This window comes from Salinisphaera aquimarina, assembly GCF_042643355.1.
Taxonomy (GTDB): domain Bacteria; phylum Pseudomonadota; class Gammaproteobacteria; order Nevskiales; family Salinisphaeraceae; genus Salinisphaera; species Salinisphaera aquimarina.
Genome location: NZ_JBHRSS010000003.1, coordinates 518053 through 575723, shown reverse-complemented (window position 1 = coordinate 575723; position 57671 = coordinate 518053). Strand labels below are relative to the sequence as shown.

Here is a 57671-nt window from a genome sequence, read left to right as displayed (position 1 = left end):
GGCGAAGATATCGAGCGAGGGCTCGAGCGCGGTCGTCAACGTCGACAGGCTCACGCTCGAGGCATCCAGCGACGCACTGGTGCTCAGGTTGGCACCGAGCGCATCCAGGTCCGAGCTGATCGCCAGCGCGTCGCGGCTGTCGGTGCCTTCGTCGAGCATGCCCATGGCCAGACTGGCGGTGCCGGGCGCCTCGGCCGGATCGGCCGCATAGCCGGCATCGAAGATCAGCCGCATTTCGACCACCGGCGAGGCATGCCGCTCGGCCAGCCGCACTTTCAGGCCATTGGAGAGCGTGGCGTGCTGGACCGCGGGCAGGTCGAGGTCGGCGCCCTGGCCGATATCCGGCAGCTTGTCGCGGGCGACGTCCTCGCCCTGGGCGCGGCGCTCGCCGAACGGCTTGACCGAGAGCACGTAGACGCCGTCGGAGAGCCAGCGGTTCGCGGTGTTCTGGATGGCGTCGGGGGTAGCGTTACGCAGGATCTCGAGTTCCTGCTTGTAAGCGCCCGGATTGTTCTCGTAGATCTCGCCCTGGGCCAGGATATCGGCCTTGCCGCCGAGTCCGCCCACGCTTTCGGTGCCGCGCACGAAAGAGGCGCCGAAGCGGGTGCGGGCGCGTTCGAGCGCATCCGTGTCGGGGCCGTTGTCGAGGAAGGCCTGCATCTGCTTGTCGAGTTCGGCCTCGAGCGCATCCAGGTCGCCGCCCGGTTTGGCGGTGGCGCTGACGATGAATTGCGAGCCGATCTCCTTGTCCCAGACGAACGCCGATACGTCGGTGGCGATCTGCTGGTTGTAGACGAGGCTCTTGTAGAGCGGGCTGTTCTTGGAGCCGGCGAGCAGGTCCGCGGCGATCTGCAGGCGGGTGGTGTCCGGTGCGCCGGTGGGCGGAATGTTCCAGACCTTGTAGACCCGCGCCTGCGGCACGCGGTCGAACATCACCTGACGATGCGTACCGTTCATCTTTGCCACCCAGCGCTTCTGCTGGGATACCGGCTGGCCGGGTTGGATGCTGCCGAAATACTTCTCGACCTTGGCTTTGGCGGCTTCGGGTTCGATATCGCCGGCGAGCACGAGCACCGCGTTGGACGGGCCGTAATACCGCTTGAACCAGGCCTTGACGTCGTCGAGGGTGGCCGCGTTCAGATCCTTCTCCGAGCCGATGGTCGACCAGGAATAGGGATGACCGGCCGGATAGGTGTTCGGCGGAAAGCTGTCGAAGACCTTGCCGTAGGGCTGGTTCTCCCCCTGGCGTTTTTCGTTGAGCACCACGCCGCGCTGTTCGTCGAGCAGGTCTTGGTCGATGGCGCCCAGGAAATGGCCCATGCGGTCAGACTCCATCCACAGCGCCATGTCCAGCGCATTGGTGGGTACGCTGGCGAAATAATTGGTGCGATCGACGTTGGTGGTGCCGTTCATGTCGGTGGCACCCGCGCGCTCGAAGGGTTCGAAGTATTCGCCCTGCCAGTGCTCGCTGCCCTGGAACATCAGGTGCTCGAACAGATGCGCGAAGCCGTGCTGGCCAGGGCCTTCGTTCTTGGAGCCGACGTGATACCAGATGTTGACTGCCACGATCGGGGTCTTGTGATCGGTATGCACGACCAGCGTCAGGCCGTTGTCGAGCACGTATTTCTTGTAGCCGATATCCACGTCGGGAATCTCGACGCCCGGAGCGCTGTCGTCATCGGTCTCCGCATCGGCGGCTGCGTTGTCCGTCGGCGCGGCCAGCGTTGTATCGGCTCCGGTGGAGGACATGTCCGGGTTCTCGCCGGGCTTGGTCGTCGTCGTTTCGTCGGTCGATGCGCTGCCGGGCGCCGCGGTCTCTGCCCGAGCCTGGCCGCAGCCGACGATCGGCGCGGCGGCGATACAGATCAGCAAGAACAGAAGTTTTGCAGGCATGAAGAGTCTTTCCCGGTGAATAACATGGCGGTGACGCGGCGTGCGGCGAGCTTATCAGGGTGATCGGGTGCAATCATCCGTGCGGGCCGAGGCGTGAAAGAACGACGCTGTCGCGTTCGTAGCCAGGGTCGGCGCGAGCGCGCGTCGGCGTGCCAGGTCGCGCGGCGAAATCTGCCGCGAACCCGATCGATGGCGCCCTCGCAACAGCAATCGCGATCGGCATGCTGGCTTGCTCACGGATCGCGGCCCGCACTGGCGATCATGAACGGGTGCGGCGATGTGCGCTGCAAGCTTGTAGCCGAACAAACTCGCGCGCGAAAGCCGATTTCGACAGCGGATGTCTGCGGGCAACGCGGCATTGATGCGCAGTCCGCCGCGGTTGCACGCGATTGTCCAATAGATGTTCAGATTTAACGCTGTACAGCGTGCACAGCTTCGTTATAGTTTGAAACTTGCCCGCGCGTGGATGTGGGCGAGAAAGCGAGTAAACATCAACACTATTCAAATGTTGGGGGTCGAGATGAAGAAATTGATACTGGGTGCCATTCTGTTGGGATCGAGTCTGAGCGCCAGTGCGGTCGCGCCGGGCGGCCCGGGTTGTGGTTGGGGTAATCTGTTGTTCGAAGGCAGCAGCGGTACCGGTGCCCATCTGCTGGCGACGATCGTCAACGGCACGTCCGGCAATGCCACCTTCGGCATGACCAGTGGCACCAACGGTTGTGATACCAGCGGCACGCTGACCTACAGCGGCAAGAGTCTGCTCGCCATGAACGGCGTGCTCGAGGAAGTGGCCCAAGACATGGCTGTGGGCCACGGCGAAGCGCTGACCGCGCTGACCGTGTCGATGCAGATCGACCCGAATGACCGTGCCTATTTCGATTCGGTCATGCACGAAAACTTCGGCAGCATCTTTCCGCGTCAGGACGTGGACGCGGCCGAGGTGATGGACAATATCAACGCCGTGATGAAGCGCGACGATCGTCTGAAGCACTACGTGTCCTGAGCAGGTTGGTTGGCGAATGCCCCGTCTGGTCGCCAGGCGGGGCTTTTTTCTGGGTGAGGCGTGTGATGCGCGGTACTGGAGCGATATCTTGTTGAAGGCGCAGTGAAAACAGCGCTTATTCTGGTGCTGATGATGACCGCGCTCGTGCCGGTCACCCAGGCGGCAGCAGCCGAACCGGCGGCCGTTTCCGACGCCCGGTTCGCGGCCCTGGCCGCGTCGCCCCGCTGGCAGGCGCTCCTGCATATCAACCAGGGCGCGACCCTGCGCGGCATCGGCGCCAGCTATGTCGATGACGACGATTTCTTTCTGTCGGCCGACGGTGTGGACGACCCGGAAGCGGAACTGCGGGCAAGCTGGCGGGCGCTGCGAGCACCGCACAGCGCCGAGCGCTGTCGGTTTCCCGCACGCTATCGATTTCTTGCCGAACAGCTGGGCTGGCATGAGCAACAGCCGTTGCGTCATTGCAGCGAATATCTGAAGTGGCGCGAGAACATGCCCACCGGGCAGCTGGTGCTGGTGTTCCCGGCGGCCTATCTGAACAGTCCGTCGTCCATGTTCGGGCATACGCTGCTGCGCCTGGATGCCACCCCGGACCCGGAGTCGGTGTGGCTGTCGCAGGCGATCAATTTCGGCGCCCAGACGGACGGCCTGGATAACTCGTTCTTCTATATCTGGCGTGGCCTGGCCGGCGGCTATCCCGGGCGTTTCTCGGTGGTGCCCTATGCCCAGAAGATCCGCGAGTACGCGTTTCTGGAAAACCGCGACATGTGGGAGTACGCGCTCAATCTCAACGCCGACGAACTCGACTGGGTGGTGCGTCATCTCTGGGAGTTGCGCAACATCAACTTCGATTATTATTTCTTCGACGAGAATTGTTCATTCCGACTGCTGGAACTGATCAAGGTCGGGCGCCCCGAGGCGGATCTGATGCCGGATCTGCGCTTCGCCGAGCTGCCGGTCAATACGGTGCGCGCCCTGTATACCGCCGGCCTCGTCACCGAGCGGCGTTATCGCCCCTCCAAGGCCAAGCAGCTCGAACATCTGGCGACGCGTCTCGATGGTGATGAGCTGGCCTGGGCCCGCACGCTGATGACCGACCCGGAACAGGCACGCTCGGCGGGGTTTCAGGCCTATGCGCCGATGCGCCGCCATCTGATCGCGCAGGTCGCCTATCAGGCGCTGCGGCTGCGTCATCGCAAGGGCGCGCGGGATGCATCCGCCGCCCGCAACGGACTGGCGCTGTTGCGCGTGGTGCAACGCAATCCGGCCCCGCCGTCCGACGCCGTGCCCGAGCCGCCCGCGCCGGAGCGCGGCCACGACACGCAGATGGCCAGTATCGGCGCCGGAAGCCAGGACGGCGCGGCGTTCGCGGAGTTCGGTTACCGCCTGACCTACCATGATATTCTCGACCCGCTGTCCGGGTTTCTACCCGGTGCGGGCATCGAAGGACTGGACCTGCGCCTGCGTGCCACGGAGGGTGACGGCCTGTCTCTGGAGAGCCTCGATCTGGTCAATATTCGATCGCTTGCACCGCGTGGGGCATTCGTGAAACCGATTTCCTGGTTCGTGCACGCGGGCCTAGAGCAGGCGCCGGTGCCGGGCGGCCGCAACCTGGGCGCGTTCATTCAGGGCGGGCCGGGTGCGAGCTGGCAATTCGGCGGGCTCATGCCGTATGCGTTCGCCGTGGTGCGCGCCGAAAGCGTCAGCGGGTTTGACCCGGATATCGCCCTGGGCGGCGGCACCGAACTGGGCGCGGTCTATGTCACGCCCGGGGTACAGCTGGGCGCGCATGCCCGCGCGCTCTATTTCACCCACGATTTCTACCGACTGAGAACGAGTCTGACCGCCGATATGCCGATATCGACCGATAACGCCGTCCGCGCGGACTGCGCACATGAAACCTGGCGCGAGCAGGGCGTGAACAGCTGCACGGTCGCGCTGCGGCATTATTTCAATTGATGGCGATGTTCAAGCGATGGGCGCTCGTCGCCGTGTTGATGGCGGCCCATGCACCGTGGGCCTATGCACAGAACCGGTCCGACTACGTCGATGCGCTCCAGGCCCGTGCGCAAGACATTGATCTGGCGGGGTCGGCGCAGTGGCAGGCCCTGCTGCACTACGAAAAGAACTGGATGCATGGCGGCGTGCACAGTACGGTCGCCTCGGACTGGTTCTTCTTCGCGCCTGATGGCCGCACTGATCCGGCCGCCGAGCTCGATGCCACGCTCGCGGCGCTGTTCGCCAATGAACAGGTCAGCAGCCGCGACAAGCCGGCTGGCTGCGCGTTCGTGGCACGGCGCAAGTTCCTGGTCGCCGCGCTCGACATCGATACCGCCCGCATGCCGACCTACGACTGCGCCGAATACAAGCAGTGGCGGCGCGCACTCAGCCCGCAGACGATCAGCCTGATCTTTCCGACCGCGTTTCCGAACAGCCCGTCGTCCATGTTCGGGCATACGCTGCTGCGCATCGACTCGTCGCGGCGCCGGCGCGGTACCGAGTTGCTCGCTTATGCGGTGAATTTCGCCGCGGCCGCCGGTGAAGACGGTCACGGCCTGGGCTTTGCGTGGAAAGGGCTGACCGGCGGCTACCCCGGTATCTTCGGGTTGTTTCCCTACTACGAGAAGGTCAAGCAATACGCCTGGATCGAGCATCGCGACGTATGGTCCTATCCATTGGATCTCGACGACGCCGAGATCGACCGGCTGGTCGACCATCTCTGGGAGATGGACGGGGTTCGCTTCGACTACTACTTCCTCACCAAGAACTGCTCCTACCAGCTGTTGAGCCTGCTGGAAGTCGCGCGGCCGTCGCTTACGCTCACCGAACAGTATTCCTGGTATGCGATCCCCGCGGACACGATCCGAACCCTGTCGGACGTGCCCGATCTGATGCAGACGCCGACCTTCCGGCCGTCGCTGGAAACCCAGCTGCGCTGGCAGGCCGATCAGCTGACTCCGGAGCAGCGCGCGCTGGCCACCGGCATCGCCGCCGACGAGATCGCCCTCGACGATGGCCGGGTCACGCGGCTGGACGCGACCGATCACGCGGCCGTGCTCGAGGTTGCCCACGATTATCTCTACTACCAGCTGCAGAGCGGAGAAGCGCGCGAACGCGACGATCAGCGCGCGGCCAGGGCGCAACGCCAGGCGCACGCCAACGCGATTCTGCTGGCGCGCAGCCGGATCCCGCGGCCATCGCCGTTCGCCAGGGTGCCGGCGCCCAAAACCACGCCGGACGAAGGACATCGGACCCTGCGCGTGCAGGCCTCGACCGTCTATGAAGCGGACGATGTGTCGTTGGGCTTTCGTATTCGCCCGGCCTATCACGACCTGCTCGACGCGCCGGGCGGTTATACCGCGGGCGCCCAGATCAATCTTCTGGATCTGGGCCTGCGTCTGGACCCGCAGGACGGCGAGTTGCGCATCCAGGATCTGACCGTGCTCAATATCGAATCGCTGTCGCCGCGCTCGGCTTTGTTCAAGCCGGTCTCGTTCCAGATCGATACCGGCCTGCGCCGGCGACCGTCCGCTAACGTGTTCGACGATGTGCCCAATAACCTCGGCTACTACTTTCAGGGCGGGCCGGGGCTGGCCTGGGGCGACGACGACCTGCTCGGCTACGTCTTCGGTCTGGGTTCGGTGGACGCCAACAGCGCGCTGCAGCCCGGCTATGCGCTGGGCGCTGGCGCCAGTGTCGGCGTACTGGCGCATCCGCTGCGCGGCGTGCAGATGCGTCTGGAGGCCGGCGCGCTCGAATACGTGGCCGGCGACGACGGCTATTATCGCTGGGCCCGCGCGACCCAGCAGTTCCCGCTGACGCGCGGATTGGCGCTGCGCAGCGAGATCGGCTGGGAAGGCACGGCGGTCGACGCCGGCCTGCGTGCCGTGATTGGTCTGAACGCGTATTTTTGAACCATGACGGATCTTGCGATCAACCACGGCTGGCTGGCTGGCATACGCCGGCTCGACTCGCCCAATCACGATGCGCGTCCCGCGGGCACGCCGGTGGATACGCTGGTCGTGCACGGCATCACCCTGCCGCCCGGGCGCTTCGGCCACGGCCAGGTCGATGCGCTGTTCACCAATACGCTCGACGTGTGCGCGCATCCCTTCTTCGCTGAAATCGAGGGCTTGCGGGTGAGCGCCCATGCGCTGATCGAGCGCAGTGGTGCGATCACCCAGTACGTGAATCTCGACGCCCGCGCCTGGCATGCCGGGCGCTCCTGTTTCGACGGCCGCGAGGCGGTCAACGATTTCGCTATCGGCGTGGAGCTGGAGGGCACCGACGACTGTCCGTACGCGCCGGCCCAGTATCGCGCGCTGGCGGCGGTGGCCGCGGCGCTCATGCATCATTATCCGGCGCTCGCGCGCTCGCGTATCGTGGGTCATAGCGATATCGCGCCCGGGCGCAAGACCGATCCCGGTCCGGCGTTCGACTGGGCGTTGTTCGATCGCCACCTGGAGCGCGCGTGCACCTGATCATCATCGTTATCGCGTTGTTCGCCGAGCGCGCCTTCGGCCAGCTCAAGCGTTGGCGCGAAACCGATGGCTTCGCCCGCTATGTAGCGTTCATCGAGCGCAGCCGGCTGGGCGCGCGCTGGTTGTCGCATGCCTCGGGCGTGCTGGTGATCGTGCCGCCGGTGCTGGTCGTGGCGCTCGCGCAGTGGGCGGTGGTCGAGTATCTGTGGCTGGGCTTCGAACTGGTGTTCGGTGTACTCGTGCTCATGCTCACCTTCGGCCCGCGCGATCTCTGGGAAGACGTCTATGCGCTGGCCCATGCGCGCGGTGAAGCGGACCACGACCAGGCCGAGGCGCGCGCGGTCGCCCTGTGCCGACGGACCACCGGGCGGGCGGCCACCGATATCGAGGGCCATACCATCGTCGGTGCCGTGCTCATCCAGGGCCACGAGCGGGTGCTGGCGGTGCTGCTGTGGTTCTTCCTTGCCGGGCCGGCGGGCGCCGTGTTCTATCGCAGCGTGCGCGAACTGCCGGCGCTGGCGGCACGTGGCACTGGCTCCAAGAGCCTGCGGCGCGCGGCCGAATACGTACACGGCGCGGCGGCCTGGTTCCCGGCCCGGCTGATCGTGCTGGTCTATGCGATTGTAGGCGACACGCGCCGCGCGCTGGCCGCCTGGCCCGCGGCGCGGGCGACCACCCACCTGAGCGCGGCCGCCAGCTGGCGCCTGCTGGCCGTGGTCGGGCGCGGCGCGCTGGCGCTGCCGCGCGATACCCGGTCGCCGCGTTTCGAGCGCCAGCTCAACGATACCCTGCTCGAGGCGCTCGGGCTGATCTCGCGCGCGCTGCTCGTGCTGCTGGCGGGGCTCGCGCTGCTCATCATTTTCGGCGTGCTGCGGTAGCATTCGCGTCCAAAGCCAGCCACGGACGATTGTCTTGACCGATCTGCAACCCTTCCTCGACACTGCCATCGAGGCCGCTCGCGCGGCCGAAACCATCATTCGCCGCTACTACCTGGGCGATTTCGAGGTCGAGCACAAGGCCGACGCCAGCCCGGTGACCATCGCCGACGTCGAGTGCGAGCGCGCCATCAAGCAGGTCTTGTCGAGCGCGTTCCCCGATCACGGTTTCTACGGCGAGGAGCTCGGGCGCGAGGACGCCGACGCGGACTACGTCTGGCTGATCGACCCGATCGACGGCACCAAGAGCTTCGTGCGCGGCTATCCGTTTTTCTCCACCCAGATCGCGCTGCGCCATCGCGGCGAATTGATCGTGGGCGTGTCCAATGCGCCCATGTTCGGTGGCGGTGAACTGGCTTGCGCCGCCAAGGGCCTGGGGGCGACCCTCAACGGCGAGTCGATCCGCACCTCGGATGTCGATCGTATCGACAAGACCAGTCTGTCACTGGGCAATATCGGCGCGCTCGGCGCGTCGCCGGCCTGGCCCAGGATCGGCCAGCTGGTGGGCGACGTGCACCGCATCCGCGGCTACGGCGATTTCTATCACTATCACCTGCTCGCTTCCGGGCGCGTCGACGCCATCGTGGAGTCGGATCTCAACATCCTCGATATTGCCGCGCTCACCGTGATCCTGCGCGAGGCCGGCGGTGATATCACCGAACTCGGCGGCGGCGATATCGATCTGGATACCCGCAGCGTGCTGGCGACCAACGGCCGGCTGCGCGATCAGATCGGCGCCTACGTGGCCGACTGGGACGAAGCGCGCGACGCGCCGAGCGACTAGCCGCACTCGGAAAAAATCTCACGCCAAGGCGCAAGTACGCAGGATTGAAGCGACCAGCAAGGGCAGCTTATTTTCTTGCGCCCTGGCGTCTTGGCGTGAACGCTTGCAGGCCCTGAAGCGGCGATGTCTCGCCGCGCAGGCTGATGATCGGCCAGCCGGCGTCGCGAGCCGCGGCGGCGAGTGTGTCGTCGGGGTCGACGGCGATGGCCACATCGGCCCAGCGCAGCAGCGGCAGGTCGTTGTGGGAATCCGAGTAGAAGGTCACGCGCTCGAACGCCTGCGGCTGGGCGGCGACCCATGCCTGCGCGCGCGCGATCTTGCCTTCCTGAAAAGAGGGCGTGCCGGCGATCTCGCCGGTATAGGCGCCGTCGACGATCTCGGGGTCGGTCGCGATCAGGGTGTCGATATCGAGCAGTTCGGCGATCGGTTCGGTGATGAAGCGATTGGTGGCGGTGATGATCGCCAGCGCGTCGCCGCGTTCGCGATGCAGCGCCACCAGCGCGCGCGCATGACGCGCGACCACTGGCTGGATGCGCTCGGCCACGAAACGCGCGCGCAGAGCGTGCATGTCGTCGAGCGCGTGCGTGAGCAGCGGCGCCAGCGCAAATCGCTGGTAGGCGTGGATATCCAGATTGCCGGCCTTGTACTGGTCGTGAAAGCGCTCGTTCTCGCGCTCGTAGAGCGTGCGATCGACCACGCCCTCGTCGACCAGAAAACGGTTCCACTGATAATCACTGTCATCGGCAAGCAGTGTGTGGTCGAGATCAAATAGCGTTAAATCCAAGATGCAAGCGCCTTTGTAAATAGAAATTTTTCGTTTTTGAATGATTTGTGAAAGAATCGACCCAGTACTTATACCGAGGGCGTAGTCGTGATCGATGCGCAAGGTTTCCGGGCCAACGTCGGGATCATCTTAAGCAATCAATGCGGTCAGGTGTTCTGGGCCAAGCGGATCGGCCAGCAATCCTGGCAGTTTCCACAGGGCGGCATCCACGAGGGCGAGAACGCGCAGCAGGCGCTGTTTCGTGAACTCGAGGAGGAAGTCGGCCTGCGCGCGGAACATGTGCGCATGATCGGCTGTACACGCCGCTGGCTGCGCTACCGGTTGCCCAAGCGCTATGTACGCCGGCATCGCCAGCCGCTGTGTATCGGGCAGAAACAGAAGTGGTTCATGCTGCAGCTGCTCGCGCCGGAGTCCTGCGTGCGCTTCGACGCCACCGAAAAACCCGAGTTCGACGGCTATCGCTGGGTCGACTACTGGCAGCCGGTCAACGAAGTGGTGTTCTTCAAGCGTCAGGTTTATCGGCTGGCTCTCAACGAACTCTCCTGCTGCCTCGATCCGGAATAGTTTCCGGCCCATCTGTCTTGTGCCGCAATGCGTTGGCGGGATATAGCCTTGCGTGCATCGAAAACAATTACAGCGTACACTGACAATGACATCGACGAGTGTCTTCATGCCATGCTATTGACACTCATTCTCATTCGCGTTCTACTGCGCGTCGGAGGTAAGTCCATGTACGTTTGTGTTTGTAACGCCGTAACCGAATGCCAGATCCGCGATGCCTATTGCGAAGGCGCGTGCAGCATGCGTGATTTGCGCAAGCGCTTGGGCGTGGCCGGCTGTTGTGGCCGCTGTGCGCAATGCGCGCGTGACCTGCTTACGCAATGCCGTCAGCAATCCGAACGTGCCGCTGCGCCGATCCGCGTGATCGAGCGGGCGCCAATGTCGGTGGCCAGTTAGCAGGCCAGTTCCCGACGGACCAACCCTTTGTGTCCCAGTCGTTTGTAAGCGTTTGCCGCGTCGGATAAGCTTGAGGCCATTATTGCCGTCAAGCACAGGACCCAGCCATGAAAGGCGACGCGAAAGTCATCGAATACCTCCAGAAGTCGCTCAAGCTCGAGCTGACTGCCATCAACCAGTATTTCCTGCACGCCCGCATGTATGAAGACATGGGCTTCTACGAGATTGGCAAGAAGGAATACCAGGAATCGATCGAGGAAATGCAGCACGCGGATCGCTTCATCAAGCGCATCCTGTTCCTCAACGGTCTGCCGAACCTGCAGGATCTGGGCAAGCTGCGTATCGGTGAAAACCCCAAGGAAATGCTCGAATGCGATCTGGCCGCCGAGTACGAAGGCCATGCCTACTACAAGGAAGCGATCGGCTATTGCGAGCAGGCGGGCGACTATGTCACCCGTGAATTGTTTGCCGAAATCCTGGCCGACGAGGAGGGGCACATCGACTTCATCGAGACCCAGCTCGACATGATCAAGCACATGGGCGAGCAGAACTACAACCAGTCGCAGATCGGCACGGATATCAATCAGGATCCGGACGGCGGCGAGTAACGCGTCTACGCCGATCAGGCATCAAAAAGCCCGCCGGGATCTCTCTCGGCGGGCTTTTTTGTGCCCGTGGCCGGCCCCGGCGCGAACGCCGCTATGCCGGTCGGGCGGGTCGTAACGCGGTCAGAACGGCTTGACGATCGCCAGGATCACGATCAGCACCAGAAACACCGTCGGCACTTCGTTCATCAGACGAAAATAGCCGGCGTTGTTGCTGTTGCGGTTTTCACGGAATTTCTTGACCTGTACCTGACACCAGCCGTGGTAGCCGATCAGGCCGAGCACCAGCAGCAGCTTGACGTGGATCCAGCCGTTGGCCGCCATCCAGGCGCTGCCGTAGCTCACCAGCAGCCAGACACCGAACACGATCGTCAGCAGCGCGGCGATGGACATCAGCATCGACAGCCGTTTTTCCATCGTGCAGAAGCGGGCGTAGCCGACCTCGTCGCGGGTGTCGGCGTGGTAGACGAACAGCCGTGGCAGATAGAACAGGCCGGCGAACCACGCGACCATGGCAATGACGTGAAAGGCCTTGACCCAAAGTAGCATCGAGTACTCCTGAAAAAAAATGCGCCGCGCGGACCGCGGTCGAGCCGCCGGGCGATAGATCGCAGACGGTGGCAGTCCCGATAGTGTATATCGAACAAGGCCTTGTCGCGGCGTTGCGGCAGAGGCTGAGCGGCGGACGCGGGTTGCGCCGCTAAGAGCCAGTCGGTCTGCGCGGAGCCGCGCGCACGGTCGCACAAGAAAATCTTTACATGATGGCCATAATGATTATATAAATGATGAGCATCATTTAACCGGACGTCTGTTAGGTACGAGTCCGTTATGAAAGTCAGCAGAGCCGAATCCGAAGCCAATCGCCGCCGCATCGTCGATCGAGCGGCCGCGTTGTTTCGCGAGCGCGGCTTCGACGGCGTCGGCGTGGCCGAGCTGATGAAGGCTGCCGGCCTCACCCATGGCGGCTTCTATGGACATTTCGCGTCCAAGGACGAGTTGATCGCCGAAGCCTGCCTGCGTGCCATAGAGCAGACCGGCGATCGCTGGCAGACGCTGCTGGGCGCCAACGAGGCCATGCCTTTGGACGCGATGGCGCGCCAGTATCTGTCGCGCCGCCATCGCGACAATCCCGGCGACGGCTGCGTGCTGGCCTCGCTGGGTGCCGAGGCCAGTCGTGCCTCGCCCGCGGTACGCGGCGCCTTCACCCGCAGCGTGCGCCGCTTCATCGGCCTGCTCGAAAGTGCCGTGCCCAGGCGAACCGAAGCACGGCGACGGCAACAGGGCGTGGCCGCCTGCGCCAGCCTCGTGGGCGCGGTCGTGTTGGCGCGGGCCGTCGACGACGCCTCGCTTTCCGACGAAATTCTTGCCGCCGTGCGCGCCGAACTCGCGCACGGCGACGCGCCTTGATTCGAAAATCCCTTGAACCCGCCCGGAGATCACATGAGTTCCAATCCCGACGCGCAGGACACGCCGGCGCTCAACGGCCTGCAGACCCTGCAGATGCTGATGCGTGAAAAACGCAATCCCGCCATCGGCGACACGCTCGAGTTTCGCCTGGTCGAGATCGATGAAGGCATCGCCGTATTCGAAGGCACGCCCACGGAGCGGGTCTACAACCCGATCGGCACCGTGCACGGCGGCTATGCCGCGGCGCTGCTGGATTCCGCCTGCGGCTGTGCCGTGCACTCGCGCCTGAATGCCGATCAGGCGTATACGACCGCCGAACTCAAGGTCTCCTATCATCGCGCGCTGACCAAGGAGACCGGCGTGGTGCGCGCGCACGGCAGTATCGTGTCGATGGGTCGCCGAGTCGCCTTCGCGCAGGCGCGGCTCGTGGACGCCGATGATCGTCTCTATGCGAGCGCAACGTCGACGCTGCTGGTCATGGAGCGGCGGCCGTGATCGACGCGCCGGTCACGCGGGCGGCACGCGCAGTGGATTCGGCTCAGTGAGTACCGCCGCCTGCTCGGCTGCACCGGCGGTGGCGGGCGTCGTGCCCGCGCAATCGCGCGCCCAGTCGCGTACGCGCAAGATCCTGCAGGCACCGGTGCTGCCGACCATCCTCTGGCTGGCCGCGCCGAATGTCATCGTCATGCTGTCGCAGGCGCTGGCCAATTTTCTGGAAAGCTATTACGTCGGCCTGCTCGGCGTGGACGCGCTCGCCGGCGCGGCGCTGGTGTTTCCGCTGGTCATGCTCATGATGATGATGTCCGCGGGCGGCATCGGCGGCGGTATCTCCTCGGCGATCGCGCGCGCGATCGGCAGCGGCCGTGACGACAAGGCGGACGCGCTGGCGCTGCACGCGATGGTCATTGCGCTGGTCTTCGGTGTCGTGTGTTCGGCCACCGTGCTGTTGGCGGGTGGGATGATCTATCACGCCATGGGCGGCGAGGGCGCGGCACTGACGGCGGCGCGTACCTACTCCGGCGCCCTGTTTTCCGGGGTGGTGTTCCTGTGGTTGATGAACTGTTGCGCGGCGGTGCTGCGCGGTGCTGGCAACATGCGTCTGCCGGCCGGCGTGTTGGCCGGGGGCGTGGTCATGCTGCTGGGGCTGTCGCCGCTGTTCATCTTCGGCCTCGGGCCGTTTCCGGCCCTGGGCCTGGCCGGCGCGGGCCTGGCGCTTGCCAGCTACTATCTGATCTCGGCAGCGATTCTGTTGACGGTGCTGATCCGTGGCTCCGGCGGTGTGCGCCTCGGGCTCGGTCATCCGCTGCGGCGCGAGCTGTTCGCCGAGATCCTGGGTGTCGGCATCTGGTCTTCGATCAATACGGTGCTCGCCAATCTCTGTGTGGCCGTGGCGACGTTCTTCGTGGCCCGCACCAGCATGCAGGCGCTGGCCGGCTTCGGCCTGGGTATCCGTATCGAATATCTGCAGATTCCGATCGTGTTCGGTTTCGGCACCGGCATCGTGGCCATGGTCGGCATGAACATCGGTGCCGGCCAGCATGCCCGCGCGCGCCGGATCGCCTGGACGGGGGCCGCGGTGGCGGGGGTGGTCACCGAAAGCGTCGGCCTGGCCGCGGCGCTGTTTCCCGAAGCCTGGCTCGGCTTGTTCACGCAAGATGCGAGCGCGATCGCCGCGGGTGCCGTGTATCTGAAGACGGTGGCCCCGGCCTACGCGTTTCTGGGGATCGGCCTGGCGCTGTATTTCGCATCCCAAGGCGCGGGACGCATGGGCTGGGCCCTGACCGCGGCCACGGTCAGGTTCGCGGTGCTGGCGCTGGGCTGCGCGCTGATGGCCGCGCTCTTTCCCGACAACCTCGCGGCGCTGTGTGCGGCGATGGTCGTTGCTTTGATCGCCTTCGCCATGGTCAACGGCCTGCCGTGGCTGCGCCCGCGCCGCGACGACGATGCATGAGGGTCGATATCGGCTGCCGCGTAGGTGTTGCCGGCAAATGCGGTTGATGGCCGCGACCCGTCTCTGTCCTTGACTTCATCCGTTGCCCACGCAATGAGACAGGCCCCGCGGTCGTACCGGGCGGGGCCTGCGACGTGCGACGGATGCCTGAAACAGCCGCGCGGCTAGCCCCCCATGCGACGACGCAGCGCGACCAGCCCGATCAGGGCGAATCCCGCAAAGCCGATTCCGCCCGGTGCCGGCACGTCGGTCACGCCGGCCTCGATGCGGGCTGTGAGATCACCGACCACGTTGCCGCCGCCGGTGTAACTCTGGATGCTGAACCCGTCCGCGCGGATCTCCGACGAACAGAAGGCGCAGTCCGGCCCCAGCGAACTCAGGCCGGTGAAAGCCAGAAAATCGCTCAGGCCGGTACCGTCGGCGTTGACCGTGCCGGCGATCGACGAGTCGCTGTTCGTGAGTTGGGTATCACCCAGGACGAAACTGTAGTCGAGGATGTCCGCGTTGCCGAAGATCGCGCCGGGTGACAGGGCGGCATCGAGGACGTTCAGCGTGCCGGTGAATAGCTGCCCGACCGAGAAGTTCGAGACCGGCGTGGCGGTCGGCGTGCCGTCCAGGGTCTGAAACCCGGTGACCGATCCGGAAAACCGGATCAGGCTCGCGTTGGCGGTCGTGCAGACGAACAGCAGGCCCATCAGAACGAGGGCGGTATGGAGTGATTTGGTCATGATGCGTTCCCTTTGGTGTAGTTATCGAGTGTCGGCCCGTGGCCGTTGGCGTCGTGGGGCTATTGCCGCGGTGCTGGCGCCAGATCCAGCTGGGTGACGACCGGGTCGTGATCCGAGGCGCGATATGGACCCGGGCTATAGAAGTCGGTGACCTGCGACGCGGATTTGAACTCCACGTTGTAGTCCAGCGACGTGGGCTCGTCGGCGTTGATATGGAACGGCTCGGCCGCGATCACCTGACTCCGTAGCGCGCTGCTGGCGAGCGCGTGATCCAGCGCACCGCTCTGGGCATCGAACACATAGGTCGTGGCGGCCGTGCCGTTGGCCCGCTTGAGCAACGCGCTGTAGCCGGACTGCGCGAATGCGGTGATCGGGTCTTCCTGGGTATAGGCATTCAGGTCGCCGATCACGAGCACGTTGTCGGTCTCGCCCCCGGTCGGGTCGCTCGCCAGCCAGCCGGCCTCGTCGCTGGCGGCCTGGGAGCGCAGCAGGTTCCAGCAGCCCTGGCCATCGCCCTGGGCTGCGTTGGGGTCATCCTCGCTAGGGCAGCTGCCTTTCGATTTCAGGTGATTGACCACCACGGTCACGCGGCCGTCCTCGGCGGTGGCGAAGGTGCGCGCCAACGGCTGCCGGTTGCCGGTGACAAACGGTGTCGTGGTCAGCGTGGCGGGGTCGCCGATCGGCCGTACGCGCGAACTGTCGTAGATCAGGCCGACCGCGATGGCGTCGGTGCCCAGTCGCGGGGTACCGGGGTCGACGAAGGCATACTGCTCGCCGCGCGGCGACGCCTGGTTGAGACTGTCGACCAGGTCCTGAATGGCGCTGTTCGATCCGTAGCCGTCGTTCTCGATTTCCATCAGGCCGATCACGTCGGCGTCGATGGCAGTGATCGCCGAGACCAGCTTGGCACGCTGTCGGTTCAGTTCGTTCTCGGTGTCAGCACCGCGCTCGGTGGGGAAACCGCCGCCTTGGCCATCGCCGTTGAAGAAGTTGAGTACGTTGAAGCTGGCCACCCGCATGTTGCCGCCGGTGGGCAGGTCGGCGGCTGTCGGCCGCGGATTGACCGGATCGAAGATCGGCGCGGTAACCGGCTGAACGCGCCAGTCGCCGAAGCCGTAACTCAGCACGCCATCGATGTTAGTCACCGTGTCGCCGGTGCGCAGGGTGTTGAGCGCCGTCAGCCGGGGAGCGGGATAGATCACCGGCTCGGGATTCTCGGTCGACATCCCGTCATCGAGCACCAGACGGTTGCGCGCATTCAGCGCCGCGAGCGCCTGTGCCGGCACGCCGGGCGGCACGGCGTTGGTCGGCGTCTGCAGGCGTCCCCCGGCCGAGAGTACGACCTCGCCGAAGCGTCCGAGCGTGTAGGTGCCCGATACCGTCAGGGTCTGATTCAGGGTCACCCGCATGCCTTCAAGCGCCTCGGGCGCCGTCGTGTCCCGGAACGGCAGCGCGAGCAGCGACGGCGATACCGTGAACCCGGTGCCACAGATCGCAGCCTGATCCGCACGCTTGAGCTCGGTCAGGCCATTGAATTCGCTGACCTGGCCGCGGATACGAATACGCTGGCCGGCCGCGAACATGTCCGGCGACAGGCTGTCGGAATCGCCGGTGAACACGAACAATCCCTCGGAGGTCTGGGGATCGCTGTCACGCTCGTTGTCGGCGGCCTGCACGAACAGGCCGTCGAGGCCGTCATTGCCCGGGTAGGGGGCGGTCACGATCGCCTCGACCACGTGCATCTCGTTCTGCAGCGGCGAATTGTCGTCGCTGCCCTGAATGGCGTGAATCGGCGTGGCCGGGTCGCCGCAGCTGCCGAACGCCACCATGGGCGGCGGCTCGGTTGCGCCGAAGCTGCCGAGATCGGCGAAGCTGTTGACGGCAAAGCCGGAAAATTCGTCGGCCGGGTCGAACGCCGTGTTCCCGTTCATGCGCCCGCTGGTGATCGAGGTATTGCGGCGCAGGGTGTGGTTCTGGGTGGTGACGCCGCCCGTGCCCCAGGCCGAGCCGGGGTCGACACCGATCTGGCCGATGACGTCCACCGGGGCGCCGTTTTGCAGCAGCACCACGGCGTCATCGCCGTTGAACAGCGAGCCGCCGTAGGTCTGGTCGGCCACGGCCAGTATCGAGGCGTCGGAACGCTGATCGGCGAAGACGAACGTATCGCCGGCGTCGAGCGTGCCGGACAGCGGAATCGTGGCCCCCGCATCCGCCGAGCCGTTGAAATAGATCGCGATGGCGTAATCGTCCAGATCCGCCGGCGCGTCGGTCGGATTGAAGATCTCCAGCGACTTGTTGTAGCTGCTGCCCTCGACATATTCACTGAAGAATAGGCTGGGCGCGGCCTGCGCGACCGAGGTCGTGGCGCTGAGCGCCAGCGCGAGCAATACGGATCGGCGTGCAATGGTCATGCGGGTCCCCCATAGGTTGTGACCCGGGGAGCGTTGCAGACTGATATTGCAAAACGACGACGTTATGGCGTCAGTTTTTATTCTCGGGTTCGATGCGGTACGACGTCGCGCAGCGATGGAAGACGGTTGCCGATAGGGCGAGAATTACAATTCTACGAACGCGCGATTTCAAACCTATCGCCTTTAGCGCATTCGCTCAGCGAAGCTGTGCCAATCCTTATTCCTTGCTGCGTTAACCGCCAAATACGCGAAGCTTTTTCATCTTAGGCCATTGTTGCCACGCCAAAGCGCTACTGCCTGAGTGCAGCAGCGCTTTGGCAGCCAATCCAGCGATTCGTTACCCTTTGAATTATGTGGCAAGCAGCCGAAGTTAATTATCCAGCGTACGGACATATGTATCCAATGCTTCGATACTGATAGCAAGCGCTGAACCCGAGGGGACTTCTATGCGCTCTGCTTCACGGTAAACCTTGGTCACGGCGCGGTGTGTTACTACGCCCACCACCACTCCGCTCTCGTCGACCACAGGACCTCCGCTAGCGCCTTGATGCATCGCTTGGTCTATATAGAAAACGTCGCCCTTAATAACTCTCGATCCAGATGTGGCGGAAAATTCAAGGACATTTCCCACCATTGCTCGTTTACACATGGGTTTCCCCATAACAGCCTGATAGCCACGATCAACATGGTGTAAAAATCGTCCTGCACCTGGCGTATCTGGGTCTAGTAATGCTTCGATTTTAAAAGGCAGCTCGACTTCCTCGGAAAAGCCCGCCATATATACGGTCTGGCCTAGCTTAGGGCCGATCCGTTTCCTCGGTAGCGGTTTAAACGTCTCGCTTTTTTGTCCCTGCAATGGCTCCAATATGGCCAGGTCGACCAGCAAGTTTTCACGAAAAGCGTTCGAGCGTAATTGGATGCCACAAAGCTTCGCTTCATATGCGATTGGCGGCGTGGAATGAAATTGACACGTCATTACAGTGCCATCGGCGTTAATATCCTCTTCCCTAATTGGCAGACGGCCAGTTACGACGTGTGCGGCAGTAACAACCTGGCCTTCGGGCGATATGGCAAACCCGCTTCCACTGCTAAGTACTTCGCCGTCTTCCGTCATCGTAATGGCGCAAACCGAATCGTTTAGCGATTCACAAATGCTTTCGGGCGGAAGATTAGTCATGGCGCCTCCTGACTACGCGATCTATAGCTAGAACTAATGCCGAAGCTCAGTTGCCGTTCGAAGCGCAGCGATGCTTTGGGCGCTCGACTCCTAGTTCTTTTTTAGGTTCGCTATGTACGGTATTCCACTGACTTTCTACCCTCTAAAAGACCTAGAACCGATATGTCCTCATCGAGGCCGGGCCAGTGGATACCTTCTCCGTCTCCGAGCAACTCGAAATCCGCCAATTTCTCGGGCTTTGCATGAGCAAGCCGGGGGAACCATGCTAATGGAACCGAAAGCACGCGACCGTCGCTGAGAGAAACAACGAGCTCATCGCTCGTGCACCTCACCAAAGTGGCGTGTGGGATGGTATTAACTGCTGAAGAACTCATTCCAGGACTCCACTAACGTCTGTTGATGCTTTTCGACCAGCTTGAATAGATCATTGAGTTCATGGGCCGCGAAGCCGGTGCTTGAGGCAAGCGATACACGCTCGAGCCAAAACTTGGCCAGCATCTGATCGCGTTGGACATGGATGTGGCTAGGCTCGCTGTTCTCGTTCGCATAGAAGAAGAAACGGTATCCATCTATTCGCAATACGGTTGGCAAGATCACCCTCTTTCAAGACTTGGCGCCAAATTCACGACTTCTCGTAGATATAGCACTTATTTGCGGCTTTTACACACCACGTGCATGCGTCGGAGTAGCATCGGTTAGCAGCAGTGTTCGTTTTACGAGCCAGGGCTAGCATGGGAACGCAGGAAGAACGTGTATCGCGCACATTCAGATGATGGTCGTCTGCTGGAGTGAGACGCGTCTATCAGGGCCGATACGTGCCGTCGATGGCTTCTCGTGTAAGCACGCCGTAGGTGATCGGGCGATTGCTCGAGGTCGTGCGTTCGACGACGAGGGCGTCGGCTTCGTTGCGGTTGATCATGTCGAAGGCTTCCTGAAGGCTTGCCCGGACGTGGATCGTATAGGCGTCGGCGCGCTTGCCGGGCACGTCCTGCAGGTCGATCTCCTCGAGTTGGTTGTTGGCTTCCTGGCTCAGGAAACGGGCGACGTCGCTCGGCCGCATCAGGCTGGCGCGGTTCTCGCCCGAGCGGATCAGCAGCCAGTCGAGGTTGTTGGCCAGGATTTCGTCGAGCGCTGCCCGGTTGATACGCCGCTCGACGATCCGAAAGCGCCGATTCATGGCCGAAATCACGCTCGCCCGGCGCAGATACTGCGAGATCGGGTCGTTGCGATAGTCCAGCCCGCGGCGGCGCAGCAGCAGCCGGAACAGGGAATCGGCGACCGCGATGCGGCGGGAGACCACCAGCGCGGCGATCACCACGAGCATGCCGGGCAGCACCAGCCCGGTCTCGCCGGACAGTTCCAGAATCACTACCAGTGCGGACAATGGCGCCTGTAGCACCGCGCCCATCATGGCGCCGATGCCGAGCAGCGCATACAGGCCGGCGTCGTTGGCGTGGCCGGGCAGCAGCAGGGCGCCGAGCGACCCGAGCGCGCTGCCGAGCGCGGATCCGATCACGAAGGTGGGCAGAATCACGCCGCCGGGAATAGCGGCGGCGGTGGCGAAGCTGGTGGCGACGAGTTTGGCGAGCCCGATGCCCAGCGCCATCCAGATCGCGAATTGACCGGCGAGCGATGCGTTGACGGTATCGAACCCCAGCCCCATCACCTGTGGGAAGGCGACAGCGAGCAGGGCGGTGACCATGCCGGCCAGGGTGATGCGCAGGCTCACCCGGATCGGGGCGAGCAGGGGCACGAGCGCGCCGCACAATCGGGTGAAGCCGGCGCCGGCGACGCCGAGCACCGCGCCCACGAAAGCCAAATAGGGCAGCTCGACCGTGGTGAAGCCGGTGTATTCGGTAAGCAGGCGCGGGTGTACGTCTGTCAGCGTGAAGGTCACCAGCGACCCGGTGACGGCGGCCAGGATGATGGGCGCGAAACCGGCAATGGTGTATTCCATCATCACCACTTCCATGGCGAAGATCACGGCGGCCAGCGGGGTGTTGAAGGAGGCCGCGATACCGGCCGCCGCGCCGCAGCCCACCAGCGTGCGCACACTGTTGGTGGGCAGGTCGAGCTGACGGCCGAGCCAACTGCCGGTGGCGGCGCCGGTGTGCGCGGCCACGCCCTCGCGGCCTACCGATTGCCCGGAAGCCAGCGCCAGCGCCGACATGGTGAATTCGGCGACCGCTGCCTTGACCGGCAGCACGCCCTGGTAGTACACGAGCCGTTCGATGATATGCACGATGCCGTATTCGGCCGATTTGAGCAGCCATTCGACGATCAGGCCGAGCAGCAGCGCGCCGAGTACCGGCACGGCGATGCGAAAGGTCAGGCTCGTATCCACGAACGAACCGCCGCTGGCACCGAAGAACTCGAACAGCGGGGTTTGCAGCGCATGAATGGCGGTATGCAGGGCGAGTACGACGAGCCCGCACAGGCCGCCGGTGGCGGCGCCGATCAGGCAGAGCAGACTCAGCCCGGGCGTATTCTCGACGTCGGCCATCTGCTGGCGCAGCGTATCCAGGCGCGCCTGCCAGGCCTCACGCAGCGAGCGCCCACGGGAGGGTTTAACGGCCATGGCGAGAACGTGCGTGCAAGAGCGCGGCTTCCGAAAGCGAAATTAAGGCGGTGCGCGGGTGCGACCACGCATCACCGCGTCGCGCGCGTTATTATGCGCGGTTTAGAAACGCTTTGACAGTGACGGACATGGCTCAACTACAACGTATAGGCATCGTGGGCGGTACCGGTTATGCCGGCGCCGAACTGTTGCGGCTGCTTGTTTCCCATCCGCAGGCCAAGGTCGTGGCGGTGACTTCGCGCGGCGACGCCGGTACGCCGGTGGCCGACGCCTATCCGCAGCTGCGCGGCGTGGTCGATCTCGACTTCGTCGCGCCAGACGCGGACAACCTCGCCGACTGCGACGTGGTCTTCTTCGCCACGCCGCATGCGGCAGCCATGCACGATGTGCCGGCGCTGCTTGAGGCCGGCAAACGTGTGATCGACCTGTCCGCGGATTTCCGGTTGCGCGACGCCAGCCTCTGGGCGCAGTGGTACGGCACCGACCATGTCTGCCCGGAGCTGATCGAGCGGGCGGTCTACGGCCTGCCGGAACTCAACCGCGACCGGATCGCGGGCGCCGATCTGGTGGCGTGCCCGGGCTGCTACCCGACCGCGGTCATTCTTGGCTTCAAACCGTTGATCGATGCGGGGCTGGTCGACAAGGACAGCCTCATTGCCGACGCCAAGACCGGCGTCTCCGGTGCCGGCAAGAGTCTGAAGCCGGGGTTTCTGTTCGCCGAGATGCACGACTCGTTCAAGGCGTACGGGGTGGCCGGTCATCGTCATCTGCCGGAAATACGCCAGATTCTCGGTGATCTGGCCAAGGACGACGTGGGACTGACGTTCGTGCCGCATCTGGTGCCGATGATTCGCGGTATTCACGCCACGCTCTATGGGCGGCTGAATACCCAGGCCGATCTGCAGACCTTGTTCGAAACCAGCTACGCCGGCGAGCCGTTCGTGGACGTGCTGCCGGCCGGTGCCACGCCCGAAACCCGGCACGTGCGCGGTGGCAATATGTGCCGTATCGCGGTGCATCGCCCGGGCGGCGGCGATACCGCGGTGGTGCTGTCGGTGATCGATAATCTGGTCAAGGGCGCGGCCGGTCAGGCGGTGCAGTGTTTCAACCTGATGATCGACGCGCCGGAAAACAGTGCGTTGGCCGCCCCCGGTGCGTTACCGTAAGGCAGAGGCGCGAATCTGAAGACGTGTCAGGGGCTTGAATCCCCACGTCTTGCACCGACTGTCTTATGATAGGAATATCTGGTCATCGACCAGGCCACTGGAATCTGGACGCTTATGAGTACCGCGACACAACCCGCATTCGACGATCAGGCTGCTCTGGTATTTACCGACGCGGCTGCGATCAAGGTCAAGGAATTGCTGGAAGACGAGGACAACAACGCCCTCAAGCTGCGCGTGTTCGTCTCCGGTGGTGGCTGCTCGGGTTTCCAGTACGGCTTCACCTTCGACGAGAACGTCGAGGACGGTGACACCCAGATCGAGAAGCAGGGCGTAACATTGCTGGTCGACCCCATGAGCGTGCTCTATCTCTCCGGCGCCGAAATCGATTTTTCGGACGGGGTCGAAGGCGCGCAGTTCGTGATTCGCAATCCCAACGCGACCACCACCTGCGGCTGCGGCAACTCTTTCGCCGTTTAGTCGAGCGCGCCTTCGCCCCTCGTGAGGGGCAATTCGCCAAAGGCGAATGGGGTGCACAGACAATGCCACAGCTTTGCGAAGCAAAGCCCGCGCGCAGCGCGGCGCAGTTCGTGATTCGCAATCCCAACGCGACCACCACCTGCGGCTGCGGCAACTCTTTCGCCGTTTAGTCGAGCGCGCCTTCGCCCCTCGTGAGGGGCAATTCGCCAAAGGCGAATGGGGTGCACAGACAATGCCACAGCTTTGCGAAGCAAAGCCCGCGCGCAGCGCGGCGCAGTTCGTGATTCGCAATCCCAACGCGACCACCACCTGCGGCTGCGGCAACTCTTTCGCCGTTTAATCGAGCGCGCCTTCGACCCTCGTGAGGGGCCATTCGCCAAAGGCGAATGGGGTGCACAGACAATGCCACAGCTTTGCGAGGCAAAGCCCGCGCGCAGCGCGGCGCAGTTCGTGATTCGCAATCCCAACGCGACCACCACCTGCGGCTGCGGCAACTCTTTCGCCGTTTAATCGAGCGCGCCTTCGCGATCTGAGTCCGAGCGCACCGGCATCTTGTCCGGTGCGCAGCGTCAATCGCTTGAGCGGCTCTGGTAGATGCCGCCAAGCGGTACGGCCGTACTGGCGCCGGTAACCGATGGCACATTGCCGCTGCGCCCGTTGACGGTACGCATTGCGAGCCACGCGAAGGCGACCGCTTCCACCCAGTCCGAATCCACGCCGTAGTCGTCGGTCCGGATCATCTCTCGCGGCGCGACCAACGCCTGCAGGCGTCGGCACAGTTCCGCGTTGCGTACGCCGCCGCCGCATAGCAGCAGCTGTTCGTCGCCGGGGCCGTATTCGTTGATGGCCTGCGCGATGGTGCGCGCCGAAAATTCGCAGAGCGTGGCCTGAACGTCTGCCGGTATCGGCGGCGAGGGCCGGCTGTGAATCTGGGCCTGCAACCAGTCGAGGTTGAAATACTCGCGCCCGGTGCTCTTGGGCGCCGGGCGATCGAGATAGGCGTCGGACATCATCAGTGCCAACAGTCCGTCATCGACCTTGCCGCCCGCGGCCCAGTGGCCATCTTCGTCGAGCGGCTGCTTGAGATGGGCGGCAATCCACGCATCCATGAGCGCGTTGCCCGGGCCGGTGTCGAACCCGGTCACATGAGCGCTGTCGTCCGACGCCCCGGCGGGCAGCACTGTGAGATTGGCGATGCCGCCGATATTGATGATGATGCGGTGGCGTGTGGGATCGGCAAACAGGGCGCGATGGAATGCCGGTACCAGCGGCGCGCCCTGGCCGCCGACCGCGATGTCGCTGTTGCGAAAATCCGCGACTACGCGACAGCCGACGCGTGCCGCGACCAGACTCGGTGAGCCGAGTTGCAGGCTGAACGGATACCGGGCGCTGGGCTCATGGCGCACGGTTTGTCCGTGACTGCCGATGGCATCGACGTCGGCAGCCTTGATGCCGGCCTTGTCGATCAGTGCGAGCGCGGCCTCTGCAAACCAGGCACCCACGCGCTGGTCCAGCTCGCCGAACTTGGCCAGCGATATGCCGGCGACCTGCTGCGACAGATGCAGCAGGTCGTCGCGCAGGCCGCGTTCGGGCGGCTGCGCGTGGGTGGCGAGTATCTCCGGGTAGCCCTGCTCGGAAAAACGCACAAGCACGGCGTCGGCGGCATCGACGCTGGTGCCCGACATCAGGCCGATATACAGCGGCGAGGCGGTCACGAGGGCCATACCAATCGTGCGCGGCGCCTAGACGCGCCGCGTGGCTCGTCGCTGGTTACAGGCTGGTCGAGGAGCCGGCGCACTCAATTGGTGTTTTCGGGGGTCGAGCTGTCGAGGCTCGCGACTTCGGTGTGGGACAGCGTGTCCAGCTGTGCCAGCAGCGGCGCGGTCGTCTTCTTGAAGTCGGGCATGAACTTCTTGGGCAGCGGCAAGGCTTTCGGGAGCGCGATCTTCTCCGGGTCCTTGGGGCTGCCATCGACGCGGAATTCATAGTGCAGATGCGGGCCGGTCGCGAGACCGGTCATGCCGACATAGCCGATCACGTCGCCCTGATGCACCCGGCTGCCGACGCCGTAGCCCTTGGCAAAAGCCGACATGTGGCCGTAGCGGGTGGACAGATGGGTGTCGTGCTGAATGATGATCATGTTGCCGTAACCGCCGCGGCGCCCGCGGAAGACGATACGGCCATTGCCGGTGGCCTTGATCGGCGTACCGCTGGGCGCGGCGTAGTCGGTGCCTTCGTGGCGGCGGATGCGGTTGAGGATCGGATGCTTGCGCGACAGGTTGAAGCCGGAGCTGATGCGCGTGTAGTCGACCGGGGTGCGGATGAAGGCTTTCTTCATCGCCCGGCCTTCCGGCGAGTAGTAGGCGGTGTCGGCGTTGCCTTCGCCGGTGTAGCGCACCGCGCGTACGTTACGGCCGTCGTTGGTGAATGAGGCGGCCAGAATGTCGCCGTCGCCGACCTTGTTGCCGTCCCGGAATAGCTCGTCATACACCACGACGAAGCGATCACCCGGGCGAATGTCCAGAGCGAAATCGATATCCCAGCCGAAGATCTTGACCAGCTTCATGATCTGGTTGTCGCTCAGGCCCGCCTCGAGTGCGTCGACATAGAAACTGGTGTCGATCTTGCCGCTGGCAAAGGCCTTGCGATGTTCGACGTTGGCGAGCACGACGCGGCCGGTGAAGCTGTCGCCCTTGGGGCGCACCTCCAGCGTATGCAGCGGGTCGATCGAATAATCCAGCGCGAGTACGTTGCCGTCGGCGTCGGATTCCACCTGCATGCGATCGCCCGCGCGCAGGCCGCGGGTGAAACGGTTGCCGTGTTCGGGGATATGGGCGATCTTGAGGGAGTCGATATAGGACAGCCCGTTGCGGTTGAAGGCAATCGACAGCGTGTCGCCGCTTCGCACCCGGACTTCGTGCCAGCTGACGCTCGGCGCAGCCGCCACGGCCTGACGCTCGGCGATGCGCGGTTCGGCCCCTGTGCCATTGTCGTCGTCCAGCAGCTCGGCGGTTCCGGGTGTGTATTCCGAGGCCACGAGAGGAGCCTTGTCGCTCCCGTCCTGTTCGTCGATCACCCGGTCGGGGTCGAGTGGCGCGACGGGGATATCAGCCGCGCCGCTGTCCTGTTCACTCAGGGCGATATCGCCGGCGGTCGGATCCTGTGGGGGCGGGGCGATATCGGAGTCGGGTGCTTCGGCCAATGTGGGCGTTTCGTCAGCTGGTTTGCCTGGGCTGGAATCGACTACGGCGTCGGGCGCGTGGCGGGCGCCAACGCGTGCGTCGACCGGTTGTCCTGGCGCGCGGCCCGGTTCGGCTACATCGTCGTCGATCTGCACGTAGTGTGCCGAGGACTCGGCACGCATCGGCTTGTTCGAGTCGCCGGCGTCGGTCATGGGGATCATGGGTTCCGGGCCGGTCGTCAGCCAGGCGGCGCCGCCCATGAGGGGTATAGCCAGTATAAGAGCGAGCCGACGCAAATTGGATCCGGTTCGCGGCCGCTCATGCAGCCACAGATAATCGCTGTCTATCTTGCCCATATATTAGAAAGCCGCGCGGTGTCGAAGCGGAAAACGATGCTTGCGGCTGGCCCCTTTTTGATTTCCGGCCGCAATTATCGGCATAAAAAAGCATAAACTCAGGTGCTTGGCAAGTCTGTAACGGCTAGACTGTCGGCTTCTGTAACAGATTGAATGGATACCCGGGAGCGGATTGGCGATGCAGGATACGTGGGGCGAGGTCGAGCGCGGTTGTGACGAGATCATTCCGGGGGCGCAGTTCAAGGAGCGTCTGGAAGCGGCAGAACGCGATGGCACGCGCCTTGTAATCAAGGCCGGATTCGATCCTACGGCGCCGGACCTGCACCTCGGCCATACGGTGTTGCTCAACAAGATGCGTACCTTTCAGGACATGGGCCACGACGTGGTCTTCCTGATCGGTGACTTCACCGGCCGCATCGGCGATCCGACCGGCAAGAACGTGACGCGTCAGCCGCTCGACGAGGCCCAGGTCGCAGCGAATGCGGCGACCTACGAAGCACAGATATACAAGGTGCTCGATAGTACGCGCACGCGCGTGGTCCTTAATTCGTCGTGGCTGAATGCCCTGTCGAGCGCCGATCTGATCAAGCTCGCGGCCACCCACACCGTGGCCCGCATGCTCGAGCGCGACGATTTCCACAAGCGATTCAACAGTCAGCAGCCCATTGCGATCCACGAATTTCTGTACCCGCTGATCCAGGGCTACGACTCGGTGGCCCTCAAGGCCGACCTGGAGCTCGGTGGCACCGATCAGAAGTTCAACCTCCTGATGGGGCGACATCTGCAGCAGGTCTATGGGCAGACGCCGCAGGCCGTACTCACCATGCCGTTGCTAGAGGGGCTGGATGGGGTCAACAAGATGTCCAAGTCGCTGGACAACTACATCGGTATCGATGAGCCGCCCAACGAGCAGTACGGCAAGCTCATGTCGATATCCGATGAGCTGATGTGGCGGTACTTCGAGTTGCTGTCGTTCGAGCCGGTGGCCGTATTGGCACGCTATCGACAGGAGGTGGCAGACGGCGCCAATCCGCGCGACCTGAAATACCGGCTCGCCGACGAGATAGTGGCTCGCTTTCACGGGCCGGAAGCGGCCAGGAAGGCACATCAGACGTTCGTGGATCGCTTCAGTCAGGGCATCACCCCCGACGACATCGAACTCGTGCCCCTGTCGGTGGCGATCGAAGGTATTCAGGTGGCCGCCTTGCTAAAGGAAGCGGGACTGACCCAGAGCAATGGCGAAGGCATACGCCTGGTCAAGCAGGGTGCGGTGCGTATGGACGGCGAGCGGATCGAGGACGCGAGCCAGCTCATTCCGGTCGGAAACGAGCACCTGATCCAGGTCGGAAAACGCAGAATCGCCCGCGTGGCCCTGAAGGGCGACGGCGGCGATACCGGCGAAAGCCTGTCATGACAGGGATGTGACAAGTTTCTGCAAAAAACTTTCAGAAACGTGTTGACACCCCGTCGGAAACCCCTAGAATACGCCTCCTCGCAACGGTGCGGGCCGCTAGAAACCAAACGGTCGAAAGCGGTCAACACCTGCCACGGGGCGCAGGAAGTTGATTGGTAAAACAATCAATTGATTGTGCTGAGATGTCAGTATCGGTTCAGAGCAGTTCGCTGATTTGAGTCGATATGCATCGACAGTCGAAAGCCTCTATATAAAGAGTCGATCGACAGCCGATGCAGCTTGCATGGCAAGCCAAACGGCTTTTTAAAGAAATTTAAATAAGTTGTTGACAGCCCAGCCAATCAGCGTAGAATACGCTTCCTCGCAACGGGACAGACGTTAAGCGGTTCAGCCGCAAGACGGCATGTTGCAGATCTTTAACAACTCGTAAGTGACTTGTGTGGGTGCTCCCTTGGGATGGCGAAAGCCAAGCCCTATAGAGCATCCAAAGCATAAAAGCTTGGGATGACTCAAACATATGACTTCGGTCATATGCCAGTTAGAAGTAATTAAACTGGAGAGTTTGATCCTGGCTCAGATTGAACGCTGGCGGCAGGCCTAACACATGCAAGTCGAGCGGAAACGACATCTTCGGATGGGCGTCGAGCGGCGGACGGGTGAGTAATGCGTAGAAATCTGCCCTTTTGTGGAGGATAACCCGGGGAAACTCGGGCTAATACTGCATAATCTCTACGGAGCAAAGCGGGGGATCTTCGGACCTCGCGCAGAAGGATGAGTCTACGTCTGATTAGCTAGTTGGTGGGGTAATGGCCTACCAAGGCGACGATCAGTAGCTGGTCTGAGAGGATGATCAGCCACACCGGGACTGAGACACGGCCCGGACTCCTACGGGAGGCAGCAGTGGGGAATATTGGACAATGGGGGAAACCCTGATCCAGCCATGCCGCGTGTGTGAAGAAGGCCTTAGGGTTGTAAAGCACTTTAAGCAGGAAAGAAAAGCGCCGGGTTAATAGCCCGAGCGTATTGACGGTACCTGCAGAATAAGCACCGGCTAACTCCGTGCCAGCAGCCGCGGTAATACGGAGGGTGCGAGCGTTAATCGGAATTACTGGGCGTAAAGCGTGCGTAGGCGGTTGCGTGTGTCGGATGTGAAAGCCCCGGGCTTAACCTGGGAATTGCATTCGAAACTGCGCGACTAGAATATGGTAGAGGAAGACGGAATTCCACGTGTAGCGGTGAAATGCGTAGATATGTGGAGGAACACCAATGGCGAAGGCAGTCTTCTGGGCCAATATTGACGCTGAGGCACGAAAGCGTGGGTAGCAAACAGGATTAGATACCCTGGTAGTCCACGCCGTAAACGATGAGAACTAGACGTTGGTTGACATAGTCGATCAGTGTCGCAGCAAACGCGTTAAGTTCTCCGCCTGGGGAGTACGGCCGCAAGGTTGAAACTCAAAGGAATTGACGGGGGCCCGCACAAGCGGTGGAGCATGTGGTTTAATTCGATGCAACGCGAAGAACCTTACCTGCCCTTGACATACCGTGAACTTTCCAGAGATGGATTGGTGCCTTCGGGAACACGGATACAGGTGCTGCATGGCTGTCGTCAGCTCGTGTCGTGAGATGTTGGGTTAAGTCCCGCAACGAGCGCAACCCCTATCCTTAGTTGCCAGCATTAAGTTGGGCACTCTAAGGAGACTGCCGGTGACAAACCGGAGGAAGGTGGGGATGACGTCAAGTCATCATGGCCCTTATGGGCAGGGCTACACACGTGCTACAATGGCAAGTACAAAGGGTTGCGAACCTGCGAAGGGGTGCTAATCCCATAAAGCTTGTCTTAGTCCGGATTGCAGTCTGCAACTCGACTGCATGAAGTCGGAATCGCTAGTAATCGCAGATCAGCACTGCTGCGGTGAATACGTTCCCGGGCCTTGTACACACCGCCCGTCACACCATGGAAGTCGGCTGCACCAGAAGTGGCTAGTCTAACTCTTCGGAGAGGACGGTCACCACGGTGTGGTCGATGACTGGGGTGAAGTCGTAACAAGGTAGCCGTAGGGGAACCTGCGGCTGGATCACCTCCTTTCGAGAAATGGAATTGCAAGTAGCTATTCCGGGGGAGTATCCACACAAGTCACTTACAAGTAAGCGGTTATTCCAGATTTATTCTGGGTGCCTAGAGCTCGGGTCTGTAGCTCAGTTGGTTAGAGCGCACCCCTGATAAGGGTGAGGTCGGAAGTTCAAATCTTCCCAGACCCACCAATATCTCGGCAGCGTAACAACCAAGGGGGCTGTAGCTCAGCTGGGAGAGCACCTGCTTTGCAAGCAGGGGGTCAGCGGTTCGATCCCGCTCAGCTCCACCACGCTCTGGAATAACTGAATTATGAAATCAGAAAAAACACCAGGCAGCGATGTCTTTGTTTTTTGTGATTTTATAATCACCGCTCTTTAACAATCTATTGCAATCGAACACTGTATTCTTTCAAGCAAAGAATACCGGATCACTTTAATGTGACTGACAGCGCGAGAGCGCTTGAGGTTATATGACCAAGTGACCAAGCGCATATGGTGGATGCCTAGGCGACAGAAGGCGATGAAGGACGTAGCAGCCTGCGATAAGCTTCGGTGAGTCGGCAAACAGACTTTGACCCGAAGATTTCCGAATGGGGAAACCCACCTGCTTCGGCAGGTATCCCATAGTGAATACATAGCTATGGGAGGCGAACCCGGGGAACTGAAACATCTAAGTACCCGGAGGAACAGAAATCAATTGAGATTCCCTGAGTAGCGGCGAGCGAAACGGGACCAGCCCTTAAGTCTATTATGTTTTAGTGGAAGTGCTCAGGAATGACACGCCATAGAGGGTGAAAGCCCCGTACACGAAAAGGCATTTTAGGTGAAATCGAGTAGGACGGAGCACGTGTAACTCTGTTCGAACATGGGGGGACCATCCTCCAAGGCTAAATACTCTCTGTCGACCGATAGTGAACCAGTACCGTGAGGGAAAGGCGAAAAGAACCCCGGAGAGGGGAGTGAAATAGAACCTGAAACCGTATGCGTACAAGCAGTCAGAGCCCGTCTTCGGACAGGGTGATGGCGTACCTTTTGTATAATGGGTCAGCGACTTACTTGTCAGTAGCAAGCTTAACCGTATAGGGGAAGCGTAGGGAAACCGAGTCTTAATAGGGCGATCAGTTGCTGGCAGTAGACCCGAAACCGGGCGATCTATCCATGGCCAGGGTGAAGGTGAGGTAACACTTACTGGAGGCCCGAACCCACTAATGTTGAAAAATTAGGGGATGAGCTGTGGATAGGAGTGAAAGGCTAATCAAGCCCGGAGATAGCTGGTTCTCCTCGAAAGCTATTTAGGTAGCGCCTCGTGTATAACTGTCGGGGGTAGAGCACTGTTTCGGCTAGGGGTCTCATAAGAGATTACCAAACCGATGCAAACTCCGAATACCGACAAGTTCAAGCACGGGAGACACACTGCGAGAGCTAACTTCCGTAGTGGAGAGGGAAACAACCCAGACCGCCAGCTAAGGTCCCCAAGTCATGGCTAAGTGGCAAACGATGTGGGAAGGCAAAGACAGTCAGGAGGTTGGCTTAGAAGCAGCCATCCTTTAAAGAAAGCGTAATAGCTCACTGATCTAGTCGGCCCGCGCGGAAGATATAACGGGGCTAAAGCCATGCACCGAAGCTGCGGACTTGTGATTTATCACAAGTGGTAGAGGAGCGTTCCGTAGGCCGTGAAGGTGAACCGTGAGGTTTGCTGGAGGTATCGGAAGTGCGAATGCTGACGTGAGTAACGATAAGGCAGGTGAAAAACCTGCCCGCCGAAAGTCCAAGGTTTCCTGCGCAACGCTATTCGGCGCAGGGTGAGTCGGCTCCTAAGGCGAGGCCGAAAGGCGTAGTCGATGGAAAACGGGTTAATATTCCCGTACCTCGCATAACTGCGATGGGGTGACGAAGAAGGTTAGGTTGGCCGGGTGATGGTTATCCCGGTTTAAGCATGTAGGCAGGGTGTCTAGGCAAATCCGGACGCCCAATGCCGAGACGCGATGACGAGTCTCCAAGGAGATGAAGCAACTGATACCAAGCTTCCAGGAAAAACCTCTAAGCTTCAGGTTATGCAGACCGTACCCCAAACCAACACAGGTGGACGAGGTGAGAATCCTAAGGCGTATGAGACAACTCGGGTGAAGGAACTCGGCAAAATGGTACCGTAACTTCGGGAGAAGGTACGCCCCCGGTATGTGAAGACACTTGCTGTCTGAGCAGAAAGGGGCCGCAGAGACCAGGTGGCTGCGACTGTTTACTAAAAACACAGCACTCTGCTAACTCGTAAGAGGATGTATAGGGTGTGACGCCTGCCCGGTGCCGGAAGGTTAATTGATGGGGTTAGCTTCGGCGAAGCTCTTGATCGAAGCCCCGGTAAACGGCGGCCGTAACTATAACGGTCCTAAGGTAGCGAAATTCCTTGTCGGGTAAGTTCCGACCTGCACGAATGGCGTAACGATGGCCACACTGTCTCCACCCGAGACTCAGTGAAATCGAAATTGCTGTGAAGATGCAGTGTTCCTGCGGCAAGACGGAAAGACCCCGTGCACCTTTACTATAGCTTTACACTGGATTTTGAACATTTTTGTGTAGGATAGGCGGGAGGCTTTGAAGCGTTGGCGCTAGCCGGCGTGGAGCCACCCTTGAAATACCGCCCTGAAATGTTTGAGGTTCTAACCTAGGTCCATTATCTGGATCAGGGACAGTGTATGGTGGGTAGTTTGACTGGGGCGGTCTCCTCCCAAAGAGTAACGGAGGAGTGCAAAGGTACCCTCAGCGCGGTCGGAAATCGCGCACTGAGTGCAAAGGCATAAGGGTGCTTGACTGTAAGACTGACAAGTCGAGCAGGTACGAAAGTAGGTCTTAGTGATCCGGTGGTTCTGTATGGAAGGGCCATCGCTCAACGGATAAAAGGTACGCCGGGGATAACAGGCTGATTCCTCCCAAGAGTCCACATCGACGGAGGAGTTTGGCACCTCGATGTCGGCTCATCACATCCTGGGGCTGAAGCAGGTCCCAAGGGTATGGCTGTTCGCCATTTAAAGTGGTACGCGAGCTGGGTTTAGAACGTCGTGAGACAGTTCGGTCCCTATCTGCCGTAGGCGTTCGAGATTTGAGAGGATCTGTCCTTAGTACGAGAGGACCGGGATGGACGTATCTCTGGTGTTCCGGTTGTCACGCCAGTGGCATTGCCGGGTAGCTACATACGGAAGGGATAAGCGCTGAAAGCATCTAAGCGCGAAGCCCACCTCAAGATGAGATCTCGCTAGTCCCTAGAGGACTCTAAAGGGTCGTCCGAGACGAGGACGTTGATAGGCTAGGTGTGTAAGTACAGCAATGTATTCAGCTTACTAGTACTAATTGCCCGTGAGGCTTGGTCATATAACGCTCAAGCGTTTTTGTGGATCCGAAGCAGTGTTCGATTGCAACAAGATTGTCAGGTTTGCCTGGCGGCCATAGCGAGTGGGAACCACCCGAATCCATTCCGAACTCGGAAGTGAAACCGCTCAGCGCCGATGGTAGTGCGGGGCTTCCCCGTGCGAGAGTAGGTCACTGCCAGGCTTTTATTAGAGAAGGCCCCGTGCGAATGCACGGGGCCTTTTTTATTGCTCGCTATTCCTCGTTTGGGCGTGTGGACAAGCCGTGTCCGCAGTCGTGTCAGCGGCGTGGGCCTGTCGACAGGTGGCTGGTGTACTCTTGCCGGCATGGCAATGGCTTTCGACGATACATCGATCGATCACACCACGGTGATCTGGCGAACACGGCCGTCGAGCATTGGCTTCGACGCTTTCAGGGACAACGAGCATTCAGCGCGCACGAAGGAAGCCGCGCCTGCCTTCGCTGTACTCCAGAAACCAATCGCGGCCGGGCATCTGAAAGACGTACTGAGGCGGATCAGTGCCATGTGGATGCTGATTTCGTCGTTGCCGATGCAGCTTTTCCAACGGGCTGTTGTCCTGTGAAATATTCCTCACCGCCCAGTTGCGGCAGCATATGAATGCGGTGTCCAACGTCCTGGTACTTGCGTTTGCAGCAACGCGCTTTGCTCCCGTCGATTTGCCGGGCGCGGTCTGCTGCACGCCGTCGCGGCTTCTTCGTGGCGGGGCGCACGAATATCGCCCCAGGGCTTTGCTGCCAGTGATGTCGCCATCCGTTTCCGAGCATTAATAGTGTATAATGCACATAATGTCGCGCCTTAGCTGGCTTTTTGCACCGAGTATTAGCAACGTTTCCTTCGCGTTGCGCTGCTGCCTGTCGGTTGCCATTGCCTTGTATCTGGCGTTCTGGCTGCAACTCGACAACGCCTACTGGGCCTTCATCAACGTTGCGATCCTGATCCAGCCGCTGCCAGGCTTTCTGGTTGTGCGTGGTTTTGCGCGACTGACCGGCACGGCCGTCGCTGGTGTGGTATCCATCGTGCTCATTGCCCTGTTCGCCCAGAGTTATGTCCTGTTCAGCGCGGGGCTGATTGCCTGGGTGGGCATCTGCGTCTTTTTCGCCAGCCTGTTTCGCAACAACATGGCCTACGGTTTCGTGCTGGCAGGCTATGTCACCAGCATCATCGCGGTCCGTTCCATGCCGGACCCGACGACCGTTTTCGACGTGGCCGTCGCTCGCACCGCCGAAACCGCGCTGGCGGTCGTGGTCTCGGCCAGCGTCAGCGTGATTCTGGCCCCCAGCACCACCGCGCGGGCTTATTTTCGGGCCCGCCTGGAAGCGTTCCGGGCGGTCGGCGCGCAGTTTCTTCGCCTGGATCGCAATCCGGGCGAGGGCGGTGACCCGACCGGTGCTGGGAATACCCGGAGCACCGGTGACGAAACCCCGCATGCGGGCCTGCACGAACTGGTGGAAAAGACGCTGGCGCTGGAACAGACGCGTCAATACGCACGCTTCGACGCGCCGGGATTCGCCGAGCATGACCGGCTGGCACGGCGGGTGGACTATGAACTGCTGTCGCTGGTCAGCGCCATGGCATCGCTGCAGGTCTACCTGGCCAAGTTCGGCGACCGTATCGATCGCACCCCACTCAAGGAACTCGACCAGGCCGCGCAGCTGATGCAACGCGACCCCGGTGATACGCAGCCGATCAAGCAGGCGTTCGGGCACGCCTACAACAGCATCCTCAACGCGGCGCGCCAAGGTACAGCCGATAGGCGCAAGCGCTCGCTGGTGGACTGGGTGGTGATCAGCCGCGCGCTCGATCTAGCCAACCGGGCCCGTGCTGCGGTGATCAAGCACGGCATGCTGGTCTCCGAACGCAGCTCACGGCAGAAGGTGCGTCGTGACTCCGAGTTCAGTGTCTCTGTGGATATACGTTCCGCGCTGCGTAATACGCTCAGAGCGGCGGTGGCCATGACCTGTGGCGCGGCGATCTGGGCGACCCACGACGAACCGGCGCTCGCAGGCATGATGGTTCTGCTGTCGGTGTTCACGACCCTTTTCGCGCTCGGCGACACGCCGGTGGCGAATGCCCGGGGCTTTGCGATAGGCGCGGCCTGCGCGGCTTTTTTCGCGTTCTTCGCCGATTTCGTCTTCCTGCCGCAGGCCAATAGCTACGCGACGCTCATGATCGTGGTGATGCCGGTCGTGTTCGTCGGCGCACTGGCCATGGCTACCCCGGCACTCGCTCTCAGCGGGCGTATTTTCGTGGTGATCTTCGGGCTGCTGATTCACCCTTCCAACGTTGGCCGGACGAACTTTGTCACCTTTGCCGAGAATCTGCTCGGGGTGGCGCTGGCCATCATCCTTGCCGTCACCGCGTTTTCCTTGATCCTGCCGATCACGCCGCGACAACGCCTGCGTGAACGCCTGGCCGGCGTGTTCGGGGAACTCGCCAAGGGCTTCGCCGGAGAACGTGAACGCTTCGAGACCCGGGTCTACGATCGGCTACTGCAGCTGCCCGTCAACGCGGTCGGTAACAACGATACCCACGTCAGCGCGCGCCAGGCCGCGTTTGCGGCCGTCAACATGGGCGTGGAGGCGCGCTCGCTGCGCGTGCTGGCCACACGCGTGCAGTTTCCCGACCGCCTTGAGGCCGAGATAACCGGCGTGCTCGCCGATTTGCAGGCGTTGTTCGACGCGGGTTATCCGGCTGTTGCCGATGTCTTTGCCATGCAGGCGCGGGCCAATCGCCTGGCCCAGGACATGCTCGATCAGGCGGTGGTCATCGATCACCGGCGCCGGCGCCGCTTCGGCATTCGTGCAGCGGTAGCCGCAGAACTGCTGTCGGCGGCCCTGGCCGACTACGGGCTGGCGCGGCGCGGCGCCGAAGATCCCGGATTCCAGCTTGGCGGTATCTCGGATGTGGCTTGATCTGGTTCAGATCGGCGGCATTTATCTGCCGTCGTTTCTCGTGTTTCTGGCCTTGGCTACCGCGGTCTATCTCCCTGTGCGATGGTTTCTGGCACGTGTGCATTTCTATCGTATCTTCTGGCATCCGGCGCTGGCCGAGGCGGCTCTGTTCGCGGGCCTTCTGGCCTCGATCATTCTCTGGCTCGGGCCATGAGCGTCCGCTTGCCGATCTGTTTTTCATCGTGCGTCGGCATGCCGAACACGTACACCCTCATCTGTGTTGTGATCTCTTACATGAATGCCGAGTTTTCAAATCAATGCGCCCGAGCTGCGTCGCGATTCCACCGCAGACGGCGCGGCGCGGCGGGTTGTCGTGTCGTTACAGCGACCGCGCCGCGAGGGAAGCGCTAACACATGGCCGGATCGAGTCGAGTCTTGGGCATCGTGCTGCGGGTGGCGGCCACGTTACTGGTACTGGCCGTCGCCGGAGTGCTGGCGTGGGCGGCTTGGCAGCATTATGTCTATGCGCCCTGGACACGCGACGCGCGCGTGCAGGCCAATATCATCAATATCGCGCCGGAAGTATCGGGTACGGTAGCGGAGGTCGCGGTCGCCGACGACGGCTACGTCAAGCGCGGCGATTTGCTGTTTCGTATCGAGCCGGTGCGTTTCCAGAACGCGTTGATCGCCGCCAAGGCATCGCTCCGGCAGGCTCAGGCACAACAGAATTTCGATGCCCGCGACGCCCGCCGTCTGTCCTCGTTGCCGCGCGGGGCAGTCTCAAACGAGGACGTGCAACGTGCTCATGCGCAGGCTGAAGCGTCCGCCGCCGCCGTCGCTCAGGCCCAGGCCCGAGTCACCCAGGCCCAGCAGGATATCGAGTGGGCCACCGTGCGCTCGCCGGTCAACGGCTATGTCACCCATCTGTTGCTCAATGAAGGCGACTACGCGGCCGAGGGCAGCGAAGTGCTCACGCTCGTGGACGCCGATACCTTCCGGGTGACCGCCTACTTCGAGGAAACCAAGCTCCCGCATATTCAGATCGGCGATCGCGCCGAGATCCGCCTGATGGCGGGCAATGGCAAGTTCAGCGGCCATGTGTCCAGCATCACCCGCGGTATTGCGGTCCCCAACAACGCGCCGGGCGAACAGAACCTGGCCAGCGTCAATCCAACGTTCGAGTGGGTGCGCCTGGCCCAGCGCGTGCCGGTGACCATCCGCTTCGACCGCGATCCGCGTCAGCTGCCATTGAGCGTGGGCCTGACCGCTACCGTGCATATCCGCGACGATACCGAAACCGATGACGCCGCCGATGACGATACGCTTCCGCATGATGGCCTGGTGCCGCCGCCGGAAGACGTGGAGTCCAGCGCCGCCCAGGCACCGGCGGCACAGCGCCTGACCCGGAGCGGCAAGATCGGCACCGGCGCCTAGTCGGCCGTCTTGGCCGGCGGCGGGGACTGGGCGACGTCGCTCAGCCGATCGACGCGCCGCAGCGCCGGGAACAGCAGCATCCAGGCGCCGACCACGGCCAGCGTTCCGGCGCCGCCGATCACCACCGCGCCGACGGTGCCGAACAAGGCCGCGGTCACGCCCGATTCGAATTCGCCGAGTTCGTTGGAGGCGCCGATGAACAGCATGTTCACGGCGTTGACCCGCCCACGCATGGCGTCCGGCGTGGCCAACTGAATGAGCGTGGAGCGCACGAACACGCTGATCATGTCCGAGGCGCCCATGATCATCAGGGCGACGAACGACAGCAGGAAGCTGGTCGATACACCGAACACGATGGTCGCGGCGCCGAAAATCGCCACCGCCGCGAACATGGTCCGGCCCGCGTGCCGGGTCAGCGAATTGCGCCCCAGATAAATGCCCATCGTGAAGGCGCCCACGGCCACCGCGCTGCGCAGCAGCCCGAGCCCGGCTGGGCCGGTATGCAGAATTTCGTGGGCATAGACCGGTAGCAGCGCGGTGGCGCCGCCCAGCAGCACCGCGAACAGGTCCAGCGAGATGGCGCCGAGGATGATCGGGCGGGTGCGCACATAGACGATGCCGGCGGTGAAGCGGGCAAAGGCGTTCTGGCGCGACGTATCCGCGCGTGCGGGCAACGGCCGGCGGATCAGGCCGACGGCCAGCGCGGCACTGGCGAACAAAATGGCGCACAGTGCGTAGGCGATGGACGGGCCGAGCAGATAGACCGCGCCGCCGAGTGCAGGGCCGCCGATCACTGCCACCTGGAAGGCCGATGAATTCCAGGCGATGGCCTTGGGCAGGCGTGCTTCACCCACGATTTGCGGTAATAACGACTGCATCCCCGGCCCGGCAAACGCGCGTGCCATGCCGAACAGTACGAGCACGCCGTAGAAGCCGACCGGCGAGTCGGCGCCCGATAGTGTAAGGGCGAAGAAAAGCACGCCCGCCACGGCCTGGACCAGCCAGCTGGTCGTCAGAATCAGGCGGCGCGGGAGCCGATCGGCGGCGTCGCCGGCGGGCAGGACCAGCAGCGCCATGGGCAGGAATTGGGCCAGACCGACCCAGCCCAGGGTGAGCGGGTCGAGCGTCATCGCATACAACTGCCAGCCCACCACGACCGACTGGATCTGGGTGGCTAGGGTGGCGGTGATGCGGCCGGTCAGCAGCTGCGCGAATGCGATATCGCGCAGCACGCTGTCTGCCGCGAGAGAGGGAAGCAGGCGCATGTCCGGCTGTATGTTACACGCGCGGTGCCGGTCGCGGCTCAGGTATCGGGAGGCTGGTAATACACGGCCTCGATTTCATAGTCTTGCTCGCCGCCTGGCAAAGTGACGTGGACGCTGTCGCCCCGGCGTTTGCCGATAAGCGCGCGCGCCACCGGCGAGTTCAGGCTGATCGCACCCGAGCCGGCGTTGGTCTCGTCCGAGCCGACAATCCGATAGCGATGGCTTTCGTCTTCGTCGTCGACCACATCGATCCATGCGCCGAAAAACACCCGATCCGGATCGTCCGGGATGGTATCGACCACGGTGAGTTCATCCACGCGCCGGCTCAGATAGCGTACGCGCCGGTCGATCTCGCGTAGTTCCTTCTTGCGATAGATGTACTCGGCGTTCTCGGAACGGTCGCCTTCGGCAGCCGCGTCGGCCAGCTTGCCGACCACGAAGGGGCGCTTCTCGCGCCAGAGATAGTCGAGTTCATCGGCGAGCGCCTGCCAGCCGGCGCGGGTGATGTAGTCGCGTTGCGCCAAAGTGTCGGTAGGCCTGGGTGAAATCGATCCATCAGTCTAATGGGGGGATGCAAACTGTGCAGAGCCAGTCACTGCAGGACGGCCTTCAACGTAGGCATGATTGAAGTTTTGGCCGCGTATCGAAGAGTACGACTAAAGTGTCAGCAATTATTTAAGTCAGATGTCTGAGCGAGAAAATCATGGCGGGCCGCCGGGGGTCTTGCTTATGGTCGCTGAACCGTAGAACCGGCGTGATCTGGCGCGTAACTGCCGGTGATGGGTTCTGAAGGCGTGTGCGCCGCATGAGAAAAAACCGACGTCATTGCACGGTGTCGGCGCGCTGCGAAAGGCAGTCCGTACGACACACGACGATTGATCAATAGACATCGCCTGCTCGGCTCGTTTCTGATGGCGGCCATGGTCGACTCCGGTCGGTGTGGACGCCGGGGGGCACTGCTGGCGGACGACACGCCAGTCGTTCAAAAATAAAAGCATGCCGACACGTGCGCAGGCGGTGGCGGCGGTGAGGAGAGAACAGGTGGGTTCGATCGATATATTGGGCGCTCGATGATGCGTGCCTTTAGCGTTTTGTCGCCCGTGGCTGCAGGTCAGCGACGTGCCGCGATCTTGGCTGGCGCCACAAGCGATGGCTCGGTGGGGGCTCGGCATGTTCGCTGAGTTCATGCAGTACCTGTTTTCGGGCCTGACGTCGGGTTCGACCTATGCGCTGGTCGCGCTGGGCTTCACGATCATCTACAACGCCAGCCACATCATCAATTTCGCCCAGGGCGAGTTTCTGATGATCGGCAGCATGGGCGCGGTCATGCTGATGCAGTACGGCCTGCCCATGCCGCTGGCCATCGTCTGCGCGATTGCGCTCGCCGTGGTCGCCGGCGTGCTGCTCGAAAAGCTGGCGCTGGAGCAGGCCAAGACGACCGACATCGTGCCGCTGATCATCATCACGATCGGGGCTTCGTTGTTTCTGCGCGGCGCGGCCCAGTATCTGTGGGGCAAGTCGATCCACGCACTGCCGGCCTTCACCGGCAATACGCCAATTACGCTGTGGGGGGCGACGATCCTGCCCCAGAGTCTGTGGGTGCTGGGCGTGGGTGCGGTGGTGGTGTGCCTGCTGGCCTGGTTCTTCAAGCGCACGCTGATCGGCAAGGCCATGCTCGCGGTGTCGCATAACCCGAATGCGGCGCGCCTGGTGGGCATCAATCCGAAGTTCGTTCTCATGCTCTCGTTCGCGCTCGCCGCGGGCCTGGGCGCGGTGGCCGGCGTGGTGGCCGCACCGATCACGCTCACCGCCTACAACGTCGGCGTCATGCTCGGCCTCAAGGGCTTCGTCGCTGCGGTGCTGGGCGGGCTGGGCAGTCCGCTGGGCGCGGTGGTCGGCGGTCTGCTGCTCGGGCTCATGGAGGCCTTCACCGCGGGCTATGTGTCCTCGGAATACAAGGACGCGGTGCCGTTCGTGATCGTCCTGCTGGTGCTGTTTCTGCTGCCCAGCGGTCTGTTCGGCGCGCGCGCCTCGGAGCGTGTGTAATGAACCGGCTCGGCAATATCCTCACGCCGCGCCTGGGCCTGGCCGTGCTCGCACTGGTGCTCGCCGCGGCCCCGTTCGGCTTTGCCAATCCCTATCAATACGACGTTGCCATTCATGTGCTGATCAATGCGCTGGTGGCGGTCGGGCTGAACCTGTTGATCGGCTATGCCGGCCAGATCAGCCTCGGGCATGCGGGGTTTTTCGGCCTCGGTGCCTATGTCACCGCCATCCTGAGTGCCAACTACGGCTGGCCCGTGCTGCTGTCGATACCGGCGGCACTGGTCGTGGTTGGTGTTCTCGCGTTCCTGGTCGCCCGCCCGATCCTGCGGCTGTCCGGTCATTATCTGGCCATGGCCACGCTCGGGCTCGGCATTCTCATTTCCATCATTCTGCGTACCGAGGCCGGTATCACCGGCGGACCGGACGGCATGGTCGCGCCGCCGCTGTCGATTGCGGGCATGAACCTGTACAGCGAGGTGTACTGGTACGCGCTCGTGGCAGTGCTGCTGGTGCTCACCGTATGGCTGGCTCTCAACCTCATCGACTCGCCGGTCGGGCGGGCGCTGCGCGCGGTACACGGGTCCGAGGTCGCCGCCCAGGTCGTGGGCGTGCATACGATCAGCTACAAGGTGCTGATATTCGTCGTCTCGGCGGTGCTCGCCGGGCTCGGCGGCACGCTCACCGCGCATTATTCGGGATTCGTGACGCCGGATCTGGCCAACTTCATCTACTCGATCGAGTTCGTGACCATGGTCGTACTCGGCGGCATGGCTTCGACCTTCGGCGCGGTCATCGGCGCCGTGATCCTGACTCTGCTGCCGCAGTTTCTGACCGGCTTCGACGATATGGAGATGATGATCTTCGGCCTGATCCTGATGGTGGTGATCATCTTCATGCCGCGCGGCCTGATTCCAGCGCTCACTCGTGTACTGCCGGGCGTGCGGCGATGAATGCGATTCTGGAAGCGGTCGATCTGACCAAGACGTTTGGCGGCGTGGATGCCGTGTCGCAGCTGTCGTTTGCCATCGAGCCGGGCCATGTTCACTCGATCATCGGGCCCAACGGCGCCGGCAAGACGACGCTGATCAATCTGCTCACCGGTATCTACACGCCCACCGCGGGCCGGATTCTGGTGGAGGACAGCGACACGCGCGGCCTGGCGCCTTACGAACTCGCCCGCAAGGGGCTGGGGCGCACGTTCCAGAATCTGCAGATCTGCATGAACATGTCGGCGATCGAGAACGTGATGGTCGGCCGCCATCTGCGCCTGAATCGACGTTTTCTGTCGGCACTGCTGCATCTCAAGTCGGTGCGCGCCGGCGATCGCGACTGCCGCGACAAGGCCGCCGAGCTGATGCGCTTTGTCGGGCTCGAACGCGAAATAGACCGGCAACCGGGCGAATTGTCCTACGGCGCACTCAAGCGCCTGGAAATCGCCCGTGCGCTGGCCGCCGAGCCGCGGCTGCTGTTTCTCGACGAACCGGCGGCAGGTCTGAACGCCAACGAGACCCGCGATGTGGGCGCGCTGATTCGCGAAGTCGCCGCGCGCGGGGTGACCGTGGTGCTGGTCGAGCACGACATGAAGCTGGTCATGGAGGTCTCCGATACCGTGCTGGTACTCAACTACGGGCGCCGGCTGGCGCAGGGTACGCCCAGGGCCATACAGAACGACCCCGATGTCGTATCCGCTTATCTGGGGGGCGCATGAACGCGATCCATGCCACCGACGCCGGACCGCTCCTGAGCGTGCGCGGCCTGCACTCGCATTATGGCGCCGTGTCCGCGCTTCGCGATGTCGATATCGAGGTGCGCGCCGGTGAACTGGTCGCACTCGTGGGCGCCAACGGGGCCGGCAAGACCACGCTGCTGAACACGCTCTCCGGCGTGCAGCCGGCCAGCGCCGGCAGCATTCATTTCGACGGCGTGGACATCAGCCGCCTCAAGGCCCAGAAACGCGTTGCCAGCGGTATTGCCCAGGTGCCGGAAGGCCGCCAGATCTTCGGGCCCATGTCGGTGGCCGACAACCTCGCCCTCGGTGCCTATACGCGCGGCACGGGCGCGGCGGTCGACAAGGATATCGCCTGGGTCTATGAGCTGTTTCCGATGCTCGCCGAAAAACGCCGTCAGGTGGCCGGCATGCTCTCCGGTGGTCAGCAGCAGATGCTGGCGATCGGGCGCGCGCTCATGGCCCGGCCGCGCCTGCTGCTGCTCGACGAGCCCAGCATGGGCCTGGCGCCACTGCTGATCGCGGAGATCTTCGAGATCATCCGCAAGCTCAACGCCGACGGCATCACGATTCTTCTGGTCGAGCAGAACGCCTCCGCCGCGCTGGCGATCGCCGATCACGGCTTCGTGCTGGAAACTGGCGAAATCAAGCTTACCGGTACCGGCAAGACACTCATCGATCATCCGGACGTCAAGCGTGCTTATCTGGGCATGGCGGACGACGCGGCGGACACGCCCTGAATACGAGAACGAGGCCGGCCCTGGCCGGCAGGATAAAAAGGTGGGACAAATGAAGGAGATGTCATGAAGACAAGAACTCTACTCACAGCGGCGCTGCTGCTGTCGATTTCAGCGCTGGGCAGTACGGCGTTCGCCGCGGGCGACGGCGACAAGGAACCGATCAAGATCGGCACCTTCCTGTCCGTGACCGGGCCGGCGTCGTTCCTGGGTGACCCCGAGCTCAAGACGCTCGAGCATTGGGTCGATCTGATCAACGAGGACGGCGGCGTGCTCGGGCGCCCGCTCGAACTCGTGCATTACGACACCTCGGGCAATGCCGGCAAGGCACGGACCTTCGTCAAACGCCTGATCAGCTCCGATCAGGTCGATGTCATCGTCGGCGGCAGCACCACCGGCACGACCATGGCCGCGGTGCCGTTGGTCGAGCGCTCGCAGGTGGCCCTGATTTCGCTGGCCGGCGGTATTCCGATCATCGACCCGGTCAAGAAATGGGTGTTCAAGACGCCACATACCGACCTCATGGCAGCGCGCAAGATCCTCAAGGACATGAAAAGCCGTGGGTTTACGAAAATCGGTTTGATCTCCGGCTCGGGCGGCTTCGGCCAGTCGGGCCGCACGCAGACGCTCAAGGCGGCGCCCGAGTTCGGCATCGATATCGTTGCCGACGAGACCTACAACAACAGCGACACGGACATGACCGCGCAGCTGACCAATATCGCCAACAAGCAGGGCATCGACGCGGTGCTCAACTTCGGCTTCGGTCAGGGCCCGGCGATCGTCACCCGCAACTACAAGCAGCTAGGCCTCGATCTGCCGTTCTATGAATCGCACGGCGTGGCTTCAAAGAAATACATCGAACTGGCCGACGACGCGGCCGAGGGCGTACGCCTGCCGGCGGGCGCGATCCTGGTCGCCGAACAACTGCCCGACGATGACCCCCAGAAATCGGTGGCGCTGGCCTACGAGAAGGAATACGAAAAGACCTTCAACGAGCCCATCTCGCAGTTCGGTGGGCATGCCTATGATGGCCTGATGATCGCGGTCAACGCCATCAAGAAAGCCGGCTCGACCGATCACGCCGCCGTGCGCGATGCGATCGAAAGCACCACCGGCTTCGTGGGCGTGGGCGGTGTTTTCAACATGAGCGCCGACGATCACCTGGGGCTCGATCTGTCGGCCTTCCGCATGCTCGAGATCCACGACGGCGGCTGGACGCTGATCGAAAAATAGACCTGCATGAAGGATGCAGCCCGCAGGCTCCGGTCTGCGGGCTTTTTTTATGATCTGTCGCGGCTCGAATCAAACTATCCCGCGCAGCAGCGCGAAATCTCAGCCAGAAACGACGCAAAAGCGCGACTGCTCTTGTAGCGACTGAGTTACCCCGAAAGAGCCACCCCCAAGGCGTGCTGAGCGTGCGCCATAATCGAGAATCACGATCGTTCCCGCGGTTGTCGAGACTGCGCGCAGGCTTGACGCCGGCAATCGCGCGCCGTAGAAGCACTGACTTGCGTGATTGTTTGTGTGGAGAACAGGGTTGGCCGGATCGAGACCGATAGAACGCCTGATCGACGAGTTTCGTAACGGCCGCACGCTCAGGGCGACATCGCTGATCATCTCGGTGTATGGCGATGCCATCGCGCCGCGTGGCGGCACGGTCTGGCTGGGTAGCCTCATCCGATTGCTGGCGCCGCTCGGGCTCAACGAGCGACTGGTGCGCACGTCCGTGTATCGCTTGTCGAAAGAAGGCTGGCTGAGTTCGACCCAGATCGGCCGGCGCAGCTATTACAGCCTCACACGCACCGGCTGGCGCAGCTTCGAGCGCGCTTACGAGCGCGTCTACAGCGAGCCGCGCGAGTCGTGGGACGGGCAGTGGACGCTGGTGCTTACCGCGGGCGTGCCGCAGCGCAAACGCGAGGTTCTGCGCAAGGAACTGGCGACGCTGGGCTTCGGCGCGTTCTCGACAGATGTGCTGGCGCATCCGCTGCCGCCGACGGCGGCACTGACGTCGCTGCTGCAGGATCTCGACGTACAGCGTCGCATCGTGTTGATGCGCGCGCGCAACGACGGTCTGCCCACGTCCGCGCCCTTGAACCATCTGGTCCGTGATTGCTGGAATCTGGAAGCACTCGGGGTGCAGTACGCCGAGTTTCTCGATCGTTTTCGCCCGGTCTGGCGCGCGATGGAGTCGGCGGCAACGCTGGATCCACAGGCCTGTTTTCTGCTGCGGACGCTGCTCATTCACGAGATACGGCGCCTGCTGCTACGCGATCCGCAGCTGCCCCACGATGTGTTGCCCGATAACTGGCACGGCGCGGCCGCGCGCCTGCTGTGCCGCAATCTCTATCGCGCCACCTACCGTCAGGCCGAGACCTATCTCGGCGACGTGCTGGAAACCGCCGAAGGCCCGCTCCCCGAGCCGGCGGCCTATTTCTATGAGCGTTTCGGCGGTCTCTAGAAATACTACGACTTTAGTCGCATACCGATACATTGTGCGCAAGACATCGCGAGGTCTGTATCGCGATCCGAGCGACGCCGTTCGTCAGGCACCGCCTTGGTCGGCACGCAAGCGCCGGTTTTCCCGTCTCTTTTCGGCTGCGCCGACCATCAATCGATTGTTGTGCGGTGCCGCACCGGCTATTCGCCCGAGGTCTGTTCGCCCGCGTACGCCTGTCGTCACCTGCAAATATAAATTGATACAAAAATAAAAATGTCGTACCTTGTTTTGTATCACGACGCGATCTGCGACAAGGGGCCGACACCGCGTCGGCAACAGATCGCCCGTCAAGGCAGGAGTGCGAACCATGTATGCACAGAACGTAGACACCGGCGCCAAGCGCGTACGCAGCACCGATGAAATGGCGCCGGACGAGGCGGCCTTTCAGGCGCGTATCGATGAAGGCATCAAGATCGAGCCCAAGGACGAGATGCCGGACGCCTATCGCAAGACGCTGGTTCGCCAGATCTCGCAGCATGCGCATTCCGAGATCGTCGGCCAGCTGCCGGAAGGCAACTGGCTCACGCGTGCGCCCACGCTCGAGCGCAAGCTGATCCTGCTGGCCAAGGTGCAGGACGAAGCCGGCCATGGCCTGTATCTGTACAGCGCGGCCGAAACGCTGGGCGCCTCGCGTGACGACATGCAGGCCGACCTGCTCTCCGGCAAGGCCAAGTATTCGTCGATCTTCAACTACCCGACGCTGACCTGGGCCGATATCGGCGCCATCGGCTGGCTGGTGGACGGCGCGGCGATCATCAACCAGATCCCGATCTGTCGTTGTTCCTACGGCCCCTATGCCCGCGCGATGGTGCGCGTGTGCAAGGAAGAGAGTTTCCACCAGCGCCAGGGCTTCGACATCCTGCACAAGCTCTGCACCGGCACGCAGGAACAAAAAGATATGGCGCAGGACGCGCTCAACCGCTGGTGGTGGCCGTCCGTGATGATGCACGGCCCGCGCGACGCCGATTCGGTGAACACCGCTCAGTCCATGCAGTGGAAGATCAAGCTGTTCACCAACGACGAACTGCGTCAGAAGTACATCGACCAGACCGTGCCGCAGGCCGATTTCCTGGGCCTGACCATCCCCGATCCCGATCTGAAGTGGAACGAGGAAACCGGCCACTACGATTTCGGCGAGCCGGATTGGGACGAGTTCTGGAACGTGCTTAAGGGCTATGGCCCCTGCAATCAGGAACGTCTGCAGGCGCGTATCGACGCCCACGAGGGTGGCGCCTGGGTACGCGAAGCCGCGGCCGCCCACGCCGAGAAACGGCCCCGTCGCCGCGAAGCCGCAGCGGCCTGAGCCCACAGGAGAATATCGACATGAAAAACAACTGGCCCCTGTGGGAAATCTTCATTCGCAGCCAGCACGGCCTGTCGCACAAGCATGTCGGCAGCCTGCACGCGCCGGATGCCGAGATGGCGATCAAGAACGCCCGCGACGTGTACACGCGCCGCAACGAGGGCGTGAGCATCTGGGTGCTGCCGGCAGAGCAGATCACGGCCAGCAGCCCCGGCGATCGCGAGCCGCTCTACGAGCCGGCGCGCAGCAAGGTCTATCGCCATCCGACTTTCTTCCCGATGCCCGACGGCGTCGAGCACATCTGAGCGGGGCGGCCATGACTCTGGAAGAAGCACGCTACGAATACCTGCTGCAGCTCGGCGACAGCGATCTGATCCTGGGCCAGCGGCTGGCCGCGCTCTGCGGCCACGGCCCGGCGCTGGAAGAGGACATCGCCATGAGCAACGTGGCGCTGGACCTGATCGGCCAGGCCCGGTTCTGGCTGTCTTACGCGGCCGAGATCAAGGGCGGCGACGCCGACGAGGACACACTCGCGTTCCTGCGCGACGCGCCGGCCTATCGCAACGTGCTGCTCGTCGAGCAGCCCAACGGGGACTACGGCCACACCATCGTGCGCCAGTGTTTCTACGACGTCTGGCATTTCTTCGTGCTTCAGGCTTTGATGCAGTCCACCGATACGCGTATTGCCGATATCGCCGCCAAGTCGATCAAGGAAGTGCAGTACCACGTCGAACGCAGTGGCGACTGGGTCGTGCGTCTGGGTGATGGCACCGAGGAAAGCCATCGCCGTACCCAGGCCGCGGTGGACAAGCTCTGGCGCTATACCGGCGAGCTGTTCCGCAGCTCCGAAGCCGAGCAGGCGCTGGTCGAGGCCGGCATCGCGGTCGATGTCGCCACGCTCTACGAACCGTGGCGCGCGCACATGCAGGCGCTGTTCGAAGAAGCCACGCTGGAGCTGCCGGGCGATCAGCCCATGCAGTGCGGCGGCAAGCACGGCGAGCACACCGAGCATCTGGGTTATGTGCTGGCCGAAATGCAGCATCTGCAGCGCAGCTATCCCGGCGCGCGCTGGTAGCCGCGAGGCACGGAGGCTTAGCCATGACCGTCAGCGAACAAACCCGTTTCGATATCAATGATGTCTGGCAGTGGCTCGATGCCGTGCCGGACCCGGAAATCCCGGTGGTGTCGGTGATCGACCTCGGCATCGTGCGCGATGTTCGGTTCGAGGACGAACAGCTCGTGGTCACGATCACGCCGACCTATTCCGGCTGCCCGGCCATGCAGGTGATCGAGGACAACATTCTAGAAGCCCTGCGTGAAAACGGCGTCGATGACGCACGACTCGACGTGCAGCTGTCGCCGGCCTGGACCACGGACTGGATGAGCGAGCGCGGCAAGGAAAACCTTCGCGGCTACGGCATCGCGCCGCCGGGCGAGAGCGCCGGCACCCAGGTGATCGACATCAGTCGCATCACCCGCAGCGGCCGCAACGTGTTGCCGCAGACCTGTCCGCACTGTGGCTCGAAGCACACCGAGCGGGTCAGCGAGTTCGGCTCCACGCCCTGCAAGGCGCTGCATCGCTGTCTCGACTGTGCCGAGCCGTTCGACTACTTCAAGCCTTTCTAGCCAAGTCTTTCCAGGCGAAGCCTCTCAGGTAAACCGTTTTCAACCAGGTCGTCACTGGCCTGCAAGCGTCTTCAGGTAGCACGCCATGCCCCAGTTCCATTCATTGCCCGTCAGCGCCGTCGAAAAACAGAACCGTGATGCGGTGGTGATCTCCTTCGACGTGCCGGGCGAACTGCGCGACACCTTTGCCTATACCCAGGGCCAGTACCTGACCCTGCGCACCGAGATCGACGGCGAGGAGGTGCGGCGTTCCTATTCCGTGTGTTCGGCGGTACAGGACGAGCAGCTGCGGGTCGCGGTCAAGCGCGTGCAGGGCGGTCTGTTCTCCAACTGGGTCAACGACAATCTGGCGGCCGGCGAGGCGATCGAAGTCATGCCGCCGGCGGGGCGCTTCAATCTGGCGCTCTCCGAAGATCACGAGAAGCACTATGTCGCCTTCGGCGCCGGCAGCGGGATCACGCCGCTGCTGTCGATCATCAAGACCACACTCATGGCCGAGCCCAACAGTCGCTTCACGCTGTTCTATGGCAACCGCGCCTCCGGCAGCACGCTGTTCCGCCAGGAATTGTCGGATATCAAGGACCGCTATCTCGGCCGCTTCAATCTGGTCTACATCATGAGCCGCGAACAGCTCGATATCGAACTGTTCAACGGCCGGATCGACCGCGCCAAGGTCGAACAGCTGCTGACGCACTGGATCGACCCGTCGGATATCGACGCCGCCTTCATATGCGGGCCACTCGACATGATGGAAGCCACCCGTGACGTGCTCATGGAACGCGGCGTGGCCAAGGACACGATCAAGATGGAGGTCTTTGCCGCGACCAAGTCCGCGGCCCAGGCCCGTGCCAACGCGCCGGTCGTCACCGATGCCACCGATCGCGCGAGCGTGAAGGTCGTCATCGACGGGCGCACCCACGAATACGATCTCGCCCGCGGCCAGGAAAACCTGCTCGATGCGGCCCTCGAGCAGTCGATCGAGCTGCCGTACTCCTGCAAGTCCGGCGTGTGCTCGACCTGCCGATGCAAGCTGGTCGAAGGCGAGGTCGAGATGGATACCAACTTCGCGCTCGAGGATTACGAGGTCGAACGCGGCTTCATTCTCAGCTGCCAGAGCTTTCCGGTGACCGACAACGTGGTGATCGATTTCGACGCCGAAACCTGAAAGAGGTCTACAGAACTACTGTGCTTGTCATTTCGAACCCGTCCCGTGCTCAAAATGCTCACGTATTGCTTATACGTTGCGCTTTTTCCGCTCCCGGCGTGTCCGAACTGACCGCGCTCGCAACGTTCTGTAAACCTCTTTAAGAGCACAACACAAGATTCCGGCGGCGCTGCGAGCCGCCCATACGATTCGAGGAGCACAGCCATGCAATCCAGCAGCTACGTCCAGGGCCAGTGGATCACCGGCGAAGGTGGCAAGACCGTGTTGAACGCCGTGACCGGCGAACCGGTCGGCCGCGTCTCCAGCGACGGTATCGATTTCGCCGGCATGCTCGACTATGCACGCACCGAAGTCGGCCCCAAGCTGCGGGCGCTGACCTTCCACCAGCGCGCGCTGCAGCTCAAGGCGCTGGCGCAGACGCTGATGGCCGACAAGGAGCGTTTCTACAAGCTTTCGACCGCTACCGGCGCGACCCGTACCGACTCCTGGGTGGATATCGACGGCGGCATCGGCACGCTGTTCACGTATGCCAGCAAGGGTCGTCGTGAACTGCCGAATGCCACCTTTGCCATCGACGGTAACCCGGAGCCGATGTCGCGCCACGGTAGCTTCATCGGCCAGCATATCTGCACCTCGCTGGAAGGCGTGGCCGTGCATATCAACGCCTTCAACTTTCCGGTTTGGGGCATGCTTGAGAAGTTTGCGGCCAACTATCTCGCCGGCCTGCCGGCGATCGTGAAGCCGGCGACCCAGACCGCCTTTGTCACCGAAGACATGGTGCGTGCGATCGTCGATTCGGGGCTGATTGAGGAGGGCGCGCTGCAGCTGATCAGCGGCGGCGTGGGCGATCTGCTCGATCATGTCACCTGCCAGGACGTGGTCACGTTTACCGGTTCGGCCTCGACCGGGCGCAAGCTCAAGCAGCATCCGGCGATCGTCGAAAACGCCACGCGCTTCTCCATGGAAGCCGACTCGCTCAACTTCCTGGCCCTCGGTCCCGATGCCGGCCCGGAAACGCCCGAATTCAAGCTTGCCGTGAAAGAGACCATGCGCGAGATGACGGTCAAGGCCGGGCAGAAATGTACCGCGATCCGACGCGTGCTCGTGCCGCGGGCCAATCTGCAGGCCTTCACCGACGCACTGGCCGAGAAACTGGCCAAGGTCGTGATCGGCAACCCCGAGGCCGAAGGCGTGACCATGGGTGCGCTCGCCAGTCGCGATCAGGTCGAGGAAGTGCGCGCGCGCATTGCCGACCTGCAGCAGGGTGCGAAGATCGTCTATGGCGATCCGGCGAACTGCGATGTCGTCGATGCCGATGCCGACAAGGGTGCTTTTGTCGGCCCGGTCGTGCTGTCGGCCGATGCGCCGCTAGAACACGCAGATATCCATGCCATCGAAGCCTTCGGCCCGGTAGTCACGGTAATGGCTTATGACAGCGTCGAAGAGGCCATCGAACTGGCACGCCTGGGCGGCGGCAGTCTGGTCGGCTCGGTGGTCACCCACGACAGCCATTTCGCCCGCGCGATGACGCTTGGCTGTGCGCCGTATCACGGCCGCCTGCTGGTACTGAATCGCGACTGCGCCAAGGAATCCACCGGCCACGGTTCGCCCATGCCGATGCTCGTGCACGGCGGCCCGGGACGTGCCGGTGGTGGCGAGGAACTGGGTGGCATGCGCTCGGTGTTCCACTACATGCAGCGCTCGGCCCTGCAGGGTTCGCCGGACATGCTCGCCGATGTGCTCTCGCACTGGCTGCCCGGCGGTACCCGTAACGAGACCGATCGCCACCCGTTCCAGAAGCATTTCGACGAGCTCGAGATCGGCGACGCGATTCTCACCGATGCGCGCGAGATTACGCTCGAGGACATCGAGCATTTCGCCCATTTCACCGGCGACACCTTCTACGCGCATATGGACGAGGAGGCCGCCAAGGCGAACCCGTTCTTCGACGGTCGTGTGGCCCACGGCTACTACATCGTGTCGCTGGCGGCCGGCCTGTTCGTCGAGCCCAATCCGGGCCCGGTATTGGCCAACTACGGCGTCGACAACCTGCGCTTCATGACCCCGGCCTATCCGGGCGACGCCCTCAAGGTCGCGCTGACCTGCAAGCAGAAGACCAAACGCGAGAACACCGAATACGGCGAAGTGCGCTGGGACGCCACGGTGACCAATCAGGAAGACGAGGTCGTGGCCCAGTACGACGTGCTGACCATGGTGGCGACCACGGACTGGACGCCGGAGGCCGAAGAAACGGCCGCGGCCTGAGAGGATGTTTACAAATCTACTGCGCTTGCCATTTCGGTCCCGTCCCGTGCTCGAAATGCTCACGTATTGCTCATACGCTGCGCTTTCTGCGCTCGGCTCGTGACCGAACTGGCTGCGCTCGCTACGTTTTGTAAACACCCTCTAAAGAGAGAGGAAATTTCGAATGGCAGATGATTCCATTGTCCTGAGCATCGAAGCTGGCATCGCCCGCATCACGCTCAATCGGCCGAACAAGCTCAACAGCTTCAACGCGGCCATGCACGAGGCACTGGCCGAAGCGCTCGACACGGTCGAGGCGGATGAGTCCGTGCGCGTGCTGCTGCTCACCGGCGCCGGCAAGGGCTTCTGTGCCGGTCAGGATCTGGGCGAGGCGGGCGTGGCCCCCGGTGGTGACACACCGCCGGATCTGGGCGGCGCGGTCGAACGCTACTACGCGCCGCTGGTGCGACGTCTGCGCGCGCTGGCGATGCCGGTGGTCTGTGCGGTCAACGGCACCGCCGCAGGCGCCGGCGCCAATCTGGCCCTGGCCTGTGACCTGGTGCTCGCCAAACGCTCGGCGAAGTTCATCGAAGCATTCTCGAAGATCGGCCTGATTCCGGATACCGGCGGCACGTATTTTCTGGCCCGCCGGGTCGGCATGGCACGGGCGATGGGTATGGCCATGCTCGCGGAACCGGTCGATGCCGAAACCGCGGAACGCTGGGGTCTGATCTGGCGCTGCGTGGACGACGACGCCTTCGAGGCCGAGGTCGACACGCTCGTCACACAGCTGGCGGCCGCGCCCACGCTTGGCCTGGCGCGCACCAAGCAACTGCTCTATGCCGGCGCCAACAGCTCGCTCGACGACGCACTCGACGCCGAACGCGATGCCATGACCGAACTCGGCCAGAGCCAGGATTACGACGAAGGGGTGACGGCTTTCAGCGAAAAACGCGCACCGCGATTCATCGGCCGCTGAGCCGGTCGTCGACTAAGAAAGTTGAGAGGAGACAGGGCATGGAAGTCAGCGAACAACCCGACGCCGTGGCGGCACCCGCCGACCCGCAGCAACTGGCCGAAGCGGTGGCCGCAGCCATGCTCGAACGCGATGCCGCATCCACGATGCTCGGCATGCAGATAGAGGCCGCGGGCCCGGGCTATGCACGCGTGGCGATGATCGTCAGGGACGACATGGTCAACGGTCACCAGACCTGTCACGGCGGCCTGATCTTCTCGTTGGCCGACAGCGCCTTCGCCTTCGCCTGCAACAGCGACAACCAGAACACCGTGGGCGCGGCCTGCAATATCGATTATCTACGCCCAGGCCTTGCCGGTGACCGGCTGGTCGCCGAGGCAGAGAAACGCTTCGGCGCCGGCCGTAGCGGCGTCTATGACGTGACCGTGCGCAATCAGCGTGACGAGATCATCGTGCTGTTCCGCGGCAAGTCGCACCGCGTGCGCGGTGAAGTGCTGGAGACCATGCGCGACAACGCCGCCCGCTGAACCCGAACGCTGACGACAAACAACAATGCGCCGCGACCACGCCGGCGCCGAACCGACACCGAGAGGAGATCGACATGGCAGCCCAACTCGAAGCCACCCCGTTTCTGGATCCCATCGAAACCGCGCCGCGCGCCGAACTGGAAGCGCTTCAGCTCGAACGCCTGAAATGGTCGCTCAAGCACGCCTACGAGAACGTGCCGCGCTACAAGGCCAAGTTCGACGCCGCCGGCGTGCATCCGGATGACCTGAAAACGCTGGCCGATCTGGCGAGGTTCCCGTTCACCACCAAGCAGGATCTGCGCGACGCTTATCCGTTCGACATGTTCGCGGTGCCGCGCGAGAAGGTGGCGCGTATCCATGCCTCCAGCGGCACCACCGGCAAGCCGACGGTGGTGGGTTATACCGCCAACGATATCGAGACCTGGGCCAATCTGGTCGCGCGCTCCATTCGCGCGTCGGGCGGCCGGCCCGGCGATATCGTGCATATCGCCTACGGCTACGGCCTGTTCACCGGCGGGCTGGGCGCCCACTACGGCGCCGAGAAACTTGGCTGCACGGTGGTGCCGATGTCCGGTGGCCAGACCGAGAAACAGGTCCAGCTGATCTGCGACTTCAAGCCGCGCATCATCATGGTCACGCCCTCCTACATGCTCAATCTCATCGAGGAGTTCGAGCGCCAGGGGCTGGACCCGCGCGAGTCGTCGCTGGAGATCGGTATCTTTGGCGCCGAGCCGTGGACCAACGCCATGCGCGAGGAGATCGAGCGCCGCGCCGGTATCGATGCGGTCGATATCTATGGCCTGTCGGAAGTCATGGGCCCGGGCGTGGCCAACGAATGCGTCGAGACCAAGGATGGGCCGGTGATCTGGGAAGATCATTTCTACCCGGAGATCATCGACCCGCTCACCGGAGAAGTGGTGCCGGAAGGCGAGCCGGGCGAACTGGTATTCACTTCGCTGACCAAGGAAGCGCTGCCGATCATCCGTTATCGCACCCGCGATCTCACCCGGCTGCTCGCCCCGACCGCGCGCTCGATGCGGCGCATGGACAAGATCACCGGTCGTTCCGACGACATGCTGATCATCCGCGGCGTGAACGTCTTCCCGACCCAGATCGAGGAGATCATCTGCCAGCAGAAAGGCCTGGCGCCGCATTACCTGATCGAACTCACCCGCGACGGCAATCTCGATCATGTCGCACTCACCGTCGAACGCGCCCACGACTTCGACGATCACAGCACCGAGGACGAGACGCTGAGCAGGCTGCAGCAGCACATCAAGTCCTATATCGGCATCACCACCAACATCACCCTGTCGGCGGTGGGCACGCTCGAGCGCTCACTGGGCAAGGCCAAGCACGTGATCGACCGGCGCGTGGCCGGCAAAGACTGAACGGCCCGGCCAGCCGTCCGGCAATGGCGTGTTCGGCCGCCGATCGGTTCGTCGGCTAGTGGTCGCCGTGCTCGCTGCGCCACAGGCTCGGCGGCTGGCCGAAGCGTTCCTTGAAGGCGCGGCTGAAGCGGGCGCTGTCGCCGAATCCGTGGGCCTGGGCGATGTCGGTGATGCTTTCCTGCCGGCGAGCGGTGGCCGCCAGCGCATCGCACGCATGGCGCAGGCGGGTTTCGGTGATCAGCCGTGCCGGGGTCAGGCCATGGCGTGCGAGCAGGGCATACAGGCTGCGCCGCGACACACAGAGCGCGGCCGCAAGGCGCGCGGGGGTGAGATCGCTGCTTGCCAGATGGGTGGCGATATAGTGCTCGGCGCGCTGCAGGCGCTGATCGTCCAGCGCCGACTCGTCCGGCTCCGCGGCGCGCGAAAAGGTTGCCGCCAGCATCGCACCCACCGCCTGCATGACATCGGCCGTGCCCGGATCGTCCGCGGCCGGGCGCGAACGGGCCAGACCGGTGATCGCGCCAAGTGCGGCCTGCATGGTCGGCATGTCGCCCAGCTCGGTTGCGCTCATGCGCTCGGCGTAGCGGGGCAGGCGGCTGTCGACGTCGTAGGGAATCAGCAACACCGCCAGACGCGCGCCGTCGCTCAGGCGAATGCGATACGGCCGGGTGGTATCGCACAGCGCGGCGTGGCCCGGGGCGAGACATACCGAGCGGCGATCCTGCGACAGCTCCAGCTGCCCGGCCAGTTGCCACATCACTTTCAGATAGCCGGCGCTGGCGCGCCGGGCGAGCACTGGCGTGCGATCCACGGAAGACGCGGCCGAGCCGATATGGGTCAGGCTATAGTCGCCGAGACGACAGCTGCTGGCGCTGGCCTGAAACGGCGTACAGGAGTGGTTAGCCATCTCCAGCGTTGGGAAATGAGCGTTGACGAAGTCGTGCCAGCCGCCGAAATCCTCGAATCGGGCGGTGCCGGATGTGTTGTTTAGCCGCTGCGGATGCTGCATCGGATGGTGTCGCCCCTGGTGCTGGTTTTGGCTCTGGTCTTGGGTCTGGCGCCAAAATTGAGTTTCGGCGTTCACGCGCGCAATTCTCGCGCCAAAGCGCGGGTTTTCGTTTTTCTGCCGCGCCGATGGTCTGGTTTAACCCACCCGGCGTGGACTGTCAAAAACCGGTTGCACATGCACTAAAACGCGCTCGATGCTGCACGCCAGGACAACAGGAAATGCACGCAGCGACATGCGCAGCGGGCGACGGCCGGGGCAATCTCGATGGCATGGATACCGGTATTGCCGCCGCGGCGCTCGACGCGCTTGGCCCCGGCGATACCACCGACATGCCAGCGATCGAGGAGAACACGTGAGCCAGACCTACCAACATTTCATCGCCGGTGCCGCCGTGGCTGCGTCCGACGGGGCCACGATGATGCTGCCCGATCCCGCAACCGGCGCCACGCTGGCCACGGCCGCCGCCGGTACCGCCGCCGACGCCGACAAGGCGATCGCCGCGGCCCACGCCCAGTTGAAGGGCGGCGCCTGGTCGCAGATGAGCGGCGCCGATCGCGGCCTGTGTATTCATCGCCTGGCCGATCTGGTCGAACGCGACGCAGACGCGCTTGCGGACATGGATGCCCATGCCATCGGTCGGCCGCCGGTCGAGCCGCGCATGCTCGATCTGCCCAACGCGATCGGCACGCTGCGTCACGCCGCCGGCTGGGCCGACAAGATCGAAGGCCGCACCATTCCCACGCCCGGCTATATGGGCCGGCCGACCCTGTCCTATACCGAGCGCCTGCCGGTGGGCGTGGTCGCAGCCATCGTGCCCTGGAATACGCCGCTGATGATCACCTGCTGGAAACTGGGCGCGCTGCTCGCGGCCGGCTGCGCGGTGGTGATCAAGCCGGCCGAGCAGACGCCGATGTCGGCGCTGCATCTGGCCAGGCTGTGCCAGGAAGCCGGTATTCCGGATGGGGTGGTCAACGTTGTCACCGGCGACGGTGCGACGCTGGGCCCGGTGCTGTGTGAACACCCGCAGGTGGCCAAGATCACCTTCACCGGCAGCCCCGAAACGGGCGCGGCGATCCAGCGCCTG

Annotated in this window: 50 protein-coding genes, 2 tRNA genes, 3 rRNA genes and 2 pseudogenes (2 of these 57 only partly in view); 43 read left to right on the top strand and 14 right to left on the bottom strand. The window is 62.9% G+C overall.

The annotated features are described in order from the left end of the window. Window positions 1-1893: the 5' portion of a M16 family metallopeptidase gene (locus ACFOSU_RS06160; protein ID WP_380687534.1), read on the bottom strand. Its footprint begins 1095 nt before the window's first position; 1893 of the gene's 2988 nt are visible here — the first part of the coding sequence; the start codon lies at window positions 1891-1893; its stop codon lies beyond the left edge, outside the window. 520 nt (window positions 1894-2413) lie between these two features. Between ACFOSU_RS06160 and ACFOSU_RS06155 the strand changes: the two genes are divergently transcribed. The 6 genes from ACFOSU_RS06155 (at window position 2414) to ACFOSU_RS06130 (ending at window position 9096) form a co-directional block, all read left to right on the top strand. Next, window positions 2414-2896 carry a DUF3015 domain-containing protein gene (locus ACFOSU_RS06155; RefSeq protein ID WP_380687532.1) on the top strand — a complete coding sequence of 161 codons (483 nt, stop codon included), beginning with the start codon at window positions 2414-2416 and terminating at the stop codon, window positions 2894-2896. A 102-nt stretch (window positions 2897-2998) separates the two neighbouring features. Next, window positions 2999-4855 (top strand): Lnb N-terminal periplasmic domain-containing protein, encoded by a 1857-nt coding sequence (locus ACFOSU_RS06150; RefSeq protein WP_380687530.1) that lies wholly within the window; start codon window positions 2999-3001, stop codon window positions 4853-4855. A 5-nt stretch (window positions 4856-4860) separates the two neighbouring features. Further along, window positions 4861-6810, top strand: coding sequence for an Lnb N-terminal periplasmic domain-containing protein (locus ACFOSU_RS06145; protein WP_380687528.1), 1950 nt, complete (start codon window positions 4861-4863; stop codon window positions 6808-6810). 3 nt (window positions 6811-6813) lie between these two features. Then, window positions 6814-7377 carry a 1,6-anhydro-N-acetylmuramyl-L-alanine amidase AmpD gene (gene ampD, locus ACFOSU_RS06140; protein WP_380687526.1) on the top strand — a complete coding sequence of 188 codons (564 nt, stop codon included), beginning with the start codon at window positions 6814-6816 and terminating at the stop codon, window positions 7375-7377. Continuing rightward, window positions 7368-8255 carry a regulatory signaling modulator protein AmpE gene (gene ampE / locus ACFOSU_RS06135; protein WP_380687524.1) on the top strand — a complete coding sequence of 296 codons (888 nt, stop codon included), beginning with the start codon at window positions 7368-7370 and terminating at the stop codon, window positions 8253-8255. Before ampD ends, ampE begins: the two co-directional genes overlap by 10 nt. A gap of 43 nt (window positions 8256-8298) precedes the next feature. After that, window positions 8299-9096, top strand: coding sequence for an inositol monophosphatase family protein (locus ACFOSU_RS06130; protein WP_380689174.1), 798 nt, complete (start codon window positions 8299-8301; stop codon window positions 9094-9096). Window positions 9097-9163: 67 nt separating this feature from the next. Here the strand turns inward: ACFOSU_RS06130 and ACFOSU_RS06125 are convergent, their stop codons facing one another. After that, on the bottom strand, window positions 9164-9880 hold the full coding sequence (locus ACFOSU_RS06125) for a histidinol-phosphatase (protein ID WP_380687522.1): 717 nt from the start codon (window positions 9878-9880) through the stop codon (window positions 9164-9166). A gap of 87 nt (window positions 9881-9967) precedes the next feature. Between ACFOSU_RS06125 and ACFOSU_RS06120 the strand changes: the two genes are divergently transcribed. The 3 genes from ACFOSU_RS06120 to bfr all read left to right on the top strand — a co-directional run bounded on the left by ACFOSU_RS06120 (window position 9968) and on the right by bfr (window position 11445). Continuing rightward, window positions 9968-10444 carry an RNA pyrophosphohydrolase gene (locus ACFOSU_RS06120; RefSeq protein WP_380687520.1) on the top strand — a complete coding sequence of 159 codons (477 nt, stop codon included), beginning with the start codon at window positions 9968-9970 and terminating at the stop codon, window positions 10442-10444. A 27-nt stretch (window positions 10445-10471) separates the two neighbouring features. Next, on the top strand, window positions 10472-10837 hold the full coding sequence (locus ACFOSU_RS06115; RefSeq protein ID WP_380687518.1) for a (2Fe-2S)-binding protein: 366 nt from the start codon (window positions 10472-10474) through the stop codon (window positions 10835-10837). 107 nt (window positions 10838-10944) lie between these two features. Beyond that, on the top strand, window positions 10945-11445 hold the full coding sequence (bfr, locus tag ACFOSU_RS06110; RefSeq protein ID WP_380687516.1) for a bacterioferritin: 501 nt from the start codon (window positions 10945-10947) through the stop codon (window positions 11443-11445). A gap of 120 nt (window positions 11446-11565) precedes the next feature. Here bfr and ACFOSU_RS06105 read toward each other — a convergent pair whose 3' ends face one another. Further along, window positions 11566-11991 (bottom strand): CopD family protein, encoded by a 426-nt coding sequence (locus ACFOSU_RS06105; RefSeq protein ID WP_380687514.1) that lies wholly within the window; start codon window positions 11989-11991, stop codon window positions 11566-11568. Window positions 11992-12270: 279 nt separating this feature from the next. Between ACFOSU_RS06105 and ACFOSU_RS06100 the strand changes: the two genes are divergently transcribed. The 3 genes from ACFOSU_RS06100 to ACFOSU_RS06090 are packed head-to-tail and all read left to right on the top strand — an operon-like array spanning window position 12271 to window position 14800. Next, entirely contained in the window at window positions 12271-12849 is a 579-nt protein-coding gene (locus ACFOSU_RS06100) for a TetR/AcrR family transcriptional regulator (protein ID WP_380687512.1), read from the top strand. Between the two features lie 33 nt (window positions 12850-12882). Continuing rightward, complete coding sequence (locus ACFOSU_RS06095; RefSeq protein ID WP_380687510.1) at window positions 12883-13344, top strand: PaaI family thioesterase; 462 nt, start codon at window positions 12883-12885, stop codon at window positions 13342-13344. A 46-nt stretch (window positions 13345-13390) separates the two neighbouring features. Next, a complete protein-coding gene (locus ACFOSU_RS06090; RefSeq protein ID WP_380687508.1) occupies window positions 13391-14800 on the top strand; it encodes an MATE family efflux transporter in 1410 nt (469 codons plus the stop codon). Between the two features lie 164 nt (window positions 14801-14964). On the opposite strand, the gene ACFOSU_RS06085 is transcribed toward ACFOSU_RS06090, so the two are convergent. From ACFOSU_RS06085 to ACFOSU_RS06060, 6 genes are all read right to left on the bottom strand, one after another. Next, complete coding sequence (locus ACFOSU_RS06085) at window positions 14965-15528, bottom strand: hypothetical protein (RefSeq protein ID WP_380687506.1); 564 nt, start codon at window positions 15526-15528, stop codon at window positions 14965-14967. 59 nt (window positions 15529-15587) lie between these two features. Next, window positions 15588-17939: an ExeM/NucH family extracellular endonuclease gene (locus ACFOSU_RS06080; RefSeq protein ID WP_380687504.1), complete on the bottom strand. Its 2352-nt coding sequence runs from the start codon at window positions 17937-17939 to the stop codon at window positions 15588-15590. 370 nt (window positions 17940-18309) lie between these two features. Beyond that, a complete protein-coding gene (locus ACFOSU_RS06075) occupies window positions 18310-19116 on the bottom strand; it encodes a S1 family peptidase (protein WP_380687502.1) in 807 nt (268 codons plus the stop codon). 110 nt (window positions 19117-19226) lie between these two features. Continuing rightward, window positions 19227-19490, bottom strand: a complete 264-nt coding sequence (locus ACFOSU_RS06070) for a DUF2442 domain-containing protein (protein ID WP_380687500.1) — start codon at window positions 19488-19490, stop codon at window positions 19227-19229. After that, window positions 19471-19707 carry a DUF4160 domain-containing protein gene (locus tag ACFOSU_RS06065; protein WP_380687498.1) on the bottom strand — a complete coding sequence of 79 codons (237 nt, stop codon included), beginning with the start codon at window positions 19705-19707 and terminating at the stop codon, window positions 19471-19473. The genes ACFOSU_RS06070 and ACFOSU_RS06065 overlap by 20 nt, the downstream gene beginning before the upstream one ends. Window positions 19708-19918: 211 nt before the next feature. Continuing rightward, on the bottom strand, window positions 19919-21694 hold the full coding sequence (locus tag ACFOSU_RS06060) for a chloride channel protein (protein ID WP_380687496.1): 1776 nt from the start codon (window positions 21692-21694) through the stop codon (window positions 19919-19921). 128 nt (window positions 21695-21822) lie between these two features. On the opposite strand from ACFOSU_RS06060, the gene argC reads away from it, so the two are divergent. The 4 genes and pseudogenes from argC to ACFOSU_RS06040 all read left to right on the top strand — a co-directional run. Beyond that, window positions 21823-22860, top strand: coding sequence for an N-acetyl-gamma-glutamyl-phosphate reductase (argC, locus tag ACFOSU_RS06055; RefSeq protein ID WP_380687494.1), 1038 nt, complete (start codon window positions 21823-21825; stop codon window positions 22858-22860). A 114-nt stretch (window positions 22861-22974) separates the two neighbouring features. Next, entirely contained in the window at window positions 22975-23337 is a 363-nt protein-coding gene (erpA, locus tag ACFOSU_RS06050; RefSeq protein ID WP_380687492.1) for an iron-sulfur cluster insertion protein ErpA, read from the top strand. 95 nt (window positions 23338-23432) lie between these two features. Beyond that, window positions 23433-23507: pseudogene (locus tag ACFOSU_RS06045) on the top strand (iron-sulfur cluster insertion protein ErpA); the annotation flags it as partial. 271 nt (window positions 23508-23778) lie between these two features. Beyond that, window positions 23779-23847: pseudogene (locus ACFOSU_RS06040) on the top strand (iron-sulfur cluster insertion protein ErpA); the annotation flags it as partial. 59 nt (window positions 23848-23906) lie between these two features. On the opposite strand, the gene ACFOSU_RS06035 reads toward ACFOSU_RS06040, so the two are convergent. Next, window positions 23907-25061: an anhydro-N-acetylmuramic acid kinase gene (locus tag ACFOSU_RS06035; protein WP_380687490.1), complete on the bottom strand. Its 1155-nt coding sequence runs from the start codon at window positions 25059-25061 to the stop codon at window positions 23907-23909. Window positions 25062-25135: 74 nt separating this feature from the next. Beyond that, window positions 25136-26779 carry an OapA family protein gene (locus tag ACFOSU_RS06030; protein WP_380687488.1) on the bottom strand — a complete coding sequence of 548 codons (1644 nt, stop codon included), beginning with the start codon at window positions 26777-26779 and terminating at the stop codon, window positions 25136-25138. A gap of 274 nt (window positions 26780-27053) precedes the next feature. Between ACFOSU_RS06030 and tyrS the strand changes: the two genes are divergently transcribed. The 10 genes from tyrS (at window position 27054) to ACFOSU_RS05980 (ending at window position 38075) form a co-directional block, all read left to right on the top strand. Beyond that, complete coding sequence (gene tyrS, locus ACFOSU_RS06025; protein WP_380687486.1) at window positions 27054-28289, top strand: tyrosine--tRNA ligase; 1236 nt, start codon at window positions 27054-27056, stop codon at window positions 28287-28289. 550 nt (window positions 28290-28839) lie between these two features. Then, window positions 28840-30378, top strand: a 16S ribosomal RNA gene (locus tag ACFOSU_RS06020). A gap of 99 nt (window positions 30379-30477) precedes the next feature. Beyond that, a tRNA-Ile gene (locus ACFOSU_RS06015) sits at window positions 30478-30554 on the top strand. A 25-nt stretch (window positions 30555-30579) separates the two neighbouring features. Further along, window positions 30580-30655 (top strand) — tRNA-Ala (locus ACFOSU_RS06010). A gap of 182 nt (window positions 30656-30837) precedes the next feature. Beyond that, a 23S ribosomal RNA gene (locus ACFOSU_RS06005) occupies window positions 30838-33731 on the top strand. Window positions 33732-33795: 64 nt separating this feature from the next. Then, a 5S ribosomal RNA gene (gene rrf, locus ACFOSU_RS06000) occupies window positions 33796-33911 on the top strand. The 16S, 23S and 5S rRNA genes sit together here with 2 tRNA genes alongside, the layout of an rRNA operon. A gap of 149 nt (window positions 33912-34060) precedes the next feature. Beyond that, window positions 34061-34312, top strand: a complete 252-nt coding sequence (locus ACFOSU_RS05995; RefSeq protein ID WP_380687484.1) for a hypothetical protein — start codon at window positions 34061-34063, stop codon at window positions 34310-34312. Window positions 34313-34526: 214 nt separating this feature from the next. Next, window positions 34527-36662: an FUSC family protein gene (locus ACFOSU_RS05990; protein ID WP_380687482.1), complete on the top strand. Its 2136-nt coding sequence runs from the start codon at window positions 34527-34529 to the stop codon at window positions 36660-36662. Next, entirely contained in the window at window positions 36652-36855 is a 204-nt protein-coding gene (locus tag ACFOSU_RS05985; RefSeq protein WP_380687480.1) for a DUF1656 domain-containing protein, read from the top strand. The genes ACFOSU_RS05990 and ACFOSU_RS05985 overlap by 11 nt, the downstream gene beginning before the upstream one ends. A 200-nt stretch (window positions 36856-37055) precedes the next feature. Beyond that, window positions 37056-38075: an efflux RND transporter periplasmic adaptor subunit gene (locus tag ACFOSU_RS05980; RefSeq protein WP_380687478.1), complete on the top strand. Its 1020-nt coding sequence runs from the start codon at window positions 37056-37058 to the stop codon at window positions 38073-38075. Here ACFOSU_RS05980 and ACFOSU_RS05975 read toward each other — a convergent pair. Then, a complete protein-coding gene (locus ACFOSU_RS05975; protein ID WP_380687476.1) occupies window positions 38072-39340 on the bottom strand; it encodes an MFS transporter in 1269 nt (422 codons plus the stop codon). The genes ACFOSU_RS05980 and ACFOSU_RS05975 overlap by 4 nt on opposite strands. A 38-nt stretch (window positions 39341-39378) precedes the next feature. Then, window positions 39379-39864, bottom strand: a complete 486-nt coding sequence (greB, locus tag ACFOSU_RS05970; protein WP_380687473.1) for a transcription elongation factor GreB — start codon at window positions 39862-39864, stop codon at window positions 39379-39381. Window positions 39865-40510: 646 nt separating this feature from the next. On the opposite strand from greB, the gene ACFOSU_RS05965 reads away from it, so the two are divergent. The 15 genes from ACFOSU_RS05965 to paaK all read left to right on the top strand — a co-directional run bounded on the left by ACFOSU_RS05965 (window position 40511) and on the right by paaK (window position 55578). Further along, complete coding sequence (locus ACFOSU_RS05965; protein ID WP_380687471.1) at window positions 40511-41386, top strand: branched-chain amino acid ABC transporter permease; 876 nt, start codon at window positions 40511-40513, stop codon at window positions 41384-41386. Then, window positions 41386-42336 carry a branched-chain amino acid ABC transporter permease gene (locus ACFOSU_RS05960; RefSeq protein ID WP_380687469.1) on the top strand — a complete coding sequence of 317 codons (951 nt, stop codon included), beginning with the start codon at window positions 41386-41388 and terminating at the stop codon, window positions 42334-42336. Before ACFOSU_RS05965 ends, ACFOSU_RS05960 begins: the two co-directional genes overlap by 1 nt. Further along, on the top strand, window positions 42333-43094 hold the full coding sequence (locus ACFOSU_RS05955) for an ABC transporter ATP-binding protein (RefSeq protein WP_380687467.1): 762 nt from the start codon (window positions 42333-42335) through the stop codon (window positions 43092-43094). The genes ACFOSU_RS05960 and ACFOSU_RS05955 overlap by 4 nt, the downstream gene beginning before the upstream one ends. Continuing rightward, window positions 43091-43852: an ABC transporter ATP-binding protein gene (locus tag ACFOSU_RS05950; protein WP_380687465.1), complete on the top strand. Its 762-nt coding sequence runs from the start codon at window positions 43091-43093 to the stop codon at window positions 43850-43852. Before ACFOSU_RS05955 ends, ACFOSU_RS05950 begins: the two co-directional genes overlap by 4 nt. Before the next feature lie 63 nt (window positions 43853-43915). Beyond that, window positions 43916-45082 (top strand): ABC transporter substrate-binding protein, encoded by a 1167-nt coding sequence (locus ACFOSU_RS05945; protein WP_380687463.1) that lies wholly within the window; start codon window positions 43916-43918, stop codon window positions 45080-45082. Between the two features lie 304 nt (window positions 45083-45386). Then, window positions 45387-46307 carry a phenylacetic acid degradation operon negative regulatory protein PaaX gene (gene paaX / locus ACFOSU_RS05940; RefSeq protein WP_380687461.1) on the top strand — a complete coding sequence of 307 codons (921 nt, stop codon included), beginning with the start codon at window positions 45387-45389 and terminating at the stop codon, window positions 46305-46307. A 346-nt stretch (window positions 46308-46653) separates the two neighbouring features. Next, window positions 46654-47649, top strand: coding sequence for a 1,2-phenylacetyl-CoA epoxidase subunit PaaA (gene paaA / locus ACFOSU_RS05935; RefSeq protein ID WP_380687459.1), 996 nt, complete (start codon window positions 46654-46656; stop codon window positions 47647-47649). A gap of 20 nt (window positions 47650-47669) precedes the next feature. Further along, the gene (gene paaB / locus ACFOSU_RS05930; protein ID WP_353110372.1) at window positions 47670-47954 is read left to right on the top strand and encodes a 1,2-phenylacetyl-CoA epoxidase subunit PaaB; all 285 of its coding nucleotides are present in this window, start codon (window positions 47670-47672) and stop codon (window positions 47952-47954) included. A 17-nt stretch (window positions 47955-47971) separates the two neighbouring features. Next, on the top strand, window positions 47972-48724 hold the full coding sequence (paaC, locus tag ACFOSU_RS05925) for a 1,2-phenylacetyl-CoA epoxidase subunit PaaC (protein ID WP_380689172.1): 753 nt from the start codon (window positions 47972-47974) through the stop codon (window positions 48722-48724). Window positions 48725-48747: 23 nt separating this feature from the next. Beyond that, a complete protein-coding gene (gene paaD / locus ACFOSU_RS05920) occupies window positions 48748-49275 on the top strand; it encodes a 1,2-phenylacetyl-CoA epoxidase subunit PaaD (protein WP_353110371.1) in 528 nt (175 codons plus the stop codon). 85 nt (window positions 49276-49360) lie between these two features. Next, window positions 49361-50440 (top strand): 1,2-phenylacetyl-CoA epoxidase subunit PaaE, encoded by a 1080-nt coding sequence (gene paaE, locus ACFOSU_RS05915; protein WP_380687456.1) that lies wholly within the window; start codon window positions 49361-49363, stop codon window positions 50438-50440. Window positions 50441-50644: 204 nt separating this feature from the next. Beyond that, entirely contained in the window at window positions 50645-52705 is a 2061-nt protein-coding gene (gene paaZ / locus ACFOSU_RS05910; protein WP_380687454.1) for a phenylacetic acid degradation bifunctional protein PaaZ, read from the top strand. A gap of 163 nt (window positions 52706-52868) precedes the next feature. Continuing rightward, window positions 52869-53663 carry a 2-(1,2-epoxy-1,2-dihydrophenyl)acetyl-CoA isomerase PaaG gene (paaG, locus tag ACFOSU_RS05905; RefSeq protein ID WP_380687452.1) on the top strand — a complete coding sequence of 265 codons (795 nt, stop codon included), beginning with the start codon at window positions 52869-52871 and terminating at the stop codon, window positions 53661-53663. Between the two features lie 38 nt (window positions 53664-53701). Further along, window positions 53702-54187 carry a hydroxyphenylacetyl-CoA thioesterase PaaI gene (gene paaI, locus ACFOSU_RS05900; RefSeq protein ID WP_380687450.1) on the top strand — a complete coding sequence of 162 codons (486 nt, stop codon included), beginning with the start codon at window positions 53702-53704 and terminating at the stop codon, window positions 54185-54187. A gap of 74 nt (window positions 54188-54261) precedes the next feature. Next, entirely contained in the window at window positions 54262-55578 is a 1317-nt protein-coding gene (gene paaK, locus ACFOSU_RS05895) for a phenylacetate--CoA ligase PaaK (RefSeq protein ID WP_380687448.1), read from the top strand. 55 nt (window positions 55579-55633) lie between these two features. Here paaK and ACFOSU_RS05890 read toward each other — a convergent pair whose 3' ends face one another. Then, window positions 55634-56587 carry a helix-turn-helix domain-containing protein gene (locus tag ACFOSU_RS05890; RefSeq protein WP_380687446.1) on the bottom strand — a complete coding sequence of 318 codons (954 nt, stop codon included), beginning with the start codon at window positions 56585-56587 and terminating at the stop codon, window positions 55634-55636. Window positions 56588-56805: 218 nt separating this feature from the next. Here ACFOSU_RS05890 and ACFOSU_RS05885 point away from each other — a divergent pair, with 218 nt between their 5' ends. Beyond that, a complete protein-coding gene (locus ACFOSU_RS05885; protein ID WP_380687444.1) occupies window positions 56806-56943 on the top strand; it encodes a hypothetical protein in 138 nt (45 codons plus the stop codon). Beyond that, window positions 56940-57671, top strand: partial view of an aldehyde dehydrogenase family protein gene (locus ACFOSU_RS05880; protein WP_380687442.1) — the 5' portion only. The gene runs 720 nt beyond the window's last position; 732 of the gene's 1452 nt are visible here — the first part of the coding sequence; the start codon lies at window positions 56940-56942; its stop codon lies beyond the right edge, outside the window. The genes ACFOSU_RS05885 and ACFOSU_RS05880 overlap by 4 nt, the downstream gene beginning before the upstream one ends.

Bases quoted from the DNA above. Each gene is read 5' to 3' on its own strand.
- ACFOSU_RS06155 (WP_380687532.1), top strand. From the start codon at position 2,414: ATGAAGAAATTGATACTGGGTGCCATTCTGTTGGGATCGAGTCTGAGC.
- ACFOSU_RS06145 (WP_380687528.1), top strand. From the start codon at position 4,861: ATGTTCAAGCGATGGGCGCTCGTCGCCGTGTTGATGGCGGCCCATGCA.
- ampD (WP_380687526.1), top strand. From the start codon at position 6,814: ATGACGGATCTTGCGATCAACCACGGCTGGCTGGCTGGCATACGCCGG.
- ACFOSU_RS06115 (WP_380687518.1), top strand. From the start codon at position 10,472: ATGCGTTGGCGGGATATAGCCTTGCGTGCATCGAAAACAATTACAGCG.
- bfr (WP_380687516.1), top strand. From the start codon at position 10,945: ATGAAAGGCGACGCGAAAGTCATCGAATACCTCCAGAAGTCGCTCAAG.
- ACFOSU_RS06105 (WP_380687514.1), bottom strand. From the start codon at position 11,991: ATGCTACTTTGGGTCAAGGCCTTTCACGTCATTGCCATGGTCGCGTGG.
- ACFOSU_RS06100 (WP_380687512.1), top strand. From the start codon at position 12,271: ATGAAAGTCAGCAGAGCCGAATCCGAAGCCAATCGCCGCCGCATCGTC.
- ACFOSU_RS06095 (WP_380687510.1), top strand. From the start codon at position 12,883: ATGAGTTCCAATCCCGACGCGCAGGACACGCCGGCGCTCAACGGCCTG.
- ACFOSU_RS06085 (WP_380687506.1), bottom strand. From the start codon at position 15,528: ATGACCAAATCACTCCATACCGCCCTCGTTCTGATGGGCCTGCTGTTC.
- ACFOSU_RS06080 (WP_380687504.1), bottom strand. From the start codon at position 17,939: ATGACCATTGCACGCCGATCCGTATTGCTCGCGCTGGCGCTCAGCGCC.
- ACFOSU_RS06075 (WP_380687502.1), bottom strand. From the start codon at position 19,116: ATGACTAATCTTCCGCCCGAAAGCATTTGTGAATCGCTAAACGATTCG.
- ACFOSU_RS06070 (WP_380687500.1), bottom strand. From the start codon at position 19,490: ATGAGTTCTTCAGCAGTTAATACCATCCCACACGCCACTTTGGTGAGG.
- ACFOSU_RS06060 (WP_380687496.1), bottom strand. From the start codon at position 21,694: ATGGCCGTTAAACCCTCCCGTGGGCGCTCGCTGCGTGAGGCCTGGCAG.
- argC (WP_380687494.1), top strand. From the start codon at position 21,823: ATGGCTCAACTACAACGTATAGGCATCGTGGGCGGTACCGGTTATGCC.
- erpA (WP_380687492.1), top strand. From the start codon at position 22,975: ATGAGTACCGCGACACAACCCGCATTCGACGATCAGGCTGCTCTGGTA.
- ACFOSU_RS06035 (WP_380687490.1), bottom strand. From the start codon at position 25,061: ATGGCCCTCGTGACCGCCTCGCCGCTGTATATCGGCCTGATGTCGGGC.
- ACFOSU_RS06030 (WP_380687488.1), bottom strand. From the start codon at position 26,779: ATGGGCGGCGCCGCCTGGCTGACGACCGGCCCGGAACCCATGATCCCC.
- tyrS (WP_380687486.1), top strand. From the start codon at position 27,054: ATGCAGGATACGTGGGGCGAGGTCGAGCGCGGTTGTGACGAGATCATT.
- ACFOSU_RS05995 (WP_380687484.1), top strand. From the start codon at position 34,061: ATGGCTTTCGACGATACATCGATCGATCACACCACGGTGATCTGGCGA.
- ACFOSU_RS05990 (WP_380687482.1), top strand. From the start codon at position 34,527: ATGCACATAATGTCGCGCCTTAGCTGGCTTTTTGCACCGAGTATTAGC.
- ACFOSU_RS05985 (WP_380687480.1), top strand. From the start codon at position 36,652: ATGTGGCTTGATCTGGTTCAGATCGGCGGCATTTATCTGCCGTCGTTT.
- ACFOSU_RS05980 (WP_380687478.1), top strand. From the start codon at position 37,056: ATGGCCGGATCGAGTCGAGTCTTGGGCATCGTGCTGCGGGTGGCGGCC.
- ACFOSU_RS05975 (WP_380687476.1), bottom strand. From the start codon at position 39,340: ATGCGCCTGCTTCCCTCTCTCGCGGCAGACAGCGTGCTGCGCGATATC.
- ACFOSU_RS05965 (WP_380687471.1), top strand. From the start codon at position 40,511: ATGTTCGCTGAGTTCATGCAGTACCTGTTTTCGGGCCTGACGTCGGGT.
- ACFOSU_RS05960 (WP_380687469.1), top strand. From the start codon at position 41,386: ATGAACCGGCTCGGCAATATCCTCACGCCGCGCCTGGGCCTGGCCGTG.
- ACFOSU_RS05955 (WP_380687467.1), top strand. From the start codon at position 42,333: ATGAATGCGATTCTGGAAGCGGTCGATCTGACCAAGACGTTTGGCGGC.
- ACFOSU_RS05950 (WP_380687465.1), top strand. From the start codon at position 43,091: ATGAACGCGATCCATGCCACCGACGCCGGACCGCTCCTGAGCGTGCGC.
- ACFOSU_RS05945 (WP_380687463.1), top strand. From the start codon at position 43,916: ATGAAGACAAGAACTCTACTCACAGCGGCGCTGCTGCTGTCGATTTCA.
- paaA (WP_380687459.1), top strand. From the start codon at position 46,654: ATGTATGCACAGAACGTAGACACCGGCGCCAAGCGCGTACGCAGCACC.
- paaB (WP_353110372.1), top strand. From the start codon at position 47,670: ATGAAAAACAACTGGCCCCTGTGGGAAATCTTCATTCGCAGCCAGCAC.
- paaD (WP_353110371.1), top strand. From the start codon at position 48,748: ATGACCGTCAGCGAACAAACCCGTTTCGATATCAATGATGTCTGGCAG.
- paaE (WP_380687456.1), top strand. From the start codon at position 49,361: ATGCCCCAGTTCCATTCATTGCCCGTCAGCGCCGTCGAAAAACAGAAC.
- paaZ (WP_380687454.1), top strand. From the start codon at position 50,645: ATGCAATCCAGCAGCTACGTCCAGGGCCAGTGGATCACCGGCGAAGGT.
- paaG (WP_380687452.1), top strand. From the start codon at position 52,869: ATGGCAGATGATTCCATTGTCCTGAGCATCGAAGCTGGCATCGCCCGC.
- paaI (WP_380687450.1), top strand. From the start codon at position 53,702: ATGGAAGTCAGCGAACAACCCGACGCCGTGGCGGCACCCGCCGACCCG.
- paaK (WP_380687448.1), top strand. From the start codon at position 54,262: ATGGCAGCCCAACTCGAAGCCACCCCGTTTCTGGATCCCATCGAAACC.
- ACFOSU_RS05890 (WP_380687446.1), bottom strand. From the start codon at position 56,587: ATGCAGCATCCGCAGCGGCTAAACAACACATCCGGCACCGCCCGATTC.
- ACFOSU_RS05885 (WP_380687444.1), top strand. From the start codon at position 56,806: ATGCACGCAGCGACATGCGCAGCGGGCGACGGCCGGGGCAATCTCGAT.